The organism is Candidatus Planktophila versatilis (assembly GCF_002288345.1).
Classification (GTDB): Bacteria; Actinomycetota; Actinomycetes; order Nanopelagicales; family Nanopelagicaceae; genus Planktophila; species Planktophila versatilis_A.
Genome location: NZ_CP016781.1, coordinates 396,474 through 453,331 on the forward strand (window position 1 = coordinate 396,474; position 56,858 = coordinate 453,331).

Below are 56,858 nucleotides of genomic sequence, written 5' to 3' on the forward strand. Positions count from 1 at the left end.
ACCTTCTGCGCCACTTCTAAAGAGAACTCCGTGGGGCATAACAACACCAACTCGGCCAGTCTCAGGCTTCATCGAAGTGATCATGTGTTGCACCCATGCGTAGTCGCCATTGTTCTTCGGTGGCACTCCACCGATTGCTCGTTTATGTGGATCTGTCGCCCATTTATCTGCTCCCCAATCTTTCAAACTAAAGGGAGGGTTGGCAACTACTAAATCAAATTGATCAAGCTTGCCTTTTGCATCTATGAATTTTGGTTTTTGCAAGGTGTCTTCACGTCGAATCTGTGCATCTTCCACTTCGTGGATGAAAAGGTTCATGCGTCCGATAGCCGCTGAGGTTTGGTTAACTTCTTGACCATAGAAGCGCATCTGGCGAACAGAGCCACCTGATTGTTTTACTTCGGCAGCGGCTTCGATCAACATACCTGCAGAGCCACAGGTTGGGTCATAGATGGATTCTGTTGGTTGAGGGCCAAGGATGCGAACGAGTAAGTGGACAACAGCACGAGGGGTAAAGAACTGGCCTGCGCTTGTGGAGCTTTCATCAGAGAAGCGCTTGAGCAAGTATTCGTAGCCACCTCCTAGGAGATCGTTCGAGACTTTGCTGGGGGAGAGATCTTTTTGGCTAAAGTGGCTAACAAGTTTTTCAAGACGCTCAGGTGGCATCTTGTTGTGATCAGCCCATGGAGCATTTCCAAAGATTTGGGCTAATTGATTTGGATTAGCTTCCTCAATTTTTTGCATGATATTTTGAATAAGCACACCATGGTTTTCAGCAGCTCGGCGAAGATCTGCCCAGTGGCAGCCCTTGGGGATTTGAAAGGTGTGAAAGTCGGCAGCTGTTTCATCATCGATATCCTTGCCGAACTTCTTGATTGCTTTCTCTTGCTCTTCATCCCATGTGTCGCTTAGGCGCTTGAGAAAGAGGAGAGGAAAGACAAAGTCACGTAGGTTTGCGGGATCTACTGGGCCACGAAGGATGTTGGCAGAGTCCCAAAGCCACGACTCAATGTCTTGCTGGGTGGCTTGGCTCATCTGTGGTGATCCCCTTAGCTGTCAGTAACGATTGTGCTAAAACTAGTGCCCAGCGGTGACATTGTGAAAGGAATCCAATTTTGAATCCATGAATTTATGGGTTCGCTTGCTTAATCAAGCCTTTTCAGGCAGTTCAACAACCCCACCCAACACCGGCCGCGCCGCATCCGCCTCTTTCTCCAGCTTATGCAACTCATCTAATAGCGGTCCGTAGCCTTTCTCATTGACTACCGTGGCCGAGCCTAGGAATCTATTGAATTCTCGTCCGGTTCTCACACTAAAGCGCACTCCTGATGTCTTTTGTCGGTTTGAAACGCTCAGGAAGTAATCAGATTCATCATCTGTGGTGGAGGCCATGAGGAGTTTGTCGAAGTCCCATTCCCGAGTGTGGTTGGGGCCAGTGAAGATGAGCCGTTCGGTGGTGAGCATGACAACGCCTTGATCCTTATCCATCTGTTGCTCTTCACCAGGTACTACTTGTCCGCGCATCGCACCCACGCGAAAGCGAATGCCAGCACCTACCGGGATGCTGACCCCGGAGGAGCCACCAACGTATTGAGATGGCGTGCGACCTGTTTCATGAAAGATGCCTGTGGCAGACCAGAGTGTGTGCTCACCAGGTTTTTGCATCAGTGAGTTAGGCACTGAGTCTTCACCTTTGGATGCTGCAGTAAAGACGGTGATGAGTTTGGCTAGCGTTGCGCGATCATCTTCCCATTCGGCAAGTGCTGCGCTGTGTGCTTTAGCGGCAGCGCTTGCTGCCCGCTTTGCTTTGAAATCTGCGAAGAAGCCCATGGGGTAAGGGTAGTCACTGGCAGTGACAAATAGGGTTTGTGGGAATAAAAAACCCGCAGATCACTCTGCGGGTTTTTCTCTGTAGCTCGCGCTAGAGAGCACCATTGACTAAGTTCACTAAAGATAGCACTTAACAATGGCTTTCTCTCGTGCGTCTGCGAAACAGAGCACCTCTATGACTAAGTGCGATAAGGGTATCAAGACAATCCACATTTATTGATTCTTTCTCTTTAATCCACAGCAGTAAACAATCTCTGACTTTGCTATGGGTAACTCATTTACCTTCCGCTTGTGTCTCGCTGTAGCTCAGCGGATAGAGCACCTCTATGACTAAGAGGATGGCCGCGGGTTCAAATCCCGCCAGCGAGACGCACACTTAGAGGCCCCGGGACTAGTCACCTGGGGCTTTTTTGTTGCAATAAAAAACCCGCAGATCACTCTGCGGGTTTTTCTATGAAGCCCTTATTCGAAATCTCCACCACGACCGGTCAAGCGCTCACGCTTTTTGGATGGTCTATCTGCTCGCGTGACAAGAAAGAGAACTGCCACGGAGTAGATAGCAATGAGCGCTAGACCAATACGCATTATTTAGCCTAGAACTGCCCAGACAACGAGTGCGAAGATTCCTAGACCAAGTCCAACGATGGCGATAGCTGAAAGTGAGAGTAGACCACGTGAGTCAGCAATCTTCTTTGTGAGCGCGCTCTGTTCAGTTGCTGACTTGAGATCAGTCAGAAGTGCTTCAGCCTCACGCACAGCGGCGTATTGCGAGATGATGGCCAGGATTCCAGTTGCGGCAGCTACACCGATAGTGAGGTATTTAGCGCCATCTGAGGCGTTTTCAAAGGCGCCGATTGCAGCTAAGACAAAGATGCCGATCAGAACTAGTGCTGGTGCTACCTGTGCCTGAATGATCTGTGCGCGCTTTTGATTCCATAATCCAATTAAGTCTTGAGCCTTCATAGGTAACTCCCCCTTGTTGAGAAAACTACAGAACTTACTGTAGCGGCGCCCAGAATAGGGCAGTGGCATGGCCTGCGCGAGCGGAACGCGTGAACCAAAGGTAAAAACTTAACCCCATCACTAGACCTCAAGATGAGGTCTAGTTAAGAGTCAGATAGAGCGCAGTACCGCTGTGACTATTCCTAATACTTCACACCCATCACCATCGATAGGTGCAAAGTCGCTATTGGCTGGAAGTAACCAGATGTGGCCACCCTTGCGTGAGAAGGTCTTGACGGTGGCTTCGCCATCAATCATCGCTGCCACGATCTCGCCATTGTTGGCATCTTTTTGTTGGCGAATAACAACATAGTCACCATCGCAGATGGCGGCATCGATCATTGATTCACCTTTGACTTGCAACATGAAGAGATCACCTTTACCGACAAGTGATTCAGGTAGTGGCATGGTGGCCTCTACCTGTTGATCTGCAGTAATGGGAATACCGGCAGCGATTGCGCCAACTAGTGGAATAAAGCGAGTCTTATCGGTGTGGGCGCCGGCGCCGGTGAGATGCTCAGGTAGCACAACTTCCATGGCCCGGCCGCGGTTCTCATCGCGGCGGATGAAGCCCTTCTCTTCCAAGATATCGAGCTGGTATTTAACTGATGCGGGGGAGTTAAGGCCAGCGGCATCGCCAATTTCTCGCATAGAGGGGGCATAGCCCTGGGATTCGGATGAGGTCTTGATGAATTCAAGGATGGTGATCTGGCGAGCTGAGAGCTCGGGCTTTGTAGTCATACACATATTCTTCCACAGGTTGGGGATAAATTCAAACAAATGTTCGAAAATAACTTGCAGGTGTCGGTGGGGGCAGGTATGGTTTACCCATCGAACAAGTGTTCGAAAACCTTCCCCAAGGTTTAAGCAGTAGCAGGAGCTGAGAACCATGAGCGCTATAACCCTTACAAATCAAGGAGTTTACGCAAGTAACGCTAACTTCCGTCCGTCCGGCACCCAGTTAAATCGCCGTGGTCGTCTAGCTCGAACCCTCGTGGTGCTCTCTCTTGCCATCGTTTTAGCATCCCTTGTCAGCGCCAACGCTGGGGCTGGCACCGAGGTAGTTCCGGCCGCTGCCGGCTCATTTATCACCATCAGAGTGGCACCCGGTGAGACCTTGTGGTCACTAGCTGCTCGCGTTGAGCACGATGGGGATCTGCGCTCGCTGGTCTCAGAGATTGTTTCAGTCAACTCACTTGCATCAGTTGATCTCACAGCTGGCCAGAAGATCCGCATCCCGCTGAAGTAGGTGCTAACCTTTACCTATGGTTTCTAAGGTAAAGAGTAAGAAGAAAGTTTCTGCACCGAAAACTCGAGCCGGTCGTACATCCACAAGTCGTATTAGTTCTAAGAACCAAGTGACCATACCCGTAGATATCCTACGAACGGTTGGATTACAGGCAGGAGATGACGTGGAATTTGCATTCAATGACGCTGGTTTTATCGAGGTACGCAAAGTGGAAGAGAAGAATTTATTTCTTGAGCTCTCTCGCGTTGCGGGGGATACCTATCGCGGCTTTAACCTGGAAGAAGAGAGAAAACTTAATTGGGATTAGTGCTTCTGGACTCATCAGTTTTGATTGCAATTCTTAATCCGGAAGATAAACATCATCAGATTGCAGTGGATAGCTTTTCAGAGTCACATCGCTATCAATTCTCGGCCCTATCCATCACTGAAGTTCTACCCGCTGCCTTTAAGGCAGGTACCTCCCAGGCCGTCATGGGAAAACTGCTGCAGATAGCCACCGAGATCATCGCCCTCGATAGCAAGATTGCCGAGCTGGCAGCCTCGATCCGCGTGAGCCAAGGGCTAAAAACTCCCGATGCCATTATTAGCGCCAGTGCCACCCAGACCAAAGCCCAGCTCTGGACCCTAGATGCCAAGCTCGCCAAGGCTCACAAAGGCGCTCGCCTGCTGGCATAAGGCTCATCCAGCTGCGACACGCGAAAGAGGTCAGCGCTTCATCCTGCAGAGTCTCAAGAAATACTTTATAGTTCCCACTAGATGTAGGGGTCGAAAGCAATAAAACTTCCATAAGTAGTGTTTTTACGGTAGTTTTACCAATTCGCTAATACATGCGTTTATTGGAAATTCTAGGTATTTCGAAGGGAGACACGCCGAGATGATTTGCCCGTTCTGCAGACATGATGATTCCAGAGTCGTTGACTCTCGTCCGGTCGTTGATGGCACAGAAATCCGCCGCCGCCGGGAATGCCCTAAGTGCGGTCAGCGCTTTTCCACCCAAGAGGTGGCACTTCTTAACATCATCAAGCGATCAGGGGCCACTGAGCCATTTAGCCGCGAGAAGGTTCTTGTCGGCGTGCGCAAGGCGTGCCAAGGTCGCCCAGTAGATGAAGATGATTTGGTTTTACTAGCCCAGCGAGTTGAAGAGAGCCTTCGCGGAACCGGGCAAGCAGAAATCGAAGCTCAAGAGGTAGGAATGGCAATTCTTGCGCCACTACGCGAACTCGATGAGGTGGCCTACCTCCGATACGCATCTGTGTACCGTAACTTTGCCTCCCTTGAAGATTTTGAAGGTGAGATAGCACTTCTCCGCGCACTACCTTCAAATGCACGACAGGCAACACCAGCATCACAAGCATCACAAGTAAGAACACCAGAAAAAACATCATCACTTAATCAGAAGACGGGGAAATAACACATGTCAGAGACGGTCATCAACCGACCAGCATCGAAGTTTAAGACAGGCAAAGGTCTTACTATCGATCGTATTTACACAACAGAAGGCCTTCACCCATATGACCAGGTCACATGGGATCGCCGCGATGTTGTGCAACAGAATTGGAAGACCGGCGAAGTTGTTTTCGAACAACGCGGTGTTGAGTTTGCAGACTTTTGGTCAGTAAATGCTTCAACTATCGTAACGACCAAGTACTTCCGCGGAGCAGTCGGTGCTGAGAATCGTGAATGGTCACTCAAGCAAGTTATTGATCGCGTAGTTTTAACATATACAAAAGCTGGTAAAGAGTACGGATACTTTGCAACTGAGAAAGATGCAACAATTTTCGAGCACGAACTTACCTACATGCTCTTGCATCAGATCTTCTCATTTAACTCCCCAGTCTGGTTTAACGTAGGAACTGCCTCCCCGCAGCAAGTTTCTGCCTGCTTTATCTTGTCTGTTGATGACACGATGGAATCAATTCTTAACTGGTATCGCGAAGAAGGAATGATCTTTAAGGGTGGCTCTGGTGCCGGTCTTAACCTTTCCCGTATTCGTTCATCTAAAGAACTATTGAAGTCAGGTGGAACCGCATCTGGTCCCGTCTCATTTATGCGCGGAGCTGATGCCTCAGCTGGAACAATCAAATCTGGTGGTGCCACCCGTCGCGCAGCCAAGATGGTTGTCCTCGATGTGGATCACCCAGATATCGAAGAATTTATCGAGACCAAGGTCTCGGAGGAGCAGAAGATTCGCGCCCTGCGTGATGCTGGCTTTGATATGGACTTGGGTGGAAAAGACATCATCTCGGTTCAATATCAGAATGCAAATAACTCAGTGCGCCTTTCCGATAAATTCATGAGCGCTGTAGAAAAGGGCGAGCAGTTTGGTTTAGTTGGCCGCTCAACTGGTGAAGTGATTGAAACCGTAGATGCGCGCGCACTCTTTACCAAGATTGCCGAAGCAGCATGGGCATGTGCCGATCCTGGAATTCAATTTGATGACACCATCAATGATTGGCATACCAACCCAGAGACAGGTCGCATTAACGCGTCAAACCCTTGCTCTGAGTACATGTCACTAGATAACTCATCCTGTAATTTGGCTTCCCTGAACTTGATGAAGTTCCTGAAATCAGATGGTTCATTTGATGCCAAGACATTTGGAAAAGCTTCCGAGCTGATCATCACTGCGATGGATATCTCAATTTGTTTCGCAGATTTCCCAACAGCGCCAATTGGTGAGACCACTCGCGCATATCGCCAGCTTGGAATTGGTTATGCAAACCTTGGCGCGCTCCTTATGGCATCAGGTCTTGCCTATGACTCAGAAGGTGGCCGCGCACTAGCTGGTTCCATCACTTCACTTCTAACTGGCATCACATACAAGCGCTCCGCAGAACTTGCTGGCATTGTTGGACCATACGATGGCTTTGCCCGTAATGCATCTGCCCACACTCGCGTGATGCGCAAGCATGCTGCAGCATCGTCTGCCGCTAAGCAAGAGACCACACTCGATATCGATGTCTGGACCGAGGCAAATAAGGCATGGGATGCATGTCTTGCAACCGGTGACAAGAACGGCTGGCGCAATGCGCAGATCTCAGTTCTTGCACCAACTGGAACAATTGGTCTGATGATGGATTGCGATACAACAGGTATCGAACCTGACTTCTCACTAGTGAAGTTTAAGAAACTCGTTGGCGGCGGTTCTATGCAGATTGTGAACCAGACCGTTCCAGCAGCTCTTCGCAAGCTTGGCTACACAGATGAGACTACCGAAGCAATTGTTGAATTCATTGCCGCAAATGGTCACGTCATTGATGCACCAGGACTTAAGCCAGAGCACTATGAAGTATTTGACTGCGCACTGGGTGCCCGCTCAATTGCGCCAATGGGCCACGTGCGCATGATGGCTGCCTGCCAGCCATTCCTATCAGGTGCTATCTCAAAGACAGTGAACCTGCCAGAGGAAGCAACTGTGGAAGAAGTGGAAGAAGTTCACTTCCAAGCATGGAAGATGGGCATTAAAGCACTCGCCATCTATCGCGATAACTGCAAAGTCGGTCAGCCACTTTCTGATGGCAAGGCGAAGAAGAAGGATGCACCGGTAGAAGCAATTGCGGAACCAGTTCGTAAGCGTCTTCCTAAGTCACGTCCATCCACAACAACATCGTTCTCAGTCGGAGGCGCCGAGGGTTACATGACCGCTGGCGCATATGCTGATGGCGCACTCGGTGAAGTCTTCTTGAAGCTCGGTAAGCAAGGATCAACTCTTGCCGGAGTAATGGATGCTTTCTCAATCGCAGTATCTATCGGACTTCAATACGGAGTTCCACTAGAGACATTCGTTGAGAAGTTCACCAACCTTCGCTTCGAGCCAGCAGGCATGACAGATGATGCAGATATTCGCATGGCGCAATCCATGATGGATTACATCTTCCGTCGCTTGGCACTTGATTACTTGCCATTCGAACAACGTTCAGCAATGGGTCTCTACACCGCATCAGAGCGGGCAGCAGCCCTTGATAACGGTGGCGAATACGCACCAATTGCGAGTGCTGATACCCCAAAAGCACCTGCGGCTGTGGCGGCTCCTGCGGCTGTAAAAGCTGAGGCCCCAAAGCCGGTAGCGGTAAAGATTGAAGCAGCACCAGCGCAACCACTTGCATCAATACCTGTTCAAACAATCGGTTCATCATCTGATCTCCTAGAGTCAATGGGAATCAAATCTGATGCACCGCTCTGTATGACATGTGGAGTCAAGATGCGTATGTCAGGTGCTTGCTTTGTATGCGAAGGATGCGGAAACACATCTGGTTGCAGTTAATTCTTGTCCAACCCCGTTCAAAGGCCCCGTTGAGAAATCAGCGGGGCTTTTGCATTACGCAGAGTAAGAAAATCCCTCGACTTGGTTACAGGTTGGGGGATTTTTTCCTTCCCGAAGCGAAAAATTCACCGCCCTTAAGTTGAAAACTACTCGTAGGTGCTATCTTTTCGCATACGAACAGATGCTCCTCTGCGGACGGGTATTTGGTGGCCGGCAAGTCAGCTTTGATTTAATTCGAAGGTGGCTACCGGCCTCGTATGTAAAAATGGAACACCGCCTTGAGAATTCTCAAGACGGTGCCCAACTTCGATTATGCAGTATCCGAGTGCCCGTCGTTCTTGCGGCGGGCATTCATTATTTCCAATAACAGAAATATCAGTCTGCACACGCACGCAAGAATTTCTAGGATTTCTGATGTCTTCATAACTTCTCCTTATCTCTCATCCACCACAACATGTGGTGGAATTTCTGGGGGAAGTCAGTGACGGAACCCATTGAGAAGAGGAGTCGAAGCAGGCGAAAAATAGGTCTACGAGCGCTCTTAATTTCTAGAATTTTCGGGCCGTGTGGATAAGTAGTAGACTGTTGATCAGTTGTTATCGGGGTCGATGTAATTTCGAACCGGCGGTTATAGTCCGCGACCCGCACACATCCAGTGGGCGGTTGACTCAGTGAAACTCTGAGACCGACGGTTAAAGTCCGGATGAGAGATAACAGCGGAATCGGTGCACCATGTTTATCGATGACGCCTACGCGCATCTATGCTCGCTCAGCCGTGTCGGCTTGGGTGGCACATTCCCCAACCCAAATGTTGCAGCTGCTATCTATTCAGCAGATGGTGCGCTGATCGCCGATGGTTTTCATAACCGCGCGCAATCCGCCGATCACGCCGAAGTTGTTGCTTTAAAAAAGGCGGGGGCTGCAGCGCGCGGTGCCACGATGGTTATCTCACTTGAACCATGTGCTCACACCGGAACAACTCCGCCCTGTGCGCAAGCAATTATTGATGCCGGAATCTCACAAGTTACTTATGCCATTACTGATCCCAACCCGATAGCCGCCGGGGGAGCGCAACTTCTCACCGCTGCCGGTATCACGGTGGAACAGCAAAAGAGCGCCGAACTGGAATTCATCCAACGAGCATGGCTGACTAAGCAGCTACTAGGTCGCCCGCTGATGATCTGGAAAGTTGCTATGACACTTGATAGCAAAGTGGCGGCAAGTGATGGGACATCACAATGGATTAGTGGGCCCGAATCTAGGGATGACGTGCAGGTGCTACGCGCACAATCTGATGCCATTGTGATTGGAACAAATACCGCAATCATTGATAACCCACATCTAGTGCCTCGTGGTCATGCTGCTCGTCCAGTGCGCATCATTTGCGGAGAACAAGTGGTGCCACCTACCCATAATGTTTTTGATGAGCAAGCTCGCACCATTACTGTGAAATCAAAGTCGATTCCAGAGCTGATAAAGGTGTTAAGCGATGAAGGATTTAACCAAGTATTAGTTGAAGCAGGTCCCACACTGGGCTCTGCCCTGATGGCAACTGGAAATATCGATGAACTCATTATCTATCAGGCACCAAAGCTACTTGGCGCGGGTAAAGAATTTGTCAGCCATCTCGGTATTTCCACGCTGGCAGATCACATTGGCTTGGAGCTGATATCAGCTGCGCAATTTGGTAGCGATACCAAATCCCATTACCGAATTGTGAAGGGGCGCTAAATGTTTACTGGTCTTATTACAGAACTTGGCACCGTGCAAGGCATTACTCGCGGAGAAAGCTCTGCCGTCTTTACTATCACCGCACCACAGTCGGTAGCCGGCCTTGGCCTGGGCGACTCAATTGCCGTCAACGGTGTGTGTCTGACCGCGACTTCAATTACTGACGATTGCTTCACCGCAGATGTCATGGTGCAGACGCTGAAGCTGACCTCACTGTCTGAATTAGAAGTGGGTTCACCTGTGAACTTAGAGCTGGCGGCAAAGCTTGATATGCGCATGGGCGGACATATTGTCCAAGGTCATGTCGATGGTGTGGCCACCGTCGTTGCCCACACACCCGGTGAAAAATGGGCGCAGTTAGATCTCACAATGCCAGCAGAATTAATGAAGTATGTAGTTGCCCAAGGCTCGATCACACTCGATGGTGTGTCACTGACGGTGGGCGCACTCGATGATGCCACCAATGGCGTGAGCGTCTGGCTGATTCCAGAGACGCTAGCCAAGACAAACTTGTCCGCAAAGAAAGCTGGTGGGCTAGTGAACGTGGAAGTAGATGTTTTGGCCAAGTATGTCGAGCGACTACTGAAGAAAGGTGTTGCCGGTGGAAATTAACTTTGCAGATAGCCTAGATCGATTTAGACGCGGTGAGATGATCATCGTTGTAGATGATCACGAGCGCGAAAATGAGGGCGACCTCATTATGTTGGCCGAGTATGCAACGGCTGAGAAAACTGCCTTCATGGTGCGCCACACCACCGGCATTCTCTGTGTTGCAATTACGAGCGAGCAAGCGCGTCGTTTGCACCTTCCTTATATGGTCGAACAGAACCAAGATGTGCGAAAGACCGCCTTTACCGTCTCGGTTGATCTGGCCCAAGGAATCACTACTGGAGTCAGTGCGCAAGAGCGCACCGCAACAATTCGCGCACTGGGTAGCGCTAGATCGCTACCAACAGATTTCATTCGCCCCGGACATATTTTTCCACTGATTGCTAACGGTCAAGGGCTGGCTGCACGTAAGGGACACACTGAAGCCGGTGTGGCACTTGCCGAACTCACCGGCTCATATCCGGCGGCGCTGCTCTCAGAAATTGTGGCAGCAGATGGTTCGATGGCGCGCGGCCAAGAGTTACTTGATTTTGCACACGAGCACCAAATCCCAATCGTTTCGATTGCCGATATCTATGAGTACCAAATCAAGTTAGAACATGTGCCAACGCTAGTGAACTATCCGGCTTATGATTTTGAATGGGTCAAGGTTCAGTTGCGAAACGCTGAGTGGGATATTGCAACTTATCCATCACTGAAGCACCGTGAACAAGTAGTGATGCGCTTTGGCCGAGAAGAAAAAGTGCCGATGGTGCGTATTCACTCGGAATGCTTCACCGGCGATGTGGTGCACTCACAGCGCTGTGATTGTGGACAACAGCTAGATGCCGCAATTGCTGCCATTGAAGCCTATGGCTGCGGATACATTATCTATATGCGCGATCACGAAGGTCGCGGCATTGGGCTGACTGAAAAACTTAAGTCCTATACCTTGCAAGATCAGGGGCTGGACACAGTCGATGCCAATTTAGAGCTGGGCCATGTCATCGATTCTCGTGATTGGTCTGAGGCAATAGCCATCTTAAAGAACCTCAAGGTGAGCTCAGTGAAGTTACTCACCAATAACCCAGAGAAGATAGCTGCGGTCACAGAATGTGGAATCACCTGCGAGCAGGTCTCCCTTGCTATTGAAAGTAATGAATATAACGAGAAGTACCTATCTACTAAGCGCGATCGGCTTGGACATAGGCGCACCCAAGGGAGTAAATAAATGGCCGGTAACGCACCTGCAATCACAGTTCCGCAACTGCCTAAGGCAAGGGTGGCCATCATCTCTTCCTCCTGGCATCTAGATATTTGTAGTGATCTAGTTGCTGGTGCCACCCGTGCGCTGGAAGCGGCCCAGGTGAAGAAGATCAAGACCATCTATGTCCCAGGTTCTTTTGAGATTCCGTTGGCCGCCCAGAAGATGTTTGAAAAGGGATATGACGCAGTCGTTGCGGTGGGGCTAGTACTCAAAGGTGAAACCCCACACTTTGATTATGTCTGCCAAGGTGTCACCCAAGGTGTGATTGATGTGCAATTAAAATGGTCAAAGCCGATTGGTTACGGTGTGCTCATGTGTGAAAACCTCGAGCAAGCTATTGCGCGCTCGGGGCGCCCAGGCAGCAAAGAAGATAAGGGTTACGACAGCGCTATTGCAGCGCTGACACTGCTTACGCTCTAGCGCCAAGGGTGTCACCGCTTGAAATTTCTTCGCGCGGAGCCTACATTTGCGTCCCCACGGCGGGCAAACTTTTAGGAAAAGGAAAAGGAACAATGAAAGCATCAGTACTTCATAAATACGATGAGTCTCTTACTGCAAGTAACTGGGTCACATATGAGGATGTTCCAGATCCAAAGATTACTAAGCCAACAGATGTGTTGGTAAAGATTGGTGGCGCCGGCGTTTGCCGCACCGACTTGCACGTGATCGAAGGTCAGTGGCGTTCACGTATGGATCCAGATGGCAAGACCCTGCTTCCATACATCATGGGCCATGAGAACGCTGGCTGGGTGGAAGAAGTTGGTTCCGAAGTTGTTGGCCTTAAAAAAGGTGATCCAGTAATTTTGCACCCACGTCTATCTTCTGGTTTTGAAATTGAACACCGTCGCGGTGAAGATATGCACGGCACTGGAACTTTTCCGGGAGTAAGTGAGAACGGTGGCTACGCCGAAGCACTTGTCACCAGCGTTCGTAACATTGTCGCCCTTCCTAAATCACTCGCACCTAAGGCAGTTGCTGCCTATGCCGATGCTGGTCTTACCGCCTATCACGTTGCTAAGAAAGCATCTCGCACACTTTTGCCAGGTCAGTTTGTTGTGGCCATCGGTGCAGGTGGACTTGGCCACATTGGAATTCAATGCCTGAAGGCAATGTGCGCCGCTGAAATTATTGTGGTCGACATGTCAGATATGGCGCTTAAGTTGGCTAAAGAGAGCGGGGCCGATCACGTCATTAAGGCTGATGGCAATGAAGTGGAAGCTGTTCTGCAGCTGACAAAGGGCTTCGGCGCGGAAGCGGTAATCGACTTCGTGGGCGAGAAGGGTTCAATCAAGAAGGGTCTAGCAATGACTCGCGCACTTGGTAACTACTACATCGTTGGTTACGGTGAAGATATCCAGATTTCAGCGCTCGATCTCATTACAACTGAGCGCAATATCGTCGGTAACTTGGTCGGAACTTGGGCAGATCTCAACGAGCTCATGTCCTTGGCTGAGCGTGGATTAGTTCACCTATCAACCGTGGAGTATGCGCTCAAGGATGCCGATCAGGCGCTACATGATCTCAACGCTGGCAAGGTTAAGGGTCGCGCAATTCTGGTTCCTTAATATCAAAGTTAAGAAACCCAAAAGAAGTTCTCAGTAATACCTTGTAAAGTCTCGGAAGACCACCTCATCGAAGGAGATGAACTGCCAGTGAAAAAGATTGAAATCGCGCAGTTCGGTGGCTCCGAGACTTTGCAATTGGTAGATGCACCTACCCCTACTCCTACAGGTACCCAGCTACTGGTGAAGGTGGCAGCCGCTGGAGTTAATTTCGTAGATATCTATCAACGCAATGGAAATCCCGTTTATGGCATGACTACGCCATATACCCCAGGTATGGAAGGCGCTGGAGTTGTCGAAGCAGTAGGTAGCGATGTTAGGACAATCAAAGTTGGCGATCGCGTTGCCTGGACCTGGGCGCTGGGAAGTTACGCCGAATATGCAATCGTGGAGGAGGCGAAAGCGGCAATCGTTCCGTCGGGCCTTGAGTTAGAAGAGGTTGCGGCATTTATGTTGCAGGGAATTACTGGCCATTACCTCACCAACTCCACTTATGAAATTAAGGCAGGGGATATCGCACTTGTGCATGCTGCCGCTGGCGGCACCGGAAGTTTGATTGCACAATTAATTCTTCTTAAAGGTGGAACCGTCATTGGTACGACATCCACCGAAGCCAAGGAAGCAACTGTTCGAGCACTAGGTGTGCAACATGTGATTCGCTATGACAAAGAAGATTTCGTTGCCGAAGTAAAGAAAATTACCGGTGGCCGTGGAGTCGATGTGGTCTATGACGGAGTGGGTGCAAAAACTTTTGATCAATCACTACTTTGTCTAAAACCCCGGGGCATGATGGTGCTCTTTGGCGCAGCAAGTGGCGCGGTTCCACCATTTGAAATTATGCGATTGAATTCTTCTGGCTCTCTCTTTCTTACCAGGCCAACACTTGCCCATTACGTGGCAGATGCCGCCGAATTTAAGGGGCGCTGCGATGCGATCTTTGATTTATTACTCAAAGGCAAGTTAACGGTGCGCATCGATAAGCGCTACGCCCTGGGCGATGCGCATAAGGCGCATGATGATTTAGCTAGCGGCAAGACCAGCGGCAAGCTCATCCTCGTTCCCTAGCGCAAGCTGCCGTGTTATCAAATTGTTATAGAAATCGTGTTACCAAACCGTTATAAAGGCCACTGCACAAGCGTTACAGGGTGATAGCCGATGATCATTCCTCACGATTTCAAACTACCCAAAATATGAATTCTGCGTAATATTCGGATGCTGCAAAAGTTGCGAGGGAACTTCGGGGGAAATCTCGGGGAGAAGCTTGTGAAACTTGGAAGCGAAATTTCATCTGATTATCTTCAGATGAGTTTTAAACAACACTCTCAAGAAATATTCCTGAAAGGAATTTTATGTTCACAAAGAAAGTAAAGACTCTACTTGCCGTAGCGCTTCCAATTGCGCTTGCTGCATCAGTAGTAGTAATTGCACCTGCATCAGCAGGTGGCACTCTTACTCGTACACCAGGCCAAGAAGTTTCATACAAGGCATACGGTGCTGAGTACGCAAATGTTGCAACCACAGCTGATGGAGATGACGCTTGCTCTTGGTATGAGACATCAAAGAAGGATTACTCAGGTAAGACTCTTCGTGTCCTCACTCACGCGATCCCTAACATGGGTAAGCCAACAGCGCTTCACGCTAAGCAGTTCGAAGAGCTAACAGGTGGAAAAGTTGAAGTTGAGCACGTCTCATTCGGTGACCTCTACGCTAAGCAGCTTCGTTCATACCAGACAGATACAAACCAGTACGACGTTGTATTCAATGGTTCATACCAGATTGGTGATTTCCACTCTTACTACGCAAAGGTTCCAGATTCAGTAACCAAGGGCAAAGGTTCACTTGCAACCCTTACACCTCTTTACAAGGAACTTTACAAGTGGGATGGCGAGACCAAGCTCTTCGGTATCGACGCTGATCGTCACTTCCTCAAGTACCGTACAGATGTCTACGAGAATGCAGCAGCCAAGGCTTTCTACAAGTCAAAGACTGGCAAAGAGCTTGCAGTTCCAAAGACATGGAAGGAATACAACCTTCACGCAAAGACATTCAATGGCTACAAGGCAGCAGGTCAGCCAGCAGGAGTTAAGTTCACTGGAACAACAGAAATCACTCAAAAGGGTGGCCTCATGTTCGGTGCATTTATCGACCGCGTTGCACCATATGCAAAGAATCCAAACGTTAAGGGTGGATTCTGGTTCGATGAAAACATGGTTCCACAGGTCAACAACCCAGGCTTCGTTGCTGGTCTAACTGACTTCGTTGAAGCAACCAAGTTCATGCCAGTCGGTGGAAAGAACTTCGACCTTTCAAAGGAAATTGAATCCTTTGGACGTGGAGATTCACTTCTTTCTTACACATGGGATGATGCATGGTCAAAGTCAAATGAGCCAACAAGCCCAATCAAGAACAAGGTAAAGGCTGCACCTCTTCCAGGAGCTGAAAAAGTCTGGAACCGTGTGACAAAGAAGTGGGATACACCTAAGGGTGGAGTCAACTACGCGCCATACATCGCATGGGGTTGGTCATCAGCAGTAACAGCTGCATCACCTGCAAAGGCGATGGCATTTGATTACCTCTGCTTCTGGGCAAATAAGGCGAACCACAAGCTCGATCTCACCATCGGTGACATGGGCGTAAACCCTTCACGTACAGAAGACTTCACATCTGACTTCTGGGTAAAGGAAATGAACTGGGGCAAGCCAGCAGTAGATTCATGGCTCGGAACAATGCAGAACTACGAGAAGAACACCAACCGTGTGTTCGACCTCCGCGTTCCTGGCGTTTCTGACTACATGACAGCTATGGAAAATGCAGTTGCAAAGGCCCTTGCAGGTCAAGCAACACCACAAAAGGCACTCGATGAGGCTGCTAAAGAGTGGAATGCAATTACAAAGCGTGTAGGTATCACTAAGGTGAAGTCTGCATACCAGAACGTAATTGCGCTTGAAGATAACATCAAGTAAGTAACTCGTTCGAAGGTGTCGCGCGGTCAGATTTTTTGGCCGCGCGACACCCATGAGTTTTGCATAATGACCCGGGTAATGGTTTTATTGCCCCTTAATTAGCGGGCAGAAGTGGAGCAGGATCTCAGTGAAAAAAGGTTACCCACGGTTCTTTCTTCTTCCAGGCTTGCTCTTGCTTATCGCAATTATTATCTTCCCGCTTCTCTTCACGATTCGTGTGACTTTTTCAAGCTGGAACGTTTCTCAATCAGGACTTAATTTTATTGGTGGGGAAAACTGGGGCGAGATGGTCCGTGACACCCGTTACTGGGGCTCACTACTTAGACTTTTCTATCTCTCATTTTTAACGGTAGCAATTCAGTATGTCCTCGGCTTTGCCATCGCGCTCTTCGCTTGGAAGGGAATAGCAGCGCGCCGCTTCTACCGAGTTCTCTGGTTGGTTCCAATGATGACAACACCATCACTTATGGCAATCATCTGGCGTTCGATCTTCACCGAAGATATTGGTGCACTCAATGGACTTCTCACCCGTGTTGGCCTCAGTCCAGTTAACTGGCTCACCGAAAGTGGACCCGCGAACATTGCAATCACTATCGTCGAAGTCTGGCAGTGGACTCCATTTATGTTCTTGATTCTCTTGGCCGGACTTCTTAGCTTGCCGAAAGAACCATTTATGGCAGCGGCAATTGATGGCGCTAGTGCGTGGAAGACATTTGCGCGGGTAACTTTCCCAATGATGGCGCCAATCAGTATTGGTGCAATCATGATTCGTTTAATTGATGCCTCAAAGATCTTCGACTCCGTCTTTACTATGACGCGAGGTGGTCCTGGAAATGCAACTGAAACACCAGCGGCCTATATCTTCCAGCGCAGCTTGCAGGACTTCCAGATTGCCTACGGTTCCACCCTGGCACTGATGTATTTGATTCTCGCAATCTTGACTCTGACCATTATCGGAAAAGTCTTTGCCCGTCTATCGAAGCCTCGGGGGATCTAACTGATGTATAAAGTCTTAAAGGCAACCTTCATCACTATCTGGAGCCTCTTTGTTCTCTTCCCGATTATGTGGGCGATTACGACTAGCTTTAAGCCAGAGTCTGCCGTAGTAAATGGCGCAACCTTCATTCCATTCTTGGAGTTTCAACCAAGTCTGATTGGTTGGAAAGCAATCCTTCCTGGTCCAGATTCACTGACAAATCTGCTAACACCAACGTTGAACAGTTTTATCGTCACCGCAGGTGCTACTGCAATCTCACTGATCTTTGGATCATTGGCCGCCTACGGACTCTCTCGCTTCACCTACGGCTGGAAAAACTACAGCAACGCCGACATCATCTTCTTCTTCGTCTCCCAGCGCATCATGCCGCCGGTAGTTCTCGCTATTCCATTCTTCCTCTTGCTCAAAGAGCTTAAGTTACTTGATACCCACCTCGGATTAATCCTGGTTCTTACTTCTGGCTTGATGCCGATTGTGGTCTGGTTGATGGTTGATTTCTTTAACGCACTTCCACGCGAAATCGATGAGATGGCGATGTTAGAAGGATGTAATCCAATCCAAGCTTTCTTTAGAACAATCCTGCCGCTATCTAAGCCAGGTCTGACTGTCGCTGGCATGTTCTGCGTCATCTTTGGCTGGAACGATATCTTCTTCGCCCTCACACTCACCGCAACAAAGGTGCTTACCTTGCCGGTTGCTGTCATCGCCCTGAACGGCACTGTGACGCCTTATTGGATCCTGGCCGCCTCTACGGTCTTCTCAATTATTCCGTTGGTCGGGCTAGCCTTTGTGATTGAACGATTCTTATCTCGTGGAAACCTTGGCGGAGCTGTTCGATGAAAGGTATCAAGTGTCTTTAATACTTAAAAACGTCTCGGTAACTACCGAAAAAGAAGGCGTGATCCTGGACGATATCTCCTTTGAATTTAAGCCTGGCCGTATCTACATCCTGATTGGACGTACTACATCGGGCAAGACCTCGCTGATGCGCGCCATCGCCGGCCTTTTGCCTATCGATAGCGGTCAAATCACCATGAATGGTGAAGATTTTGAGGATAAGCCAATCTGGGAACGCGATGTTGCTGTGGTCTATCAGCAGTTTATTAACTATCCCAACAAGTCAGTTCTGCAAAATGTTGAGTTCCCGCTACTTCGTAAAGGGCTTAAGAAGTCAGAGGCGCGCGAAGTCGCCCTTGCTTCGATCAATAAAGTTGGGCTCAGTGACTACCTTGATCGCAAACCAGCACAACTATCAGGTGGCCAGCAACAGCGGGTGGCGCTAGCTCGTTCCCTGTCTCGTCAATCTCACATCATGTTACTTGATGAGCCATTGATGAACCTTGACTACAAGCTACGCGAACAACTTCGAGTTGAATTTAAGGAAATATTTAATTCTCAAAAAGATGCAGTAACAATCTACGCCACCACTGAACCTCCGGAGGCGCTCATTCTTGGCGCCGAGATCTTGGTGATGCACGAGGGTCGAATCATTCAATACGGCAGCCCAACAGAGGTCTATGAGCAGCCACAGTCGACCACAGTGGCGCGTGTAATCAGCGATCCTCCGATGAGCATCTTGCCGGTCTCACTCTCTGCCGGAGAAATTCGTTTTGGTGATGGTTATTCGCAACCAATTCCGGCGAAGATGAAGAACTTTAAAGAAGGCCATTATCAAGTAGGTATCCGGGCAAATGACATTGTCAGTGCTAAATCTGGTGGCGAAAAGGGAACCATCTCCTTGGTAGAAGTCTCTGGTTCTGAGACCCTGGTCTATGTTGATACGCCAGCCGGTGAAGTAGTTCTTCAAATGGAAGGTATCCACGACGTAAAAGTCGGTGAATCAATCTCGATTGAACTTCCGGGCAACCGTTTATTCCTATTCGAAACTAATGGGGCGCTCTGTGTCTCACCAGATAGCGCAGGGGAGTAACGATGGCTAAAATTACGCTCTCAAATATTGGGCATTCCTATAATAAGGATAAGGATCAATCAACCTGGGCACTTAAGCCCCTTGATATGGTCTGGGAGTCCGGTAAGACCTATGCCCTTCTCGGTCCTTCTGGCTGCGGCAAGACCACCATTCTTAACACCATCTCAGGTCTGGTAACCCCGCACCAGGGCCGTTTACTTTTCGATGATCAAGATGTTACTGATATTCCTACGGCGCAACGAAATATTGCGCAAGTCTTTCAATTCCCAACCATTTACAGATCTATGTCGGTATTTGAAAATCTCTCATTCCCATTGGTCTGCCGCGGCTGGAAGCCCGAGAAGATTAAGGCGCGAGTGCATGAGATTGCTGAGATCCTAGAGATCACAGATAAGTTGGGCCGCTCAGCGGTCAAGCTCGGCGCCGATGAGAAGCAGTTGATCTCACTGGGTCGCGGTCTGGTCCGCGATGACGTGAGTGCGCTACTGATGGATGAACCGCTCACAGTGATTGACCCACAATCTAAGTTTGAGCTACGTAAGAAGATCAAGGCTATTAATAAGATCAATAACTTGACCGTTATCTATGTGACCCACGATCAGTATGAGGCGATGACCTTTGCTGATGAGTTGCTGGTCATGAGCTTTGGTGAGGTAATCCAGCGTGGAACCCCAGAGCAGCTATTTGAAAAGCCTAATTCAAAGTATGTCGGTAACTTCATCGGCTCACCAGCCATGAATTTCTTGCCGGTGGAAGCTAAATCAAGTGAGATTTACTTTGGTTCGACAAAGTTAAAGACCGGCTCTGCCCACACAGCGGTCACAGGCAAGGCCATTGAAGTCGGAATTCGCCCTGAGTACGTTTCACTTGTAACGAGTGCGGGCGAGAATGTGATTGAGGCAGAGCTACTAGGCCATGATGACCTAGGCAGCGTCCGAGTCCTTAAATGTGTCTCTGGGGGCTCACCAATCTCGGTCAAGATCCCGCGCAGCGAAGGGTTGCCTGCTGGCAAGAACCTGTTTTTGAAACTTCCTTCCGAGAAATCCTGGCTCTACCAAGATGGGCATTTAGCCTAACTCTTCGTTACCAGATTGTTACATTCCATACCATAGAGCGCTGCAAATCACCTAATTTTCGCCTTGCGGACTGTAACGCTATGACTTACATTTTCCCAAACACATTTCGTGTGCAAGAAGAAAGGGAACACATGAAGGATGGAAAATTCGTTCTTGATGCGCATACCGGTTTCTGGGATGCCAGCAAAGAGAACATTAAAAATGAATATGGTTTAGCTTTCGCTGAAACATTTTATGCATTTCAGAGTGGCTTTAATCCACCAGATCCAAAATGGACAATGGACTTTGATAAAGAGTTCCGTAAGGTAGATCCAGATTGGTATCTCCACCACATGTTCGTACGTGGTGAAATGGATATGGCTATTCTTTCTACACAGGTGTTGATGGATTTCTATCACACAGGATTTACAAACTCAAAGCGCAATGCTGAGATGGTTGCTCGCGCACCAGAGCGTCTTATCGGTCTTGGTGGAGTAGATCCACGCGATAAGAACGCAACTCGTCACATGCGTGAGCAGGTTGAAGGCGATGGTATGAAGGGCTTCAAGTGGTACACCGCTGAATGGCGCGGAGAATCACGCGGTTGGAAAGCAAATGATCCAGCTGTATTCCCTTGCTACGAAGAAGCAATTGCAATGGGCGTTAAGAACATGCACTTCCATAAGGGCCCTGCTGTAGAGCCTCTTTCAATGGAGAAGTTCGACGTCTATGACATTGACGAACCATCATCACTCTATCCAGAACTTAACTTCATTGTGGATCACATTGGTCTTCCACGTTTGGATGAGTTCTGCTGGATTGCTGCACGTTCAACAAACGTGTATGCATCACTTGCAGTAGCAAACGCATTTATTCACAAGCGTCCACGCTACTTTGGTGAAATGATGGCGAACCTGCTCTTCTGGCTCGGCGAAGACCGCATCATCTGGGGAACAGACTTCCCAATTTGGTACCCACACTGGATTCTTGATGAATTCATGGAATACCAGATCCCAGACGATATCGCTGAAGAGTTTGGCGTTCAGCTAACTCCTGAAATCAAGGCAAAGATCATCGGTGGAAACGTCGCACGTCTATACGGCATTGACACCGATGCAAAGCTCAAGAAGATTGAGAACGATGAATTTAGCCAACGTCGTAAGGAATTCCTTGCGAACAAGGCTTCCTACGTCGGTGCTTAATTCTTAAGCGACCAAGTTAGTTACTAAGAAAAGAAAGAAGTCATGTCTACAACATCCATGAGTATCGAAGAAGAAATTCGTACTGCGGCAGGTAGTGTTCCCGATCCTGAAATCCGCAAGACCATGGCTCAGCTAGGCATGATCGATGAAGTAGAGCTGAGGGAGGGTGGTAACGCGATTATCCGTTACCACCTGACCTCGCCTCTCTGCCCTTCCCCTTTCGCCATCTCAATCGGCAAAGAGATACGTCGTCGCGTAGAACTAGTTGAAGGCGTCACACGCGCCACAGTTGAAATTCGCGATCACTTTATTGCAAAAGATATTGCTGCCAAGGTCAATGAGGTTGAGATTGCAAAGGATGCACCACCATGGCTATAAGGTATGAAACCGGCAGTACTTATTTTCCTGGCTATGAAACAGCCGAATCAGTTATTGAGTATTTATCAGCAGATGAAGTAGCGCGCAGAAGCCTTAAGAATCGACGCGAACTCTCACTGTTAGAAATTCCATCTGTTATGCGCGTTGCCTGTATTTTGGCTGAGCGCACTAGAAAACCAGATATTTGGATCCGCAGCGCAGTGACAACTCTTGATCGATTCGCGCGCGAAGTCTGCGATGGAGATTTAGAGGCAGCGCTCAAGGCTGGCCAAGCTGATCCACTCACAGCAGAGCTGCTGAACCAGAAGTATCTACAGCTGCACCAGGACCTTACTTCGGTCCAACTTGCGGCCCTAATCTTGGGACCAAAGCTGTGGTGGGCATTTCACGGAGTAGATGTTCCTTGGGTAAAGCAGTTCACCACCGTGCCACGTCCACATATTGCAAATAGCAAAAAGGGTGACTTTGACCCGGTTGTGCGTTTGTTAATGCTCAGCCTTGTTGGCACCGGACTTGATTTTGAAGAGCTGGAAAAGATTAAGGTCAAGGATTCTGGTTCATTAGATATCGATGGAAATATCGTGGAAAATCCATATAGCGATCCACTTGTTCTCCAGTTTGAGACAAGCGAGGGACCTCGTATCACCTTCTTAGGCGAAGAGGCTCGGGAAGCGCTCCATCAACAATTAGCTATCCGTAATCCAAAGTCTGAAGATCCACTCTTTGCAGATGCGGCAGATTTCAAGCGATTTATGGAACATGCTGCCACTCGTTCGGAGTCCATTATTGAGACCGTGAACGGTGTGAATAGCGAGCTATGCAAAACTGTCGGAGATTTCTTCCTTGAGTGGGGAATTCCAGGACGTAATTTCTGGAAAGAGAACGGTCTTACTCGTCCCGAGGATTAAGAGTAAAGCGCAATTGTTAACGCAGTGGTAAAGGGCCAGGCTAACTGGCTTTAAATATCAACTATTAGGGATTATTTCTCAAAACTCCTATCTAAATGGGAGTTCCTGGTTTAGGTTCCTATCATGGTTAGCAAAAAGTACAGAGTTATTACTGCGGCCATCTTGGCTTTTGCGAGTCTGGGAGCATTTAATTCTTTTGCTAACGGCTCGGAGCTGTCGGATGGAGGTTTTTTGCTGGGCAATCCTTGCCTTGGCAGCAACGAAACTTATACTTCAAGATCCATAGCTATTGACACGACAACCGAAGAAAAAATCGCTGGTATTTGCTATCCGTCACAAAACATTCCTACAACCTTTATTTGGACAAAGGATCAGAATTCGACACCATCATATAAATACCCTAAAGGTAAAGTAGCTTTTGGGCGTCTCATTGACGAAAATAAGTGCACACCTAATGAAAATCTGGAACCGTTCTTAAGAGATTTTCCTGACACCAAATGTGATTTGGAAAAGAAAGTCTGGTGGAGTAAAACGTATCTCAAAAAAATTGTTGTTGCAGATTTCCTACCGACTTCAACTCCAAGTCCAGAATCAACTCCAAGTCCAGAACCAACTTCAAGTGAGCCTATGGGACCCAAGCCGATAGATCTGGAAAACGGAATATTGGATGATGCTTCACCAGAGTTTGTTAAGTCTTCCATCTTGGCTGCCGCAACCTATTTGGCAATTACGACCTCTGCTGTTTTGAGAGCATCAATTCCAGTACCCTCTCAAAATTCGGCTAATTCACCAGGCCCAAACAATTCAAACCGGTCAAATTTTCCTGAAGTCATGGAGTTGCGTAGTCGCCGTGAACGCAAATTTGGTTCTGGTAAAGGGATGCGGGGTTTCTTTAACGGCCCGATAATTTCACTGGATAAATGGTCATTCTTTACTGTCAAAGTTCCCGCCTTCATCCGCAAAATTGGAAAAATCTCACCACCCGCAGCGACAATTTTCGGTGATGCTGATTATTTACGTGCATCCACTGGTGCATTTTCACTTATTTTGTATCCGGTTGCGCTTTGCCTAGGGATCTTTGAATACCTGGGTACAGATAGCACTGATAAAACTTCTCCAATTCCCTCGAAGGAGTTCCTGATTTTGGGCTTAATTCTTGGTTGCTTCGATGCGCTAGCGGGTGCTATTTCGGCCATTACTTTTGCCGTTTTATTCTTTTCCTTTGAGCTTGCAGGCAAGTCAGCCGGGATACATTGGCATCAAAATTCTGCAACTTTGATAAGTATCTTCATTCTTATAACTGGTCCTGCTCTTTTTGCTGGTGCCATGCGTCGTTTTGATGGAGTTCATACTAATCGGACGGGTAGATGGGAGCGACTTGTTGATTATGCGCTAAGTCCCATCGTTACAGCTTGGATTATCTGGAAGGTTCTTGAAGCGCTTCCGGAGATTGCTGGGAACGAGGATGCAATCTCGGCGAGTACCTGCAAATTGATAGCTGGCATTTCATGGGCTTTAATTGTGCTTAGGTATTTCGCAGAAGGAGTTACTGCCAAGCACTTCGCACTTCGAATTAATGAGATTGTGACAGAAGCTGTGCCAGTGCCAAGATGGTCAAGAGTTTTTCAATACCTACGCAAGGGAGCTTGGACTTGGCTACTTGCTAGTGTCTTCCTTGGGGCCATGACCCTGCCTACTTGGTTGCTTGTGGGTCTGGTGGTGCTACCTGGTCTTGCACTTATTCTTAGAATTAATCCGAGTGCAAGATTTGAGAGGTTTAATATCTCTGGAACGCCAAGGCTAGGACTGATGGTTGCTATCGGCTTAATTCTTACAGGGGTTATTGGCGATGATGAAGCTGATATGGTGAATGTGAAAGTCCTTGCAGTTGCACTTATTCCGGTGCTCTATTTCAGCATCATGGAAGCGCTGACTGAATCTAGCTTTAAGGCACCGGCGTATTTCTACAAAACTAGCATGGGAAGAATTCTTTATCGTGCTGCATCGATAGTCCTCTTCGGATTAATTCTCTTCACAATCTGGGATTCAGTCTTTAATGGACCTGCTTGAAATTCCAGTTAAATGCGCCGTCATAAAGCCAGGTGAGCGACTAAGTACTAGAACTTGCTGGGCCTGCCATATTAGCCAGTACCACTGCTCGCCCTGACTCTAAGCGAGCAATTGGCACTCTAAAGGGGGAGCAGGAGACGTAATCAAGGTGCAGTGAGTGGAAGAAGTGAATACTGCGTGGATCTCCACCGTGTTCACCGCAGACACCAATTTTAAAATCTGAGGTGTGAGCACGTGCTTGCTCGGTTGCGATGCGCACCAGCAGCCCCACACCATCTTGATCCAGTGATTCAAATGGATTAAAGGGCACGAGCTCTAAATCTAGATAGCGCGGCAAGAAGCTTGATTCCACATCATCGCGGCTAAAGGCCCAGGTCATTTGGGTTAGATCATTTGTTCCAAATGAGAAGAAGTCGGCATGGTCTGCAATCTTGCCGGCAGTCATAGCAGCGCGAGGAGTCTCAATCATGCTACCGATTGGAATATCGAAGTGTTGTCCGGTGCCGGTAAGAGTATTGGCAATTTCTTCTTCCAGGGTCTTGCGCAAGTATAGCAGCTCTCGCTGGGTGGCAACAAGTGGAACCATGATCTCTGGCATTGGGTTATGGCCAAGCTTTCGAACTTCAAGACAGGCATGCACAAGGGCGCGAACCTGCATCTTAAATAGTTCGGGAATCAAAATTCCAAGGCGAACTCCACGAAGACCCAGCATTGGATTAGATTCATGCAGGCGTTTCACGGCGGCAAAGACTGCTTGTTGGCGCGGAGAAATTTCTTCTCCGAGTGCTTCTGCGCGCGCCATCTCGGCGCTGAGCTCTGCAATATTAGGCAAGAACTCATGCAGTGGTGGATCAAGCAGTCGGATTGTCACTGGAAGTCCAGACATCGCCATCATGATGCCGACGAAATCGCCGCGTTGTAGTGGTTCCATTTCGGCGATGATTCCACGTTGCGCTTCTTCATTTTCAGCCAAAATCAGGCTCTCAACATAGGCACGGCGTGGTCCTAAGAACATATGTTCTGTGCGACAGAGCCCCACACCTTCGGCGCCGAGAATGCGGGCGCGCACGGCATCTTCTGGGGTATCAGCATTAGTTCGAACCCGCAGCACACGTGAGGCATCTGCATGCTGCAAAATGCGGTCTACCGCCTTTACAACGGGTGTTGCCTGTGGCGAATTAGCATCAAGCTTGCCTTCTAGGTAGGCGGTAACGGGGGAGGCAATAGTAGGAAGTGCACCTAAGTAGACGATGCCACTTGTGCCATCGATAGAGATCACTTCACCTTCATAGACGGTGAGCGCACCGACGGTAAATAAGTTAGCGCGCTCATCAACTGAGATGCTCTCTGTTCCACAAATAGCTGTCTTACCCATTCCACGAGCCACTACAGCTGCGTGAGAAGTCTTGCCACCGCGACTGGTGAGAATTCCTTCAGAGGCAACCATTCCCACTAGATCATCAGGGCTGGTTTCACGTCTTACCAAAATTACCTTATGTCCGGCGCGTGCTAAATCAAATGCTCGTCTTGAGTCAAAGACAACTTCACCGACGGCGGCGCCTGCTGAAGCTGGGATACCGCGGGCAATTTCAGTTACCTGTCCGGCCAAATCGAATTGCGGGAACATGAGGTGACCTAGCTGCTCACCAGAGATTCTAGAGAGGGCTTCATCCATAGAAATCTTGCCTTCATCGACAAGTTGTAGGGCAACGCGAAATGCTGCTTCGGCGGTGCGCTTTCCTACGCGAGTCTGAAGGATCCAGAGTTTTCCGCGCTCTACTGTGAATTCGATATCGCATAGATCGCGATAGTGATTTTCTAGAAGTGACATCACTCGCTCTAGCTCTTGGAAAGCCTTTGGCTCGCGTTCATTCATCTCAACTAAGGTCATGGTGTTACGGATACCGGCAACCACATCTTCACCTTGGGCGCGATCTAGATAATCGCCATAGCTTCCATTTTCACCGGTGGCTGGGTTTCTAGTGAAGGCAACGCCTGTTCCAGAGTCATCACTGAGATTTCCAAATACCATTGATTGAATATTTACCGCAGTACCTAAATCAGATGGAATGCGCTCACGTTGGCGATAAATCTGGGCACGCTCTGAATTCCAAGAGTGGAAGACTGCTTCCACAGAGCTAATCAGATGCTGGCGTGGATCTGTTGGAAAATCCTTACCGGTCTGGGCTTCAATCTCTCTAATGAGAGCCTGTGATAGGGCTTTTAGGCCATCTACAGTTAATTCTTGAATGCTATTTACGGAATTTGCTTCAAGAATTCGAGCTTCAATTTTCTTGAAATCAGCCGGCGGAATGTCGCAGACGATGCGGCCGAACATATCGATGAAGCGGCGGTAGGAATCCCAGGCAAATTTGGCATCACCAGTTTGCTTTGCAAGTGATTCGGCAACTTCTGGAGTCATGCCGACATTGAGAACAGTCTCCATCATGCCTGGCATGGAAAACTTTGCACCAGAGCGAACAGAAACTAAGAGTGGATTCTTCGGATCGCCAAATTTCTTATCAAGCATCTTCTCGAGTTCGCGCAGTGCGCTTTCGATTTCACCAGTGAGGGAAGATGGAATGACGCCAGATGCCAGAAATTCTCGACAAGCTTGGGTGGTGATGGTAAATCCCGGTGGTACCGGAAGACCCATCCGTGTCATCTCGGATAAATTGGCACCTTTGCCACCGAGGAGATCGGCCATAGAGCGATCTCCGAAGGTGAACGGATAAACCAGCGGCGTTGCAGGCATGGAGGGATGATACATGCTTTTCAAAACGGGGGACCCAACGCCCTGACATGCCAGAAGCAGCCTGCTGTTGTAGAGTCGGAGCAGAATTTGCTAGCAGGGGAGAATGCGATGGAGGGGTTGGTCAGCTGTCTCTTGAGCGCCGATGCCTTGAGTGAAATGCGGCGGAAGGTTCATCACACCCGTAAAACTGCCTCGCTACCCACAAGTGAGGTAGTCACGGCCGAGATAATTTCTCACGATGTGAGAGTCATTGCCGAGTTTCTTGCCGAAGAGTTTGAAGACGATGTCGTGGAGCTCTTTCGTTCCAGAGTGGCCCCTGATCCGTGGCCGGAGATTACGAGTTGGGATTACCCGGGGCCTTGGGTAAATGCCCACTCAGAAACTCTGGTGCGCATCCTGGATTCAGAAGCGTCAATCAATATATTTTCTAAGAGCGGTTCCTTTTCCCTTCGGATTTCGGCACTGGATTAGGGATAAGTCACCTACCTTTACCTTCGATTTTCGATTATCATTTTGCCATGGCGAAAAAAGTTATCTCTAGACATCGTGCGGCAGCTAAATTCGGTTGGCTGGGAGCCCTGATTGCTCTTGGTTTCACTCTCTTCTGGCCCAGCATCTATCCAACAACAATCATTGTAAACAGTGCCCTTGGATATGTAATTGCCTTCATCATTAACTACTTCTTTCGCATGGCAAAAGGCAAATAAAACTCTCCTAATTTCTTCTTATTAGTGGTGCGCCCTGCTACTTTGGCTCCATGAAAAATACCTTGAAGCAGGGCCTGCCGATATTTGCAATCTCATCGAATATGAGAGCCGGCCTCATTCTCATTGGCCCGCTACTTCCAATTCTTAAAGAAGAGTACGGAATCAGCGTCTTTACTGAATCAATTCTGGCTGCAACACCACTGCTCTGCTTCTCACTTTCCGCAATTTTAATGCGCAGTATTAGCCGTCTAGGAAATACCAATCGTGTTATTTCCTACGCCATCACACTGCTTACGCTCTCACTCTTCTTACGTACTACCTTTGATATTGCATCCATCTTGATTTTCTCCATCACACTCGGTATTTCGGTGGCTGTGCTTAACTACATGTTGCCGGTCTGGGTAAAGGAGAATGGCACCTCAAATGCGGGGCTACTGACCGGAATCTATGCCTCTGTCATGGGTTCTTGTGCCGCGATTTCACTTGCCATCACCGCTCCACTTGCAGAAGCATCTTCCTACACCTGGCGCCTGGCCATGCTTCCTTGGTTCATCATTGGCGCCCTCACCGCGCTGTGGTGGTGGATCAAGATTCCTAGCTCTTCGGTATCTGATGTTGTTGAAAGCAAGGAAAGTTTCTGGGCAAATCCACTATTTAAGAGCAGCTCTGCTTGGTCGATCACCATCTTGTTCGGTCTGCTGAACATGATTCACTACGCATCAGCGACCTGGTTACCAACCATCTTGATAACTAAAGGCTTCACCTTGGTCAACGCGGGAATTCTGGTTGCGGTAGCAACGTTGGTGGGATCTCTGCTTAGCTTGGCCGTTCCGCACTTTGCGGCAAAGCGGAAAGATTTCCGCATGGTGTTAATTGTCTTCTCAATCTTCCTGGCGATTTCCTACTTTGCTATCTCAGTTGATACCGGCATGAGCCTCTGGGTCTGGGTCATCCTGGGAAATATTGGGGTTTATGTAACATTCTCAATCGCTTTATTCTTGGTTGTCTTCCGCGCAGCAGATGCTGCAAAGACCAAGTCACTTTCCATCATGATGCAATCAGTTGGCTATGTGATGGCGACCGTTTCGCCAATCATTCTTGGCAGACTCTTTGACATCACCGGCAATTGGGATCGCGCGCTCTACTTCATCATCGGACTTGCAGCGCTACAGGTATTTGTTGCCATTAAGGCCGGATCTAACGAGAAGGTTTAACTCGCAGCGATAATCTGATTAAGCAAGGGTTTATTTTCAGATAGCAGCTGTAGCTGCTGCGACACCATTGTGCGTGCTCGCGGTTGGAAGGCTCCACTATCTCCGCCCACATGGGGGGAGATGATGACGTTTGGTGCCGACCAGAGCGGATGACCGGCCGGTAGTGGTTCTGGATCGGTCACATCTAAACCAGCGGTAATGCGCCCGGTGTGAAGTTCGGCAACGAGAGCGTCGGTGTCGACGATGGCACCACGAGCGACGTTAACCAAGGTGGCGCCATCTTTCATCTTCTTTATACGTTCTGCGTTCATAAAGTTCTTTGATTCAGGAGTGAGTGGCAGAATTAAAATAATGACATCGAGCTTTGGAAGATAGGCATCAAATTCTGCAATTTTTATTGAGCCATCGCTACCACTTCGCGTGAAGGCGGTGACTTTAGTTTCAAACATCTCTAACAGGGATCCGATTCGCTTGCCGATATGGCCATAGCCAATGATTCCAACGTGTGAGTCAGCAAGTGCTGGCTTTGTTGTGCGCTTCCAGATGCCCTGCTTCTGGTTATCCATAAACTCGGCAAATCCGCGGCGGCAAGCAATCGCTAGACCAATTGCCAGTTCTGAGGTGGAGACATCGTGGATTCCGGTTCCATTACTCAGGCTTACTCCTTGCGGAATATGGGGCAAAATATCTTCATATCCCGCTTGGTTGTAGTGCACAACCTTAAGGTTTTTCATCTTCGGAATAATTTCAATGGTCTTAAGACCGCCCATATAGCTGGGAACGTAGAATTCAATCTCATCAAATTGCGATGCAGACGGAACAAATCCATCAGTTTCTAGGTGTGTCATGCCGGCGGGAAGAGTGAGATCACTCCATTGAGTCCAGATCTTCATTACTTTATTGATCCCATCTTCTCATTGCGCCGAATTATAACCATTTATGACTATGAGCATGATGACAAATCCACGGGCAGATAGAGTGCGACCATGAGCGATTTATCTGCGCAGGTGCGAAAAGCACTCGATGCGGCAGTAGCAGCTATTGGCGGATCAACGCGCGAAGGCCAGATTGAGATGGCCGAAGCAGTTGCGAACGCGCTCACTGATAGACACCACCTCATGGTCCAGGCGGGTACTGGCACAGGCAAATCTCTTGCCTACATTGTTCCCGCACTGGTTCATGGTCGAAAAGTGTTGGTAGCGACAGCAACTCTTGCTTTGCAGAGACAGTTGGTAGAACGTGATTTACCAGCAGTTGTGCCAGCGCTGGAAAAAGTGCTGGGGCGCGAGATTACTTATGGAATTTATAAAGGTGTAGGCAACTATGTCTGTCTGCAGAAGATGAACGCCGATGACACCGATCCAGATGGTGAGTTAGTTCTGGAATCTTCTTATCTAGAAAAAGATGCCAAGCGCTTGATTGCTTGGGCTAAGACGCCGGGAGTTTCGGGAGACCGAGATGATGCACCGGATGTAGATCGCAGAGTATGGGCGGCTAACTCTTTATCAGGGCGTGAATGCGTGGGCGCTGATGTCTGTGCCTGGGGCGCGCAATGTTTTGCCGCGAAGGCAAAAGCGAAAGCGCAAGAGGCTGATGTTGTTGTCACCAACCACACCTTGCTGGCCATCGAAATAGTTGATTCGCATCCGATTTTGCCGGAGCGCGATGCCGTGATTTTGGATGAAGCTCACGAGTTTATGGATCGCACCACACAAGCGGTAACCGAAGAGCTCACATCAGGGCGGGTGCAGAGAGCTGCTGCCATGGCTCGCAAATACTCACCTGGCAAGCCAAGTGAGGCGCTGACGAAGGCAGCCGATAGTTTTCATGATGCGATGGCTGATTACGGTGAAAGCGTGAAGAGTGATTTTGCAGCGCAAGGTCGCCTGGAAGATATTCCAAGTATGTTAGAAGCACCGATTCGAAAGTTAAAAGAGAGTTCAACGGCATTTGTGCAGATACTGAGCGCCGATGATGAAATCATCGATCCTGATAGCAATGCCGAGCGCGCTCGAGTAAAGGGTGCGGTGCAAGAGATTGCAACGACTGCCGGCAAGTTACTTAAAATGGGCGATGAGCATGTGCTCTGGTATGAGCCAACATTTTCCACCTTGCATTTGGCACCACTTTCGGTCTCACACGTCTTGCGCAGCAATTTGCTCACTAAGACGCCAGTGATTGCCACCTCTGCCACGTTAACTGTGGGCAATAACTTTGATGCGATGGCGCGCAGTATTGGTTTCGTTGTGGGAACAGATGCTGATGCTGAAAGTGATAGTGAAGATATCGACCCAGCAAATGTGCAGATGCTCGATGTCGGATCTCCCTTTGATTTTGCTAATCAGGGAGTTCTCTATCTGCCAAAACATTTACCAGAGCCAGGTCGCGATGGTCCGAGCAAAGAGGTACTGGATGAACTCGGGGAACTGATTGACGCTGCAGGCGGTCGCACCCTTGCTCTCTTTAGTTCCTGGCGCGGGGTGGAGGCAGCAGATGCCCACCTGCGTGAAGTATTAGTTGATTTACCGATTTCGATTATCACGCAAAAACGTGGTGATGCGGTGGGGCCTCTGGTAGAGCGTTTTGCAAAAGATGAAACTTCTATCTTGCTCGGCACGATGTCGCTATGGCAGGGCGTGGATGTGCCAGGAAATTCCTGCATTTTAGTTGCCATCGATCGCATTCCATTTCCGCGTCCCGATGAACCGGTCATGTCTGCCCGATCATCGCTAGCTGATGCATCAGGTGGCAGTGGATTTATGCAGGTATCAGTACCGCGCGCCGCGCTGTTATTGGCGCAAGGAACAGGTCGTTTGATTCGCAGCATTGAAGACCGAGGCGTTGTGGCAATCCTTGATTCAAGAATTGTCACAAAGCGCTATGGCAGCGTGCTGCTTAACTCGATGCCACCGCTGTGGCGAACAAGTGATGGGGCAGTGGTGCGCGAATCACTTCGCAGACTTGCCTCAAGTGTGGATGAGTAAGTTACTTAATCGCAATCTTTACTGAGCCATTGCTCATCTGCCACATTCCAGCTTTGGCTTCTGCGTGATAATCGAGAACACATGTTCCTGGCTTACTTGCCTTAAGAACGTTGGCCTTGATTGAGCAAGATTTAGAGGAGGTCATATACATAACTACTTCACCAAAGTTCGATAACTTCGGAAGTGATTTACTCGAACCGACTTTCAGTGATTTTGGCAGTGTGCCAATCTTCTGGGCTCCCGGTGTCAGGATGAATGGGAAGTTACCTGTTGCCGCCGCTGTGGTTGCATTCCCGGCTGTTGCATAGCCAAGTGCGCATTGCCCAGCGCCTTTGAGGGCGGTCAATGTTCCATCGGCATAGGAGCATTCAGGTGTGAGAGATGTGAAGGTAATTGGAAGCCCTGATTTAGCAGTTGCCACAATCTTGGCAACTGCGCGGTAAGCCAAGTTACTTGGCATATTGCGAACTAGGGCTGTTCCATTCAGGGTGACAGTGATTTCATCAGCGGGAAGTGTCGGCGCTGGGGCACCGGCTCTAAAAGTAATGGGCAAGAACTTATCTTCTGAAGTATCAGTACCAGCTGTTCGATCTAAACGGAAGAAGAGTCCACATTGGGTAGTTGTGCAATCGACTGTGACGCCCTTACCGGTAATGGATCCAGAAATTTTGACCTTAATCGCACCCGTTGAAATGCTTGAGCCTGGCTCTCCGGTTCCGGTTACCCATAGTTGATTTACGTCATCACACGTTACCGGGCGAGCAGCACCTACTGGTGCGATGCATTGTTGAATATACATTCCAGCTTTTGTTGGAAACTTAGTGAAACCGCCATTGATTGTGTCTCCGGCTGGATTGAGATTTGTCAGGGGCGCACTTGCGAAGGCAAAGGTCTCTGCCTGGGCTGGTGTTGATATGCCGATGGGGGCAACTAAAGCGATGACGGTAAGTGCGATGAAAGCCTTCTTATGTGCGGTAAACATGTTTCTCCTAGTTTCGTAGCTGATTTACTTCTTAAAGGTGACGGGAATGAATAGATCGTGGGTGCGATCGCCTTCATGCAGGTGATCTGATCTGACTGTGATGGCGCATTTAACTTGGGTGCAGTCGTGCTTACCAATTTTCTTTGTTACTCGAACTTTCTCAACAAAACGTCCACCAGGTGCGAATGCGATTGCTAACCCAGTGGCATAGGAAGGTGCGTTAGATGAGATCCAATAAGAAGCATCGCCAATACCCTCTTTATTGACTCCTCCACCACATGGTGTGGGAGGCTGACCTTTCTTAGGCAGCAGGCAATAAGCGAGATAAATTCCTACAGTTTCATCAAATCCTTGTCCTGATACTGCTATCTCTTGTCCACTCTTCACCTTCGTAGCAGATGCGCTAAATTTTTGACCATCTGCGCCAACGACAGTGGTGGCAGCTATAGCAGGTGCCGGTAGCGCAGCAGCAATGACGACTACCGTCATAACTACCCACTTCCTACGCATGCTGGCAAGAATAGAGAAGGTGGTGCCTAGCTTTATCCGACAACTATGCCGGAACTTGTCGGCAAAAAATTTGAGAGGATTCATTCATGCGTAAAGAGCGAAGTGTGATCACCTTAGGTGTTCTCACAATCACATCTGCTGCGCTCTTACTTACCGGTTGCAGCAAGGTGCAATCAACGGCAATTGAGATTTCATCGGCGCAAGTGACCACCATTGAAAGTAGTGAAAGTCCGCTAGCGCAGAAAGTTGTGGCACTTGCCAATGGCGCCGGAGAAATAATCTCTGCCATGGGATTTAAATCAATACTGATTGGCCGCGATATTGCTAGTACTGATGCAGACCTGAGAAAGGTGCCGGTAGTGACATCCGGACACCAAGTGATTGCGGAGAAGATAATCGCCCTCACACCAGATCTGGTCATTATTGATAAATCCACCGGCCCGCAAAGCGCGCTCGATGCCTTAGCAGTGGCCGGAATTCGGGTAGTGAAAACGCCAGAGGCATGGACGCTAAGTGATCTGCCGGCGAAGGTTGGCGCCATAGCCGATGCCATCGGGGCGCCGGCAAGTGGGAGTGCCTTGAGCGCGGCAATGAATTCTTCCTTGAGCACACTCGGTACTGCAGAGCGAAAGAGTCGAGTTGTCTTTCTCTATCTTCGCGGTGGCAGCTCCATCTATTTAATTGGTGGAAAAGGATCAGGTGCTGATTCGTTAATCACAGCAATCGGGGCGCAAGATGTTGGGGCGGCAACGCTTGCTAATCCATTTAACGCTATGACAAGTGAGCTCATTGCTTCACTGAATCCTGATGTCATTCTGGTGATGAGCAAGGGGCTGCAATCAGTCGGTGGCCTCAAGGGATTGGTAGAACTTCCCGGAATCGCACAGACTGATGCCGGCAAGAATAAGCGAGTGATTGCCGTCGATGATTCACTGCTGCTCTCTTTTGGTCCGCGCACCCCTGATTTATTAAGTAAGTTAAGTGCGGCAATGGCAAAGGCGATGAAGTGATGAAAAAGATTGCGCCACTGATTCTTTTACTTCCCATCATCTCTATCGTTGCGCTATCACTCGGTGCGACCGAGGTCAGTGAACTTTTTCGATATATCTTTAATCCATTTCTTAATCCGGAGAGCGCATCACACCAAATTATTTGGCAGATTCGCGCACCGCGTGTGGGAGCAGCGATTCTGATCGGCGCAGCACTGGGTGTGGCTGGCTGCCTTGCTCAGAGTTCTACCAATAACCCCTTGGCAGATCCAGCAATTCTTGGAACCTCAGCCGGTGCATCTCTCGGAGTTCTACTTGGGGTACTGACCAACTTAGTCAGCATTGGCTCAGCCGGCGCCGTTGTCTGCGCAGCAATTGGTGCGATGGCGGCAACCTTGCTGACATTTTCACTCGCTCGCTCTGCCCTGCAGTTGATTACTATCGGCATTGGCGTCTCGGCAATTCTGAGTGCAATTGTGGGGCTCACACTTTCAGCGGTGAGCAGACCAGATGCGCGTTCTATCTCTTTCTGGTCATTTGGTTCACTCTCACTGGTGAGTAGCAAGACGCTTTATGTTGTGGCCCCAGTGCTCGTCATCGCTGCTGTGATTGCCTGGAAGATCGCGCCAACCCTTGATCTACTTTCGTTAGGTGATGCATCGGTCAGACACATCGGACATAACGCACAGCGCATTCGCTTATCCGCATTTGCCATCTTGGCAGTTCTTATTGCAGTGACTGTCTCCAGCGTTGGCTCCATTGCATTCCTAGCTCTGGCTGCCCCTCACATAGCGCGCTACTTATGTGGCCCACGCAACCGGGTGCTGGTTATTTATTCAGGACTGATTGGCGCACTTCTACTCCTCATTGCAGATACCGCAGCACGTTCTGCGATTCCACCCTTTGAACTTCCGATCGGCCTTTTGACATCACTGATTGGTGCACCGATTTTGATACTCACTCTTAAAAAAAGTGGTGACATATGGCGCTAATTACGATTGAGAAAGTCTCCATTATTCGCGGTGGAAAGAGCATCCTTACCGATTTCAGCGCCAGGATTGAACCGGGAAAGATCACGGCAGTTATCGGGCCCAATGGCAGCGGGAAGAGCTCATTGCTCGGCGCTTTGGCCGGCGACCTACCTATTACTTCTGGGATGATCACTATTGCTGGTCGCGATCTAAAAGAGATTTCAGCTGTAGAACAATCACAGCTGCGCAGTGTTGTCTTGCAAAATAGAAATTACTGGCTTTCCTACACCACCCGGGAACTGATCGAAATGGGCCAAGGACCAGCCGAACTTGCGCGCGTGGACGCTGTGATGAAGAGCCTTGATATGACCAGATATGAAAACCAGAGCGTTACTACTTTATCTGGGGGAGAAGCGCAGCGAGTTGAGATTGCGCGGGCGTTGATACGAGATACGCCCATCAATTTATTAGATGAACCCTTATCGGCGCAGGATGTGCAGAGTAAAGCGCGGATTATTGCGCTCTTGCAAGAGTTGCGAGATCAGGGGCGAACAGTTTTGGTGATTGCCCATATTGATAAGAGCTCTTTATCCTGGTGTGATCAGATCATCGATACATTGGCGCAATAGCGGCCAACTCTTAGCAAAGCTGGGATGTAATGGCAGGCGTGTAACATCATCAAATTTCACCCAGCGCACTTCAAATGATTCATCGTTGAGTTCGTGGCCCTCAAGTGATTGATTTGCGCGGGCAATCACTGTTGAGTAACTCCAGCCCTGGTGATCATCGGTAAAGGTGTGAAGCGGCTCTAGATCACCGGGGTTGATGCCAGTTTCTTCTACCGCTTCCCGAATCGCACCTTCCATGACACTTTCATGCGAATCTCGCGCACCACCTGGAATTCCCCAGGTGTCACCGTTATGCACCCATGGTGCGCGATGCTGCAAGAAGATAGCGCCGTCACGAATAATGAGTAGCCCTGCTGCGCCGTGGACGCCCCAATGTTTAGAGCCACATACGCATTGGATCCATCCATCTCCATCGCGGGCAGCCATGGTCCTACTTTCTCATATCTATCCACAACCGGCACGATTGAATCGTTTCTGCGCGCTCAAGGGAATTAACCTCCCGCGCATGAAGAGATTCTTAGTAATCGCATTACTACTGACGACTATTTCACCTCCAGCGCATGCCCAAGATTGCATCGAGCGAGCATGTATTGATGTTTATACCCAGGACGGCAAGATTGTCATTGAAGGGCGTAAAGGAACGGGTGCAGTGCAAAAGAAAGAGGTAGCACCAGCTCCCAGTAAGACTAGAAAGCCAGTCATCAAGAGAACTTTTACCCCACCACCGAAACCAACCGGGAGTGCAAAACCGAAGATTATTACTGCTACTAAAAAACCAATAGTGAAAAAACGGGTAAAGCCCGAAGTAGCCCCCACGGCAACATCGCTGAGTGATAAGTTAATTGAAATTCTGCCCACTGCCGGTATCGCCTATTCCCCCTCATTTCAACCACTGATTAAAGTGCCGGTCTTCTTCTGGTCCGATATTCCAACTATTGTTACCAAAAAGATTGAAATCGTGGGCGAAGTTGTTGAAGTCTCCCTTAAACCCACCTTCATCTGGCATTACGGCGATGGCATCTTCTTTATCACTCGCGACGCTGGCGCACCTTTTCCAGATGGACAGATCCAGCATTCATATTCCAATCCGGGGCACTACCTCATCCAACTCGTTACAAGTTGGGATGGTGAATTCACGGTGCAAGGTGTGAAAAATCGGATTCCGGGAAAGATTGAATCAGTCTCAATTCTGCCGATCACAGTTGTTGCTGCGCCCACTCGTTTTACTCCTGCTACTTCACTTCATCGATAAGAAAGGCTTCCCATGACCACCCTGACTTCACCGCACGATCTGCTCGCTGCTATTCCATTTCTGATTGGCTACCACCCAAGTAATTCACTTGTTCTAGTTGCACTCAATACCGACTCAGTTGATAAAGATGCCGTTGGCATGGCGATGCGGGTGGACTTGCCCGTTGACCTATCGTGTGAAAGCTATGACCTACTTGCCTCACACTTCACCCGCGAAAGAGCTGATGGCGCACTACTTGTCGCCTACACACCTGCCGAATCAGCAGCTGGCGAGACAGTACTGATAAATGCCAGTGCTGCACTCATGCGCGCCGGGATTGAGATTAGAGAGTCACTGCTTGTGCAAAGTAATCGCTTTCGCTCACTTCTCTGTATTGATTCAGCGTGTTGTCCTCCAGAAGGCAGCCCAGTTCCAGAAATTGATTCATCGCGCATCGCCGCTGAGCACGTTATTGCCGGACACCCCATGCCCTTTGCCACCGTCGGCGAATTGATTCATTCAATCTCTGCGCTGCCATCTGCCGCTCATGAGTCTTGGATGAGTGAGGTCAACCAATTCATCATTGCTAGCGATGCGAAAGAGTTAAATCACATGCAACGAGATGGTGCAACGGCTGTCATTGATTTAGCAGGTGAATATCACGTGGGTAGGGGAGCAGAAGATCGCGAATTGGTTGCCAGGGTTATTGGCCGCATGAGTGATATTCAAGTGCGTGATTTCGCACTGGGTAGTCACAGCCTTGAGAGCGCAGATTCTTACTGGCGGATGTGGCGCGATTTATTAGTTATTGCACCCAATGGTTTTGTCGCCCCCATTGCATCGGTCTTTGCCGCTCTTGCCTATGAACGGGGTGAGGGCGCCCTGGCCCAGAGGGCGCTCGATCGTGCGTTGGCAGATAACCCGCAATACTCGTTGGCGGTGCTACTGCGGCGAGTATTTACGGTGGGCTGGCCAGCGAAATCCTTTACCAAGATGCGGGCAGAGCTACACCCCAAAGTAGTTGCCACAATTTTCGGGTAATATTTGCACTGGTCACGAGTTCTAGTTCAAAGCCCCGGCTGACTAGACGGCAACCCTCCACCGCGGCGGGGTGCTCCGGGTGACGACCAGGCAGAGCTCTTAGCTGCAAGTGCGTGAAGGATTTACCAATGAGCAGAAAAGTTAACTTCGATGTCACCGGTGCGTGGCTTGAAGGTGATGATCCAGGTGATCGTAAATTTATCAAGATTGGTGATTTACTTCTTGAAAATGGCGAAACTCTGCCAGATATCACCATTGCTTATCAAAGCTGGGGCACGTTAAACGCTGATAAGTCCAATGCAATTTTAGTCAACCACGCTATGACCGGTTGGTCTGATGTTCCCGGATGGTGGCCGCAAATGGTGGGTCCTGGGCTGCCATTTGATACCGATAAATACTTTGTGCTCTGTCCCAATGTCATTGGTGGTTGTCAAGGTTCAACTGGCCCAGCAAGTATTGCCCCTGATGGAAAACGTTATGGTTCCCGCTTTCCCATCGTCACTATTCGTGACATGGTCAACGCCGAGATTGCTTTTAGTGATGCGCTCGGAATTGATAAGTATTTACTTGCAGTGGGTCCTTCACTCGGTGGCATGCGTTCCCTGGAATGGGCGGTGCAGTTACCGGAGCGAGTCAGTGCCATCTGCACCATCGGATCTTCCGCCGTTGCCACCGGGGATCAAATCGGAACGTTTTCGGTGCAGATTCAGGCGATTAAATCTGATCCTTACTTCAACGGTGGCGATTACTACGAACAAGAGCGAGGCCCGGTTGACGGTATGGGAATTGCGCGCCGGATTGCCCATCTGACATATCGCACCGAATCTGAGATGGACGTGCGCTTTGGTCGCCAACTACAAGGAGATGAGACTGGGCGTTATGCCGTGCAGTCATATCTAGACCATCAGGCCAATAAGCTGGCAAAACGCTTTGATGCCAATACCTATATTGCTCTCACTGATGCGATGAATTCTCACGATATCGGCCGGGAGCGCGGTGGCGTGGTCAAGGCCCTGGCCAGCGTGAAAGTTCCAGTGGTAGTTGTCTCCATCGATACCGATCGCCTCTTCGTCCCTCGACTTCAGGTTGAGATTTCAGAGCTGGTTCCGACCGCCGAGCCGCCGATTGTCATCAGCTCCGAGTTCGGCCATGACGGATTTTTGGTGGAGAGTGAAGCCATGGGCGCTGCTATTCGCCACGCCTTGCATGTTGCGGGTACAATATAGGTATTACTTCGAGCAGTTCGAAGAAAAACCAAAAGGACAATTGTGGCTCGATTTAGTGCGCTCAAAAACAAGGCAAAGAGCAAGAAAGCTGCTCCAGCAAAGAAGACTTCTGCGAAAAAAAAGGCCGTTGCTAAAAAGGGCGTTGCTAAGAAAGCACCTGCGAAGAAGGTTGCTGCTAAGCCGGTAAAGCCAGCAAAGATTGAAATTAAGAAAGAACTCACCGTAAAAGAGATTCAGCAGCTCGTTGATTTAAAGAAGGCTATTGCGCGCCAGAAAGAGATCATCGATTCTCTCGCCGCAAGTGGCATTGATAACTATCGCAAGGCGGTTAAGAAAGAATTTATGCCGTTGGCATTGGAAGCTCGCGCATTAGACGTTGAGATTCCAGAGGCAACAGAGAAGGCTCGCAAAGCTGGCCTGGGCGCTCCAAGTCGCATTCTTTCAAAGGCGCAGCTAGCCCTGATTGCCCCAAAGGTCGAGCCGAAGTCTGAAAGTGCCAAGAGTGAGAAAGTCGCCATTGTGCTCGATGAAGATGGCAATGAAATTGTTGTCGAAGAAGTTGAATTAGAAGATGTCGAGACGCTGATTGCAGAAGCTTCAGAAATTGTTGATGCTGAATCAGATGGTAAAGATCAGCCGCGTGTTGTCACCCTATCGGATGAGACTAAGAATGAAGCGGGCTCATTTACCCTCCTTGACTCTGATGCCGATGATGAAGAAGAAGATAAGAACGAGCGTGAGAAGCATAAGAAGGATTTGAAGAATGTAAATCTCGTCCTTGAGGCTATCAACGGCAAGATTCAGGGAGTAGAGCTTCCACCAAAGAGCAATATTGATCAGGTAGAAGCAAAGGCACTTACCTTTAAGCAGATTCAACAGCAATTTGCGATGAGCACCTTTAATGAGAAGTCCGCAAAACTCATCGCTGAAGCGGTTAACCAGGGCCACCTCAAGAACCTAGAAGATTTGCAGTACTTCTTTAACGAACAAGCTCGATTTATTCAGATTGAAATCAAGCGCCTGCCACCAGAACAGACAGTTCTTACAGCTGGTGCGACCGCAGACCCAGTAAAGGATTACCTGAAGCAGATTGGTCGCGTGGCACTTCTTAATGCCGAACTTGAAGTTGAACTTGCTACTCGCGTTGAAGCCGGCCTCTTTGCCGAAGAAGCGCTGAAGCACACGAAGAAGCTAGAGAAGAAGATGAAGCGCGAGCTGGAGTGGATTGTCGAAGATGGAAAGCGCGCCAAGAATCACTTGTTGGAAGCAAACCTTCGTTTGGTGGTCTCACTTGCTAAGCGTTATACCGGTCGCGGAATGCTCTTCCTTGATCTGATTCAAGAAGGAAACCTCGGTCTTATCCGCGCAGTAGAGAAGTTTGACTACACCAAGGGCTACAAGTTCTCCACCTATGCCACCTGGTGGATCCGTCAGGCAATTACCCGTGCCATGGCAGATCAGGCTCGCACCATTCGTATTCCAGTACACATGGTTGAAGTCATCAATAAGTTAGCGCGCGTGCAGCGCCAGATGCTGCAAGATCTGGGTCGCGAACCGACACCGGAAGAACTTGCTAAAGAACTTGATATGACACCGGAGAAGGTTGTCGAAGTTCAGAAGTATGGCCGCGAACCAATTTCACTTCACACCCCACTAGGTGAAGAAGGAGACTCTGAATTCGGAGACCTCATTGAAGATTCAGAGGCAGTTAAGCCAGAAGAGTCAGTGACCTTTACTATCTTGCAGGAGCAGTTGATGCAGGTGCTGGGCGGGCTTACCAACCGCGAAGCCGATGTTATTAAGGCTCGTTACGGGCTCACAGATGGACAGCCTAAAACTCTTGATGAAATCGGCAAGGTTCACGGTGTTACACGTGAGCGTATTCGCCAGATTGAATCTAAGACGATGTCAAAGCTGCGCCATCCATCTCGTTCGCAATCACTGCGCGATTATCTGGATTAACACCAGATGGCCGATGCCCAAGCCTTTATCAATCCTAAGAGCGGATCTATTCGCATCACTGGGGTAGTAGAGCTAGTCGATGCTGATGGCAAAGTGCTTGAAACTATCGAGAATCCAAAGTTCTGCGGTTGTGGTCAATCAAAAGAAAAACCCTTATGCGATGGTTCGCATAAGGGCGCTCTTAAAGAGTAATTACTTAACTTCAACCAACTTCTCTGACTCATCCTGAATCGCTGCAGCTACTGCCTTCAGCTTTTCAGCATATTCCTTGCCGTGATGGGCACAGAACATGAGTTCGCCACCATTGAGCAGAGTTGCACGCACATAAGCTTGTGCACCACAACGATCACATCGATCGAGGGCATTCAGAGGTGTGGATTCGAGGATTACTTGCTCGGTCATCGCGCTCTCCATTTCGCTTAGTGGGAAGTTCTGGTACTTCTATGGAACATCATGCCAGTTCTCTTTATTCCCCGCACGGTAAATTGATTCCAATTATGTAAATTTTTAGCTATCTGAGCGCATATTCACCGATTATTAGGGGATATCTCACCTCAATTACCAATATCTGAGATGTCCCGGCGCGCTTACGCAGATGCGAAGCATTCGCTGGCTAACCTTTGCCACCGTGGCTGACGAATTGAACTTTACCCCTGAGGTGGATTCTAAGGATAGCTATACCGCCAAAGACCTCGCAGTCCTTGAAGGACTAGACGCAGTTCGCAAGCGCCCGGGTATGTATATCGGTTCAACCGATTCCCGCGGATTACAACATTGCCTCTGGGAAATTATTGATAACTCAGTTGATGAATCACTGGCGGGGCATTGTAAGAAAATTGAAATTAATCTTGAATCAGATGGGTCCGTTGAAGTACACGATGATGGTCGCGGAATTCCAGTTGATAAAGAACCAAAGACAGGTCTTACCGGTGTTGAAGTTGTACTGACCAAGCTCCATGCCGGTGGAAAGTTCGGTGGTGGTTCCTATGCCGCATCCGGTGGTCTCCACGGTGTGGGCGCATCGGTTGTGAACGCCTTGGCCGAGCGCCTTGATGCTGAAGTAGATCGCAACGGCAAGATTTACTGGATGTCATTTAAGCGCGGTGTTGCTGGAATATTCGATGGTGATGGACCGAAAGCAGAGTTCACGCCGCAATCAGGTTTGCGCACCATTGGAAAAGTTTCGGCCAAGGTAACTGGCACCCGTATTAAGTGGTGGTCAGATCGCCAAATCTTTTTAAAGGATGCCGAGCTTGACCTCGATGATGTCTATGCCAGAGCTCGTCAAACATCTTTTCTTGTGCCAGGGCTTTCTATTACTGTTAACGATAACCGTAAGAAAGAGAAGACCACCCAGACCTTCTTCCATAAGGGTGGCATCTCTGAGTACTGCGATTTCTTACAACCAGATAAGGCTGTTGGTGAAGTAATTCGTATTTACGGCAGCGGCCATTATCAAGAGACTGTGCCGGTACTAGATGACAAGGGCCATATGGTCTCAACCGATGTTGAGCGCGATATGGAAGTAGATATTGCAATGAAGTGGGGCGAGGGCTTTGACACAACACTTCGCTCTTTTGTAAACATCATTGCCACCCCCAAGGGCGGCTCACACGTGCTTGGCTTTGAGCGCGCCATCACTAAGGCCTTTAATGAAGCGATGCGCAGCGCTGGCATTCTGAAGAAGAACGAGGCCGATGTCATTAAAGACGATGTCATGGAAGGTCTGACCGCAGTAGTCACAGTTCGTATGTCAGAGCCACAGTTTGAAGGACAGACCAAGGAAGTCCTCGGAACCGCAGCTGCGACAAAGATTGTCTCCACGGTGGTTGCCGATAAATTAAAGGAATTCTTTGCAACTACTCGCCGTATTGATAAGGCGAACGGCAAGTTGATCATGGAAAAGATTGCTGGTGCTTCTCGCACCCGTATTAGTGCTCGTGCTCATAAGGATCTGCAGCGCCGTAAGAACGCACTGGAATCATCTTCTCTTCCGACAAAACTCTCTGATTGTCGCTCGGAAGATGTCACACGTACTGAGCTCTTTATCGTTGAGGGCGATTCCGCGCTGGGCACAACCAAAGCAGCCCGTAACTCTGAATTCCAAGCGATCTTGCCGATTCGCGGCAAGATTCTCAATGTGCAAAAAGCATCACTTTCCCAGATGCTCGATGACAAAGAGTGTGGCTCCATCATTCAGGTCATCGGTGCTGGCTCTGGAAAATCATTTGAGTTAGATGATGCTCGATATGGCCGCATTATCTTGATGTCAGATGCTGATGTTGATGGCGCACATATCCGTTGCCTACTACTTACCTTGATGTATCGCTATATGCGCCCGATGCTCGATGCTGGCCGGGTCTTTGCTGCAATTCCACCTCTGCACCGCATTGAAACAATGGGTGTGGGCGGCAAGAAGGGTGAGTACATCTACACCTACTCCGACGATGAGATGAAGCGAATTACGGCAGATTTAAAGAAGACCGGCAAGCGTTGGAAAGAGCCGATTCAGCGTTATAAAGGTCTGGGTGAGATGGATGCAGATCAGCTACGTGAGACCACTATGGATCCTGATGCCCGCACGCTGCGCAGAATTACTGTGCCGGATGCCGAAGCTGCCGAGAAGATGTTCGAGCTCTTGATGGGATCGGATGTGGCCCCACGTAAAGAATTTATTGCAACAGCTGAGATCGATCGCGAGCAGATCGACGCTTAGTTCTTAACACCGGGCCTGGGGTTCGATCCCCTCGCTACTCACTTCGAGTTTAAGTAGTTCCTCAAAAAATTGGCACTACTTCTTCTTAAATCCCTTTGGACACTTCGCATTGGGTCCAGTGACATTCTTGGTCAGTTTGCCTTTTACGCAGTTTATTGAAGTAGTTGGCTTACTGGTCGAACTCTTGATAACTGCAACTTGCTGGGCGACAAAATCTTCAGCTTGCTTAATTAAATCTAAGTGCTTAAAGACTGGAGAAATAAAACCCATCTCTCGTGGGTGTTTTTCATTTGCAGGTGCATTAGTTGCCCCACAGGCATAGAAATTCATGCCAGTTGAAATTCCTTGCCCAACATAAAGTACTTCCCCTTTATAGGTGGTTGTAAGCCCACCACCAGAGTCACCAGGACACCCTGAAAGATTTGTTAATAGTGTTTCATTCGCTAATTCGATGAGCCCTTGTCCTTGCAGCCAGGGAAAATCAGACTTAGGAGCCAAGTTGGATTTATTTATTCTAGGAAGCTCACTTGGACTTTTATTGGGATTATTCCGATCCTCAGGACATGGATTCTTCTGCCCGGGATCACAACGATCTCGATACTCACCGTATCCATGCCAAGCTACCTCTGCTCGTGCCTTTACTAATTCAGCCTCAATTTCTGCAGTCATTAACTTTGCTGGAGAGACGGTAGCTAAATCTTTATCTAAGACAAGAACAATAAAGTCGTTAAGGGTCCAGCCTGTTGATGATTTTTTGTAGTCACCCACAAAAGTCTTAATAACCTTTGCTCTACCTTCAGCATCCTTAGTTGAAGAGTTAGGTTTACCCACAGTTATAAACTTTGGCGCAATTAAAATACGATCACCATTGTTATCAAAACGGTAATGGGCGTGTGCAGCGCTAAAGACAATCCGTGGTGAATATAAGAATCCGCTCCAACCGGCCATCAAGTTAACTTGTGAGGGTTCCTGCTGCCCAAAGATTGGAACTGCTCGGGGGTTGTCGAGATTAACTGGCGCATTTAATCCGGCCTGAGAGACAGGCGTCGAGGAGAAAATCAGCGCACTTATAGCCAAAAGGGATAGAGCAACTTTGCGCATAACTCAAAGTACCAGCAAGTCTTTCTCAGTCAAGAGTATTGAAGAGCCCAAACTCTCGAGAGTCCCGCACGACCCACAATCGGCTGTAAATGGTGGTGTTTAATCAATACTGACTAAGTCGAAATACTCTTCTTTCCAAATATCCTCATCGCCATCAGGCAACAAAATCACCCGCTCTGGCTTTAGGGCCTGGACGGCGCCCTCATCGTGAGAAACCATGATGACCGCGCCTTGATATTCACCTAAGGCTCCCAAGATCTCTTCACGGGAAGCTGGATCTAAGTTATTCGTTGGTTCATCGAGTAAGAGAACATTGGCAGCAGATACAACCAGCGTTGCTAAAGCAAGACGAGTTCGTTCTCCACCTGAAAGCACCTTTACCGGCTTATGAACATCGTCTCCTACGAAGAGGAATGAACCGAGAACGTTGCGAGCTTCTGGTTCACGTAAGTCATCTTTAGAAGACATCATGTTTTCCAGAATGGTTCGCTCGAAGTCGAGCATTTCATGTTCCTGGGCGTAGTAGCCGAGTTTGAGCCCGTGGCCATGTTCTACTTTGCCGGTATCTGATTCAAGTTGGTTGGCAAGAATTTTTAGTAGTGTTGTTTTTCCAGCACCGTTCAGGCCCAAGATCACTACGCGTGAGCCCTTATCAATCACACAAGATACGTCGGTGAAGATTTCAAGTGAGCCATAGTTCTTTGATAGCTCTTCACCTGACAGGGGAGTCTTGCCACATGGGGCAGGAGTTGGAAAGCGAAGTTTTGCCACCTTATCTTTAACGCGCACATCATCAAGTGATGATCGTAGTTTTTCGGCGCGACGTAACATGCCTTGGGCGGCAGTTGCCTTCGATGCCTTAGCGCGCATTCGCTCGCCTTGCTTTTGCAAGATTTCTGCTTTCTTCTCCGCGTTAGCGCGCTCTTTCTTGCGGCGGTGTTCATCTTGTTCACGCTGTAAGAGGTATTGCTTCCAGCCTAAGTTATAGACATCGATGACATTTCGATTGCCATCGATGTAGAAGACTTTATTGACAACTGTTTCAATCAGATTCACATCGTGGGAGATGATGACGAGGCCACCTGAGTAATTAACGAGGTAGTTTCGAAGCCAGATAATCGAATCAGCATCTAAGTGGTTTGTCGGCTCATCTAGGAGCAAGGTTTCGGCACCTGAAAAAAGGATGCGAGCTAGTTCAATACGTCGGCGTTGACCACCGGAAAGAGTGTCGAGTTGATTGTTAAAGACTGCCTCGGAAACGCCAAGTGAGTGGGCAATTGCTTCGGCTTCAGCAGTTGCGGCATATCCACCAGCTGCGCTGAATTCAGCATCTACTCGGGTGTAACGCTCGAGCGCTTTTTCAAGTTCGGCGCCTTCAGTAGTAGACATCTCGTGCTCTACTTGCGCCATACGTACAGCAATTTGGTCTAAATCGCGCGCAGATAAAATTCTGTCTAGCGCGGTTCCTTGATCTTCACCCGTGCGTGGATCTTGTGGCAGATAGCCAATTTTTCCGGTGCGCTGAACGCCGCCACCTGCAGGTTGGGTTTCACCTGCGAGGACTTTTGCGAGAGTGGATTTACCAGCGCCATTACGCCCAACGAATCCGATTCGATCCCCATTGTTGATACGTACTGTGACCCCTGATACCAAAAGGCGTGCACCAGCACGGAGTTCAAGAGCGGTTGTTGCAATCATTTGGGCGTATCTTCCCACAGTATTTACCTTGGCATTTCGCGCCCCGTACACTCAGAACCATGTTTAACCTCACGCTCCTTGCACTCCTTCTGATAGTCCTGTTATTTCTTGGATATCAGATTCGATTGAGCAGGAAACTGGGTGCCAAACTCAACCAACTCATTAAAAGTGAGAAAGAGCTGCGAAAGAGTGTGCGCGAAGTAAGTATCACAGCCCGCGCCGATTATCAACAGAGTGAGTCCTATGCGCAGTTACTGAACTTGCTTGCACTCGATGCACCTATTCCGCCAACACGTGGCTGGGCAGCTTCTCCTGATGTGCTTCTTACCTTGGTGCACAGTGCACGTAGTTCTGATGTTCGCACCATTGTTGATTTAGGATCTGGTGTTTCAACGCTGGTCCTTGCCAAAAGTGCTCCGCAAGCCCGAGTAATTAGTATTGATAACTCACCAGAGTATGCGGCCAAGACTCAGCTATTACTTGATAGCCATGGAATAACCAATGTAGAAATACGTGTGGCCCCCCTTGCCCCACATGCATCAGGTAATAGTTGGTATGAGACATCAGTATTTGCCGATATCACCGAGATTGATCTGCTCTTTATCGATGGGCCACCAGCAACGGCCGATGGCCAGGCGCGTCACCCAGCCTTTACCGAACTGCTCAAGAAACTCAGTGCCAAGGCAGTTGTTGTCTTAGATGATGCTGGGCGCGATGGCGAGAAGGAGTTAGCGAATAAGTTTGCTGCTGGAATTTCGACACATATGGTGGAATTTCTTGATCACGAAAAAGGTACAGCAGTAATCCGACCTAAGTAACTTACTCTTTGCCGATTCGGGTGCGTCGTGGTGTGGCAAATGCTTTGCTTACCGCGGTGAGCTCATCCGAAACCTGCTTGCGGATTGCTTCTTCGCTCTTGAGCAATGTAGCAAGGGCTGCAATTATCCCTTTGAGCTCTTTTGATTCGGTCTCAAGTTCGAGCTTGCTCATCTTGGTCAGCCGGCGCAGCGGCATATCTAGAATGTAGGTGGCTTGTTCGTCGTTGAGTTTGAAACCTTTAATCAACGCTTCTTTGGCAGCTGGGGCATCATCGCTACCGCGGATAATCTTGATGACCTTATCGATATCGATAATTGCTTTCAGAAGTCCATCAACGAGTGAGAGTCTGTCTTCCGCCTTTGCTTTACGAAATTCGGAGCGCCGGCGCACAACTTCGATGCGGTGATCGATAAAGACCTGGAGCAGTTCTTTTAGGCCAAGTGTTTGTGGCTTGCCCTTGACCAGCGCTACTGCGTTGATTGCAAAAGCATCTTCCATCGGAGTGAGCTTGAAGAGCTTTTCTAGAACATCTTCTGGCTCAAAACCATTCTTGAGTTCAATGACAACATTGGTGCCGGTCTGACCATCAGTAAGGTCGATGATGTCGGAAATGCCTTGAATCTTCTTCGCTTTGGCTAGGTCGGCAATGCGCTCCACCACTTTTTCGGGGCCGATGTTAAATGGCAACTCCTTGATAACAATTCCCATTTTGCGAGAAGTGACTTTAGAAATCTCGGTGGTTGCGCGCACTTTAAAGGAACCTTTGCCGGTGGCATAGGCTTCGCGAACACCTTCCAGGCCAACAATTTCACCACCGGTAGGAAAATCAGGTGCCGGCACATGCTTCATCAATTGATTCAGCGTTGCCTTGGGATTATCAATTAAGAACTTGGTGGCAGCGATTACTTCACCCAGGTTGTGGGGGGCCATATTTGTGGCCATACCTACGGCGATTCCAGAACCACCGTTTACAAGCAGATTGGGAAATGCGGCCGGCAGCACAAGTGGTTCTGCTAATTGACCGTCATAGTTCGGACCAAAATCAACGGTGTTCTCATCTGCTTCGGCCACCATCGCCATTGCAGTGGGGGCAAGGCGCGCTTCGGTATAACGCATCGCAGCTGGACCAGCATCGAGTGAGCCAAAGTTTCCATGGCCGTCAATGAGAGGCAGTTGCATAGAAAAAGATTGCGCCATGCGAACAAGTGCGTCATAGATTGCTGAGTCACCGTGTGGGTGCAACTTACCCATTACTTCACCAACAACACGCGCGCTCTTTACATGTCCGCGCTCAGGGCGAAGACCCATATCTGCCATCTGATGCAGGATGCGGCGATGTACTGGCTTTAAACCATCACGTGCATCAGGAAGTGCGCGTGAGTAAATAACGGAATAGGCATATTCAAGAAATGATTCTGACATTTCGGATGAGACATCGATATCAACGATCTTGCCTGGAAATTCGCCCGGCTTTGGTCCGGCTAGCTTTGCCGTCTTTTTGGGAGCTGCTTCCTTCTTCGTTGCCATGGCGCGTATTCTGCCAAGGCATTGTGCTAAATCTTGGTACCTACACGCCTTCGGAGGCCATGAGTTAGCACTCATGAGAAGATACCTCGGTGCACTTGTCGCAAATCATGCCATCAATCTTTTCTTCATTGGGGCTAGCAAGTGCAGCAGATTCAATCAGCGCCGGGCAATCTCCATCAGGTCGTGAACTCCTCTTTCTCATCGATGGCTTTGGCGCAGATGTATTAACAACGTATGCATCGCTGGCACCGACTCTTGCTTCACTTCTGGCCCATGCCACCGTGCAGACATCATTTCCATCAACGACTGCAACGAGTCTGGCAACTCTGACAACAGGTGAAATGCCTGGCACCCACGGAATGCTCGGTTACACCGTGCAAGTTCCGCGCAGTGGGGGACGAATACTCAACACACTCAAATGGGATGAACGTGTGGACCCAGTTATTTGGCAGCCAGTTCCCACTCTCTTTGAACGAGGAATGGCAGCTGGAATTACCACCACTCACGTGGCAGCTAAGCGATATGAAAACTCTGGTTTTACGCGCGCTGTCTTTCGCGGGGCGCATTACAAGGGCGCAAATATCACCAGTGATTTACTCAAAGAGACTATTGATGCGCTGAAAGTGAGCCCATCATTTGTCTATCTCTATGTCAATGATCTTGATTCAGCCGGACACTCAGATGGCGTGGGCTCGGATAAATGGCTGGCTGCGCTCACAAGTATTAATCAGCTGGCGGCGCTGCTCATTGAGCAAGTACCGCGCGGAACCAGAATCTGGGTCACTGCAGACCACGGAATGATTAACGTGGGCGAGAAAGTTGTGCTGGGACAAGACAATGAATTACTAACTGATATTGCCGTCATTGCTGGCGAGCCTCGAGCTCGCCATTTATATTTGGGACAGAAGGCTGATTCACCGCAGGCTTTGTCTGAAGTAGTTAATAGATGGAATGAATTCTTTGGCGAGAAAGTAACGCTGCATTCTCGCGCTACCGCAATCGCATCAGGACTCTTTGGGGCAGAAGTTTCGCAAGCTGCGGCAGAGCGCGCAGGTGATGTGATTGCTATTGCTCAAGATGGCCTGGTCTTACTTGATCCGGAGCGGGCAGATAAAGAGGGCGAGATGGTGGGCCATCACGGTGGAGATTCGGAAATTGAGAGTTCGGTGCCGCTTTTAGTAAGAGATGCTAACTAGTTCTCTTCTGGTTTTTCTTCTGTTTTGTGACCAAACATAATTTCATCCCATGATGGAACTTTTGCTCGAGCGGTAATTCCATCTTGGGAGTCCGCTGGTGTGGGAGTCTCGCGGATTACTGCAAGGCGAGGAGTTTCAATCTTCTCTACTGGAGCCTCCACCGGAAGTGTTTCAAGAATCTCGGCAATACGTGAAGGATGAGTAGGTTCAGAGTGGATGATTCCAGATGAGAATGGTTGCGCTGGCGCATCTTCATCAATGAGCCAAGCACCGTTAGCATCGCTGGCAGCAAGTGCGCGGCGAGCTAAATCAAAGTTCCAGGTGGCAACACCGCTGCCATCGCGATTTGGGTAAGAGAGTTCGATATGCCAGGTGCCATCGAGAAGACGCCAGGTGTTCCAGGAAATCTGATCGATATCGACACCACGTGGAGCAAGTTTGGCGATTACAACATCGAAAAATGTCATTTCGATGCGGTGAACATCTTTGCGCATCACTAGTTCACGTGCGCGATCAAGGATGTATTCGCGCTCTTGCATGATGGGACCAGAGAATCGCTCTACTTTTTCAAGAGTGAGGTGGCCTTCGCGAGCGACTTGTTCCATGCTCTCACCAGCACGTAGTCGACGCTGAATCTCTTTTACTGACATCGTTTCGGTGGCATCGACGCTCGGAACTGAGGTCAGCCGTTGTTGATTAACCGTTGCACGAAGTGTGTCGCTAATCCGAAGTGAGAACTCGCCTCCTTGATTATCAACGAGTGATAGATGGCTACCATCGTCAGATTTGCCGGTAAGGCGAAGCTCGGTCATGAGGTGAGAATATCCGATAGGGGAGCATTTTATAGATAGCTAGAGCCCCTAAGATGCGAGTATGTATGCACAATTGTTGTCCTTGGCCCAGAAAGTCGGCGCCGAAGCCGGGGCGCTTTTGCTGGATCGACCATTGGCATTTGAAGTTGAATCCAAGTCAACGGCAATCGATATCGCCACCCAGATGGATGTAAGGGCTGAGAAATTTATTGTGCAATCACTGCTTGCCGCCCGCCCCGATGATGGAATTATCGGGGAAGAAGGAGCGAGTGTCGAGGGAAGTTCAGGAATTACCTGGCTTATCGATCCACTCGATGGCACCGTCAACTATTTCTATGGCCTTCCCGGTTGGAATGTTTCGATTGCAGCCAAAGATAGCAATGGCGTCATTGTGGGTGTTGTCACTGCGCCAACCATTAACTCAACTTGGTGGGCAACCCGTGGCGGTGGTGCGTTTTATAACTCGCATCCAATTCGCTGTAATGAGCCGATTGAATTGGATCGCGCACTGATTGCAACCGGATTTCAATACGATGTGGCACATCGCGTGACTCAGTTAGCAGACTTTGCAAAGTTGGTTCCTGTTGTGCGCGATATCCGTCGCAATGGCGCAGCTGCAGTTGATCTCTGTCATGTGGCAATGGGCGCTATCGATGGCTATTACGAGGCCGGGCTTAAAGAATGGGATTGGTCTGCCGGTGGATTAATTGCCCGTGAGGCTGGCGCAAAATTTGCCCAATATGGAGCGGTGCCCCAACAAATCACGGTGGCCGCTGGCCCGCATCTGCACCAGCAGCTGGTGGCAACTCTCGGTTTCTCCGCGTAATTTGCTGGGGTAAATACCCGATTTACGCTCAAGGCCCCTTCTATGGCAAGATAGCCCATCTGCACGGCGATATCCGTGCTTTATTGATTAGGTAATGAACAGGACCATAAAGATGAACATTCTCGACGTAGTAGATGCTGCCTCACTCCGCAAGGACATTCCGCAGTTCCGTGCTGGCGATGAGCTTAAGATCCACGTCCGCGTTATCGAAGGTAGCAAGTCACGCCTTCAGGTCTTCCAGGGAATTGTTATTGGTCGCCAAGGTGAAGGTGTCCGCGAGACATTTACAATCCGTAAAGTTTCATACGGTGTTGGCGTAGAGCGCACCTTCCCAGTTCACACACCAGTTATTGAAAAGATTGAACTCGTAAAGAAGGGCGATGTACGTCGCGCCAAGCTTTACTACCTCCGCGACCTTCGCGGTAAGGCAGCAAAGATTCGCGAAAAGCGCGATGGCATTGAAGGTTACGGCGATGGAATTCTTTCAACTCCAGTTGCTGAAGTTCCAGAAGTTGTAGCGGCAGTCGTTGAAGCCCCAGTGGTGGAAGAGGTCGTAGTGACCGAGCCAGTTGCAGAAGCAGTGGTTGAAGAAGTTGTAGCAGAAGCAGTTGCTGAAGAACCAGCTACTGAAGAAAAGCCTGCCGAGTAACTTCACTCATATGTCACGCAAGGGCTCAGTCCTTCGTGAGTTCCCGATTCTTGTAATCGTTGCGCTCGCTGTTTCACTTCTGATTAAGACATTCCTTGTTCAATTCTTCTTCATTCCATCCGGCTCAATGGAGAACACACTCCAGATCCAAGATCGGGTGGCGGTTAATAAGCTTCCCATTATCTCCAAGGATATAAACCGGGGCGATGTTGTGGTCTTTAGAGATCCCGATAATTGGTTGCCAGAACCATTTTCTGCTGATGAAAATAGAATTGTGGCCAAGATTAAAGAGGGGCTCGTCTTAGTAGGCGTGCTTCCTAATCCAGCAAAGCAATACCTGGTGAAGCGAGTGATTGGCGTAGCTGGAGATAACGTCATCTGTTGTTCCAAGAGTGGCAAACTGACAATTAATGGCAAAGAGACAACTGAGCCTTATATCTTTGCTGGCAATAAAGTGAGTGAGATGGACTTTAATATTAAAGTTCCAGCAGGCAAGATCTGGGTAATGGGCGATCATCGATCAGCATCTGCTGATTCTCGTTATCACCAAGATGATGTCAACAATGGATTTGTTCCGGTATCAAGAATTACTGGTCGCGCCTACGCCATTATCTGGCCGATAAAAAATATTGGCATCATTTCTTCTCAAAATCCAATTAAGTAACGCATCTTGATGAAGGCATCTCGATGAAGGCTATTGAGACGTTACTTCAGGCCGCAGGTATTTCTCCCATCGCCGGTGTTGATGAAGCAGGACGCGGGCCATGTGCTGGACCACTTGTGATTGCCGCAGTGATTCTGCATGATCCATCGGCACCAGAGTTAGCTGCGGTGCGAGATTCAAAAGAGATTTCAGAGAAGAAACGCGAAGAGTTATTTGATGTGATTATGAAGCTGGCAACGAGTGTCTGCGTCATTCGGGTCTCGGTGCAAGAAATTGATGAACGCGGTGTGCACGCAGCCAATCTCGATGGCATGCGCAGGGCGGTGAAGGGTCTGACTATTGAACCGGCCTATGTTCTAACCGATGGTTATCCAATCCAAGGGCTAGCTATTCCTAATGTGGCAGTCTGGAAAGGTGATCAGGTAGTAACGGCAATTAGCGCTGCCTCCATTATCGCCAAGGTCACGCGTGATCGCGAGATGATTGAACTCGATAAGAAATATCCGCAATACGGTTTTGCCGGACATAAGGGCTATATCACGGCGGCACATACGGCCGCCTTGGCAGAGCATGGACCTTGTGTAGAACATCGCAGGTCGTTTTCAAATATTGCAGCCCTGCTGGAATAGTTTTACACAGCACCATATGTACAGTGGTTTTTGAGCAGCTGGTGCAACTACGGTGCCCACATGCGCCTACTTACAGATGATGTGAAGATACAGAGACTGGCGCTCTTTAACGCCATTGAAGCTGGAAATACTTACTGGGCGCGCCAAGTTAATGAATTTGGTATCGCAATGGTCTATGAGCATCTGGCACTAGGTGTCTATGACGCCACAAAATATGGCGCAATTACTCAGAGCATCAGCGCCTTTAACGCAGATGAAGCACTTGCTGTAATTACTCAATCTGGCGGTGTCTTTATTACTCCCGAAGATCTCAGCTGGCCCACGCGCGTCAATCAATTAGCAATCCCGCCGCTGGGTCTGATTGTGAAAGGTGATCTTTCTATTCTGAACAATCCTTCTCTTGCCATTGTGGGAACGAGAAATCCAACACCTTATGGCGTGCGTTTAGCTGGTGATTTTGCAGCAGGTTTTGTCGATCGAGAGTGGGACATCATCAGTGGGGGAGCATATGGAATAGATACCGCCGCCCATCGTGGGGCGCTGGTGGCAGAAGGGCGCACGATTGCCGTGATTGCTTCTGGCATTGATGTGCAATATCCGGCCGGTAATGCACGACTCTTTGATGAGATCTGTGAAAACGGTGCGATCATCAGTGAAGTAATGCCGGGCGTCACTGCGATGCCCCATAGATTTCTAATCCGCAATCGCCTCATTGCCGCGCTGTCCTTGAGCACACTCGTTGTCGAAGCTGCATTTAGAAGCGGATCACTGCGCACCGCCCGTGATGCGGCAGAGCTCATGCGTCCGGTGATGGCAATTCCGGGACCAATTAGTTCGCCATCATCGGAAGGGTGTCATCGACTTATTGGTGAACGTGCCGCTGAATTAGTGACATCGGTTGCCGATGCGATGGAGTTGATTTCCGCCCTTTAGGTAATGCTCGTGTGAAGTGAGAGAATATGCGTATGAGTGAATTCCGTTCCGGCTTTGTCGCAATTGTCGGCCGCCCTAACACTGGAAAATCAACTCTCATTAACGCACTAGTTGGTAGCAAGATTGCAATTACCTCTCCGCATCCAAATACCACCCGCCATGCAATTCGCGGAATTGTGAACAACCCAGAATTTCAAGCAGTGCTTGTAGATACTCCGGGAGTGCATAAGCCAAAGACGCTGCTGGGCCATCGCCTCAATGCGGTAGTCAGTGAGAGTATGGATTCGGTAGATATCGTGATGATGTGTTTACCTGCTGATGAAACTTCTGGGGCCGGAGATGAGTTCATCGCAGCAGAAATCGCGAAGCATCCACGGGCAAAAAAGTTTGCATTGGTGACCAAAACAGATTTAGTTTCAAAGAAGAACATTGCCACTCGACTTTTAGGTATCTCTGCACTTGCCAACGGATTTACCTGGGATGAAATCATTCCTATCTCTGCGGCAATTCATGAACAGATTGATTTACTCGAAGAGCTCATTGGCAAGAACCTGCCGGCGGGGCCAGCTTTCTATCCAGAAGATATGAAAAGCGATCAAGGAATTGAGCAGCTTATCTGTGAACTTATTCGCGAGGCAGCCATGCGCGATGCGCGAGAAGAGTTGCCACACTCGATCATGGTCACCATTGATGAAATGTCAGAGCGGGAAGAGAAGGGCAGCCGCCCATTTTTTGATATCCATGCAACGATTCACGTTGAGCGCGATTCACAGACCGGAATTATCTTGGGTCATCAAGGTGAGCGCCTTAAAGATATTGGAATGCGGGCACGAAAAGATATTGAGCGTGAACTTGGCGCAAGAATATTCCTCGGTCTTCACGTGAAAGTTTCCAAGGAGTGGCAGCGCGATCCTAAGTTACTGGAAAGACTTGGTTTTATTGAGCGCTAAGTGCGCCGGTGGCAAGTGCAATCAGGAGTGCGCAACCTAGTACTACGCGATAGATAACAAATGGTGTGAAGGTCTTAGTTGTAATAAATTTCATCAGCCAAGCAATAACGCTATAGCCGACAACAAATGCCACAACTGTGG

56 protein-coding genes, 1 tRNA gene, 1 pseudogene and 2 riboswitches (2 of these 60 cut by a window edge) are annotated in these 56,858 nt (G+C 49.1%); of the genes and pseudogenes, 42 read left to right on the plus strand and 16 right to left on the minus strand.

Features of this window, described 5'->3' with window-relative positions; all coding sequences use genetic code 11:
* On the minus strand, positions 1-1,035 hold the 5' portion of the coding sequence (locus A1sIIB142_RS02050; protein ID WP_095693469.1) for a type I restriction-modification system subunit M. It extends 459 nt beyond the left edge of the window; the window shows 1,035 of its 1,494 coding nt (coding positions 1-1,035); it begins with the start codon at positions 1,033-1,035; its stop codon lies beyond the left edge, outside the window.
* Positions 1,036-1,149: 114 nt separating this feature from the next.
* Complete coding sequence (locus A1sIIB142_RS02055) at positions 1,150-1,830, minus strand: hypothetical protein (RefSeq protein ID WP_095693470.1); 681 nt, start codon at positions 1,828-1,830, stop codon at positions 1,150-1,152.
* Between the two features lie 295 nt (positions 1,831-2,125).
* On the opposite strand from A1sIIB142_RS02055, the gene A1sIIB142_RS02060 reads away from it, so the two are divergent.
* Positions 2,126-2,199, plus strand: a tRNA-Val gene (locus A1sIIB142_RS02060).
* A 93-nt stretch (positions 2,200-2,292) separates the two neighbouring features.
* On the opposite strand, the gene A1sIIB142_RS06640 is transcribed toward A1sIIB142_RS02060, so the two are convergent.
* The 3 genes from A1sIIB142_RS06640 to lexA all read right to left on the minus strand — a co-directional run bounded on the left by A1sIIB142_RS06640 (position 2,293) and on the right by lexA (position 3,573).
* Positions 2,293-2,415 carry a hypothetical protein gene (locus tag A1sIIB142_RS06640; RefSeq protein ID WP_257789624.1) on the minus strand — a complete coding sequence of 41 codons (123 nt, stop codon included), beginning with the start codon at positions 2,413-2,415 and terminating at the stop codon, positions 2,293-2,295.
* Positions 2,416-2,418: 3 nt separating this feature from the next.
* Positions 2,419-2,793: a hypothetical protein gene (locus A1sIIB142_RS02065; protein ID WP_095693471.1), complete on the minus strand. Its 375-nt coding sequence runs from the start codon at positions 2,791-2,793 to the stop codon at positions 2,419-2,421.
* Positions 2,794-2,943: 150 nt separating this feature from the next.
* Complete coding sequence (gene lexA, locus A1sIIB142_RS02070) at positions 2,944-3,573, minus strand: transcriptional repressor LexA (protein ID WP_223299212.1); 630 nt, start codon at positions 3,571-3,573, stop codon at positions 2,944-2,946.
* A gap of 148 nt (positions 3,574-3,721) precedes the next feature.
* Here lexA and A1sIIB142_RS02075 point away from each other — a divergent pair, with 148 nt between their 5' ends.
* From A1sIIB142_RS02075 to A1sIIB142_RS02170, 20 genes are all read left to right on the plus strand, one after another.
* On the plus strand, positions 3,722-4,081 hold the full coding sequence (locus tag A1sIIB142_RS02075) for a LysM peptidoglycan-binding domain-containing protein (protein WP_095693473.1): 360 nt from the start codon (positions 3,722-3,724) through the stop codon (positions 4,079-4,081).
* Positions 4,082-4,097: 16 nt separating this feature from the next.
* Positions 4,098-4,388 (plus strand): AbrB/MazE/SpoVT family DNA-binding domain-containing protein, encoded by a 291-nt coding sequence (locus A1sIIB142_RS02080; RefSeq protein ID WP_095693474.1) that lies wholly within the window; start codon positions 4,098-4,100, stop codon positions 4,386-4,388.
* A complete protein-coding gene (locus A1sIIB142_RS02085; RefSeq protein WP_223299226.1) occupies positions 4,388-4,756 on the plus strand; it encodes a type II toxin-antitoxin system VapC family toxin in 369 nt (122 codons plus the stop codon). The genes A1sIIB142_RS02080 and A1sIIB142_RS02085 overlap by 1 nt, the downstream gene beginning before the upstream one ends.
* A 199-nt stretch (positions 4,757-4,955) precedes the next feature.
* The gene (nrdR, locus tag A1sIIB142_RS02090) at positions 4,956-5,492 is read left to right on the plus strand and encodes a transcriptional regulator NrdR (RefSeq protein WP_095693476.1); all 537 of its coding nucleotides are present in this window, start codon (positions 4,956-4,958) and stop codon (positions 5,490-5,492) included.
* 3 nt (positions 5,493-5,495) lie between these two features.
* Positions 5,496-8,345 (plus strand): vitamin B12-dependent ribonucleotide reductase, encoded by a 2,850-nt coding sequence (locus tag A1sIIB142_RS02095; RefSeq protein WP_095693477.1) that lies wholly within the window; start codon positions 5,496-5,498, stop codon positions 8,343-8,345.
* Positions 8,346-8,936: 591 nt separating this feature from the next.
* A riboswitch (FMN riboswitch) is annotated at positions 8,937-9,064 on the plus strand.
* A 13-nt stretch (positions 9,065-9,077) separates the two neighbouring features.
* Positions 9,078-10,076, plus strand: coding sequence for a bifunctional diaminohydroxyphosphoribosylaminopyrimidine deaminase/5-amino-6-(5-phosphoribosylamino)uracil reductase RibD (gene ribD, locus A1sIIB142_RS02100; RefSeq protein ID WP_095693478.1), 999 nt, complete (start codon positions 9,078-9,080; stop codon positions 10,074-10,076).
* Complete coding sequence (locus tag A1sIIB142_RS02105; RefSeq protein WP_095693479.1) at positions 10,077-10,688, plus strand: riboflavin synthase; 612 nt, start codon at positions 10,077-10,079, stop codon at positions 10,686-10,688.
* Positions 10,678-11,895 (plus strand): 3,4-dihydroxy-2-butanone-4-phosphate synthase, encoded by a 1,218-nt coding sequence (gene ribB / locus A1sIIB142_RS02110; protein ID WP_223299213.1) that lies wholly within the window; start codon positions 10,678-10,680, stop codon positions 11,893-11,895. The genes A1sIIB142_RS02105 and ribB overlap by 11 nt, the downstream gene beginning before the upstream one ends.
* The gene (gene ribH / locus A1sIIB142_RS02115; protein WP_095684542.1) at positions 11,896-12,351 is read left to right on the plus strand and encodes a 6,7-dimethyl-8-ribityllumazine synthase; all 456 of its coding nucleotides are present in this window, start codon (positions 11,896-11,898) and stop codon (positions 12,349-12,351) included.
* Between the two features lie 92 nt (positions 12,352-12,443).
* The gene (locus tag A1sIIB142_RS02120) at positions 12,444-13,496 is read left to right on the plus strand and encodes an NAD(P)-dependent alcohol dehydrogenase (RefSeq protein ID WP_095674614.1); all 1,053 of its coding nucleotides are present in this window, start codon (positions 12,444-12,446) and stop codon (positions 13,494-13,496) included.
* 87 nt (positions 13,497-13,583) lie between these two features.
* The gene (locus A1sIIB142_RS02125; RefSeq protein WP_095693480.1) at positions 13,584-14,558 is read left to right on the plus strand and encodes a quinone oxidoreductase family protein; all 975 of its coding nucleotides are present in this window, start codon (positions 13,584-13,586) and stop codon (positions 14,556-14,558) included.
* Positions 14,559-14,842: 284 nt separating this feature from the next.
* A complete protein-coding gene (locus tag A1sIIB142_RS02130) occupies positions 14,843-16,456 on the plus strand; it encodes an ABC transporter substrate-binding protein (RefSeq protein WP_095693481.1) in 1,614 nt (537 codons plus the stop codon).
* A 127-nt stretch (positions 16,457-16,583) separates the two neighbouring features.
* The gene (locus A1sIIB142_RS02135; RefSeq protein ID WP_095674617.1) at positions 16,584-17,453 is read left to right on the plus strand and encodes a carbohydrate ABC transporter permease; all 870 of its coding nucleotides are present in this window, start codon (positions 16,584-16,586) and stop codon (positions 17,451-17,453) included.
* A 3-nt stretch (positions 17,454-17,456) separates the two neighbouring features.
* Positions 17,457-18,293 (plus strand): carbohydrate ABC transporter permease, encoded by an 837-nt coding sequence (locus A1sIIB142_RS02140; protein WP_095674618.1) that lies wholly within the window; start codon positions 17,457-17,459, stop codon positions 18,291-18,293.
* A 10-nt stretch (positions 18,294-18,303) separates the two neighbouring features.
* Positions 18,304-19,383, plus strand: coding sequence for an ABC transporter ATP-binding protein (locus A1sIIB142_RS02145; protein WP_223298183.1), 1,080 nt, complete (start codon positions 18,304-18,306; stop codon positions 19,381-19,383).
* A gap of 2 nt (positions 19,384-19,385) precedes the next feature.
* Positions 19,386-20,459, plus strand: a complete 1,074-nt coding sequence (locus tag A1sIIB142_RS02150; RefSeq protein ID WP_095693482.1) for an ABC transporter ATP-binding protein — start codon at positions 19,386-19,388, stop codon at positions 20,457-20,459.
* A gap of 131 nt (positions 20,460-20,590) precedes the next feature.
* The gene (locus A1sIIB142_RS02155; RefSeq protein WP_095693483.1) at positions 20,591-21,640 is read left to right on the plus strand and encodes an amidohydrolase family protein; all 1,050 of its coding nucleotides are present in this window, start codon (positions 20,591-20,593) and stop codon (positions 21,638-21,640) included.
* A 42-nt stretch (positions 21,641-21,682) separates the two neighbouring features.
* Positions 21,683-22,018, plus strand: a complete 336-nt coding sequence (locus tag A1sIIB142_RS02160) for a metal-sulfur cluster assembly factor (protein WP_095693484.1) — start codon at positions 21,683-21,685, stop codon at positions 22,016-22,018.
* Entirely contained in the window at positions 22,009-22,926 is a 918-nt protein-coding gene (locus A1sIIB142_RS02165; RefSeq protein ID WP_095674622.1) for a hypothetical protein, read from the plus strand. The genes A1sIIB142_RS02160 and A1sIIB142_RS02165 overlap by 10 nt, the downstream gene beginning before the upstream one ends.
* A 123-nt stretch (positions 22,927-23,049) precedes the next feature.
* Positions 23,050-24,996, plus strand: coding sequence for a hypothetical protein (locus tag A1sIIB142_RS02170; protein WP_095693485.1), 1,947 nt, complete (start codon positions 23,050-23,052; stop codon positions 24,994-24,996).
* Between the two features lie 40 nt (positions 24,997-25,036).
* Here the strand turns inward: A1sIIB142_RS02170 and ppdK are convergent, their stop codons facing one another.
* Positions 25,037-27,751, minus strand: coding sequence for a pyruvate, phosphate dikinase (gene ppdK, locus A1sIIB142_RS02175; protein WP_095693486.1), 2,715 nt, complete (start codon positions 27,749-27,751; stop codon positions 25,037-25,039).
* 156 nt (positions 27,752-27,907) lie between these two features.
* Here ppdK and A1sIIB142_RS02180 point away from each other — a divergent pair, with 156 nt between their 5' ends.
* The 3 genes from A1sIIB142_RS02180 to A1sIIB142_RS02190 are packed head-to-tail and all read left to right on the plus strand — an operon-like array spanning position 27,908 to position 29,672.
* The gene (locus A1sIIB142_RS02180; protein WP_125898847.1) at positions 27,908-28,222 is read left to right on the plus strand and encodes a hypothetical protein; all 315 of its coding nucleotides are present in this window, start codon (positions 27,908-27,910) and stop codon (positions 28,220-28,222) included.
* A 47-nt stretch (positions 28,223-28,269) separates the two neighbouring features.
* Positions 28,270-28,458: a hypothetical protein gene (locus A1sIIB142_RS02185; RefSeq protein WP_095674625.1), complete on the plus strand. Its 189-nt coding sequence runs from the start codon at positions 28,270-28,272 to the stop codon at positions 28,456-28,458.
* A 50-nt stretch (positions 28,459-28,508) separates the two neighbouring features.
* Positions 28,509-29,672, plus strand: coding sequence for an MFS transporter (locus tag A1sIIB142_RS02190; protein ID WP_095684550.1), 1,164 nt, complete (start codon positions 28,509-28,511; stop codon positions 29,670-29,672).
* Here the strand turns inward: A1sIIB142_RS02190 and A1sIIB142_RS02195 are convergent.
* Positions 29,669-30,565: a 2-hydroxyacid dehydrogenase gene (locus tag A1sIIB142_RS02195; RefSeq protein WP_095693487.1), complete on the minus strand. Its 897-nt coding sequence runs from the start codon at positions 30,563-30,565 to the stop codon at positions 29,669-29,671. The two genes, A1sIIB142_RS02190 and A1sIIB142_RS02195, sit on opposite strands and share 4 nt — an antisense overlap.
* Before the next feature lie 93 nt (positions 30,566-30,658).
* Here A1sIIB142_RS02195 and A1sIIB142_RS02200 point away from each other — a divergent pair, with 93 nt between their 5' ends.
* The gene (locus A1sIIB142_RS02200) at positions 30,659-32,656 is read left to right on the plus strand and encodes an ATP-dependent DNA helicase (RefSeq protein ID WP_095693488.1); all 1,998 of its coding nucleotides are present in this window, start codon (positions 30,659-30,661) and stop codon (positions 32,654-32,656) included.
* A 1-nt stretch (position 32,657) separates the two neighbouring features.
* Here the strand turns inward: A1sIIB142_RS02200 and A1sIIB142_RS02205 are convergent, their stop codons facing one another.
* Positions 32,658-33,638 (minus strand): hypothetical protein, encoded by a 981-nt coding sequence (locus A1sIIB142_RS02205; protein WP_095693489.1) that lies wholly within the window; start codon positions 33,636-33,638, stop codon positions 32,658-32,660.
* A gap of 24 nt (positions 33,639-33,662) precedes the next feature.
* Positions 33,663-34,127 carry a hypothetical protein gene (locus A1sIIB142_RS02210; protein ID WP_095693490.1) on the minus strand — a complete coding sequence of 155 codons (465 nt, stop codon included), beginning with the start codon at positions 34,125-34,127 and terminating at the stop codon, positions 33,663-33,665.
* 107 nt (positions 34,128-34,234) lie between these two features.
* On the opposite strand from A1sIIB142_RS02210, the gene A1sIIB142_RS02215 reads away from it, so the two are divergent.
* The 3 genes from A1sIIB142_RS02215 to A1sIIB142_RS02225 are packed head-to-tail and all read left to right on the plus strand — an operon-like array spanning position 34,235 to position 36,737.
* Positions 34,235-35,158, plus strand: a complete 924-nt coding sequence (locus tag A1sIIB142_RS02215; protein WP_095693491.1) for a heme/hemin ABC transporter substrate-binding protein — start codon at positions 34,235-34,237, stop codon at positions 35,156-35,158.
* Entirely contained in the window at positions 35,158-36,129 is a 972-nt protein-coding gene (locus A1sIIB142_RS02220) for a FecCD family ABC transporter permease (protein ID WP_095693492.1), read from the plus strand. Before A1sIIB142_RS02215 ends, A1sIIB142_RS02220 begins: the two co-directional genes overlap by 1 nt.
* Positions 36,120-36,737, plus strand: a complete 618-nt coding sequence (locus A1sIIB142_RS02225; protein WP_095693493.1) for an ABC transporter ATP-binding protein — start codon at positions 36,120-36,122, stop codon at positions 36,735-36,737. Before A1sIIB142_RS02220 ends, A1sIIB142_RS02225 begins: the two co-directional genes overlap by 10 nt.
* Here A1sIIB142_RS02225 and A1sIIB142_RS02230 read toward each other — a convergent pair.
* Complete coding sequence (locus A1sIIB142_RS02230; protein WP_095674634.1) at positions 36,696-37,163, minus strand: NUDIX hydrolase; 468 nt, start codon at positions 37,161-37,163, stop codon at positions 36,696-36,698. The genes A1sIIB142_RS02225 and A1sIIB142_RS02230 overlap by 42 nt on opposite strands.
* Positions 37,164-37,242: 79 nt before the next feature.
* On the opposite strand from A1sIIB142_RS02230, the gene A1sIIB142_RS02235 reads away from it, so the two are divergent.
* The 5 genes from A1sIIB142_RS02235 (at position 37,243) to A1sIIB142_RS02255 (ending at position 42,389) form a co-directional block, all read left to right on the plus strand.
* On the plus strand, positions 37,243-37,989 hold the full coding sequence (locus A1sIIB142_RS02235; RefSeq protein ID WP_125898848.1) for a hypothetical protein: 747 nt from the start codon (positions 37,243-37,245) through the stop codon (positions 37,987-37,989).
* A gap of 12 nt (positions 37,990-38,001) precedes the next feature.
* A complete protein-coding gene (locus tag A1sIIB142_RS02240) occupies positions 38,002-39,009 on the plus strand; it encodes a DUF4192 domain-containing protein (RefSeq protein WP_095693495.1) in 1,008 nt (335 codons plus the stop codon).
* A 10-nt stretch (positions 39,010-39,019) separates the two neighbouring features.
* Positions 39,020-39,127, plus strand: a riboswitch (SAM riboswitch).
* A 10-nt stretch (positions 39,128-39,137) separates the two neighbouring features.
* Entirely contained in the window at positions 39,138-40,235 is a 1,098-nt protein-coding gene (gene metX / locus A1sIIB142_RS02245; protein ID WP_095693496.1) for a homoserine O-acetyltransferase MetX, read from the plus strand.
* A 42-nt stretch (positions 40,236-40,277) separates the two neighbouring features.
* Positions 40,278-42,197, plus strand: coding sequence for an RNA polymerase sigma factor (locus tag A1sIIB142_RS02250; RefSeq protein WP_095693497.1), 1,920 nt, complete (start codon positions 40,278-40,280; stop codon positions 42,195-42,197).
* Between the two features lie 6 nt (positions 42,198-42,203).
* Positions 42,204-42,389 (plus strand): CDGSH iron-sulfur domain-containing protein, encoded by a 186-nt coding sequence (locus A1sIIB142_RS02255; RefSeq protein WP_095693498.1) that lies wholly within the window; start codon positions 42,204-42,206, stop codon positions 42,387-42,389.
* On the opposite strand, the gene A1sIIB142_RS02260 is transcribed toward A1sIIB142_RS02255, so the two are convergent.
* A complete protein-coding gene (locus A1sIIB142_RS02260; RefSeq protein WP_095674640.1) occupies positions 42,390-42,599 on the minus strand; it encodes a DUF7455 domain-containing protein in 210 nt (69 codons plus the stop codon).
* 193 nt (positions 42,600-42,792) lie between these two features.
* Between A1sIIB142_RS02260 and A1sIIB142_RS02265 the strand changes: the two genes are divergently transcribed.
* Positions 42,793-44,913: a DNA gyrase/topoisomerase IV subunit B gene (locus A1sIIB142_RS02265; protein WP_420021857.1), complete on the plus strand. Its 2,121-nt coding sequence runs from the start codon at positions 42,793-42,795 to the stop codon at positions 44,911-44,913.
* Between the two features lie 75 nt (positions 44,914-44,988).
* Here A1sIIB142_RS02265 and A1sIIB142_RS02270 read toward each other — a convergent pair whose 3' ends face one another.
* Both A1sIIB142_RS02270 and abc-f read right to left on the minus strand, forming a co-directional pair.
* Positions 44,989-46,014: a trypsin-like serine protease gene (locus A1sIIB142_RS02270; RefSeq protein WP_095693500.1), complete on the minus strand. Its 1,026-nt coding sequence runs from the start codon at positions 46,012-46,014 to the stop codon at positions 44,989-44,991.
* Positions 46,015-46,113: 99 nt separating this feature from the next.
* A complete protein-coding gene (abc-f, locus tag A1sIIB142_RS02275) occupies positions 46,114-47,712 on the minus strand; it encodes a ribosomal protection-like ABC-F family protein (RefSeq protein WP_095694128.1) in 1,599 nt (532 codons plus the stop codon).
* A 59-nt stretch (positions 47,713-47,771) separates the two neighbouring features.
* Here abc-f and A1sIIB142_RS02280 point away from each other — a divergent pair, with 59 nt between their 5' ends.
* Positions 47,772-48,530: a class I SAM-dependent methyltransferase gene (locus tag A1sIIB142_RS02280; RefSeq protein WP_095693501.1), complete on the plus strand. Its 759-nt coding sequence runs from the start codon at positions 47,772-47,774 to the stop codon at positions 48,528-48,530.
* Position 48,531: 1 nt separating this feature from the next.
* On the opposite strand, the gene A1sIIB142_RS02285 is transcribed toward A1sIIB142_RS02280, so the two are convergent.
* Complete coding sequence (locus A1sIIB142_RS02285) at positions 48,532-50,058, minus strand: DNA gyrase/topoisomerase IV subunit A (RefSeq protein WP_095693502.1); 1,527 nt, start codon at positions 50,056-50,058, stop codon at positions 48,532-48,534.
* 107 nt (positions 50,059-50,165) lie between these two features.
* Here A1sIIB142_RS02285 and A1sIIB142_RS02290 point away from each other — a divergent pair, with 107 nt between their 5' ends.
* A complete protein-coding gene (locus tag A1sIIB142_RS02290) occupies positions 50,166-51,254 on the plus strand; it encodes an alkaline phosphatase family protein (protein ID WP_095693503.1) in 1,089 nt (362 codons plus the stop codon).
* Here A1sIIB142_RS02290 and sepH read toward each other — a convergent pair.
* The gene (sepH, locus tag A1sIIB142_RS02295; protein WP_095693504.1) at positions 51,251-52,066 is read right to left on the minus strand and encodes a septation protein SepH; all 816 of its coding nucleotides are present in this window, start codon (positions 52,064-52,066) and stop codon (positions 51,251-51,253) included. The genes A1sIIB142_RS02290 and sepH overlap by 4 nt on opposite strands.
* A gap of 61 nt (positions 52,067-52,127) precedes the next feature.
* Here sepH and A1sIIB142_RS02300 point away from each other — a divergent pair, with 61 nt between their 5' ends.
* From A1sIIB142_RS02300 to era, 6 genes and pseudogenes are all read left to right on the plus strand, one after another.
* Positions 52,128-52,892 carry an inositol monophosphatase family protein gene (locus A1sIIB142_RS02300; protein WP_095693505.1) on the plus strand — a complete coding sequence of 255 codons (765 nt, stop codon included), beginning with the start codon at positions 52,128-52,130 and terminating at the stop codon, positions 52,890-52,892.
* A 112-nt stretch (positions 52,893-53,004) separates the two neighbouring features.
* Positions 53,005-53,346 (plus strand): annotated as a pseudogene (gene rplS, locus A1sIIB142_RS06605) (50S ribosomal protein L19); the annotation flags it as partial.
* A gap of 205 nt (positions 53,347-53,551) precedes the next feature.
* On the plus strand, positions 53,552-54,205 hold the full coding sequence (lepB, locus tag A1sIIB142_RS02310; RefSeq protein WP_095693507.1) for a signal peptidase I: 654 nt from the start codon (positions 53,552-53,554) through the stop codon (positions 54,203-54,205).
* A gap of 23 nt (positions 54,206-54,228) precedes the next feature.
* Positions 54,229-54,834, plus strand: coding sequence for a ribonuclease HII (locus A1sIIB142_RS02315; RefSeq protein WP_095693508.1), 606 nt, complete (start codon positions 54,229-54,231; stop codon positions 54,832-54,834).
* Between the two features lie 60 nt (positions 54,835-54,894).
* Positions 54,895-55,767, plus strand: coding sequence for a DNA-processing protein DprA (dprA, locus tag A1sIIB142_RS02320; protein ID WP_095693509.1), 873 nt, complete (start codon positions 54,895-54,897; stop codon positions 55,765-55,767).
* A 32-nt stretch (positions 55,768-55,799) separates the two neighbouring features.
* On the plus strand, positions 55,800-56,717 hold the full coding sequence (era, locus tag A1sIIB142_RS02325) for a GTPase Era (protein ID WP_095693510.1): 918 nt from the start codon (positions 55,800-55,802) through the stop codon (positions 56,715-56,717).
* Here the strand turns inward: era and A1sIIB142_RS02330 are convergent.
* Positions 56,704-56,858: the 3' portion of an undecaprenyl-diphosphate phosphatase gene (locus A1sIIB142_RS02330; protein WP_420021874.1), read on the minus strand. Its footprint extends 661 nt past the window's final position; 155 of the gene's 816 nt are visible here — the last part of the coding sequence; the start codon falls outside the window, past its right edge; the stop codon is at positions 56,704-56,706. The two genes, era and A1sIIB142_RS02330, sit on opposite strands and share 14 nt — an antisense overlap.

Bases quoted from the DNA above. Each gene is read 5' to 3' on its own strand.
- A1sIIB142_RS02185 (WP_095674625.1), top strand. From the start codon at position 28,270: ATGGCGAAAAAAGTTATCTCTAGACATCGTGCGGCAGCTAAATTCGGT.
- A1sIIB142_RS02075 (WP_095693473.1), top strand. From the start codon at position 3,722: ATGAGCGCTATAACCCTTACAAATCAAGGAGTTTACGCAAGTAACGCT.
- A1sIIB142_RS02265 (WP_420021857.1), top strand. From the start codon at position 42,793: ATGCGAAGCATTCGCTGGCTAACCTTTGCCACCGTGGCTGACGAATTG.
- A1sIIB142_RS02140 (WP_095674618.1), top strand. From the start codon at position 17,457: ATGTATAAAGTCTTAAAGGCAACCTTCATCACTATCTGGAGCCTCTTT.
- A1sIIB142_RS02255 (WP_095693498.1), top strand. From the start codon at position 42,204: ATGGCCGATGCCCAAGCCTTTATCAATCCTAAGAGCGGATCTATTCGC.
- sepH (WP_095693504.1), bottom strand. From the start codon at position 52,066: ATGACCGAGCTTCGCCTTACCGGCAAATCTGACGATGGTAGCCATCTA.
- A1sIIB142_RS02270 (WP_095693500.1), bottom strand. From the start codon at position 46,014: ATGCGCAAAGTTGCTCTATCCCTTTTGGCTATAAGTGCGCTGATTTTC.
- A1sIIB142_RS02235 (WP_125898848.1), top strand. From the start codon at position 37,243: ATGAAGAGATTCTTAGTAATCGCATTACTACTGACGACTATTTCACCT.
- A1sIIB142_RS02230 (WP_095674634.1), bottom strand. From the start codon at position 37,163: ATGGCTGCCCGCGATGGAGATGGATGGATCCAATGCGTATGTGGCTCT.
- A1sIIB142_RS02130 (WP_095693481.1), top strand. From the start codon at position 14,843: ATGTTCACAAAGAAAGTAAAGACTCTACTTGCCGTAGCGCTTCCAATT.
- A1sIIB142_RS02055 (WP_095693470.1), bottom strand. From the start codon at position 1,830: ATGGGCTTCTTCGCAGATTTCAAAGCAAAGCGGGCAGCAAGCGCTGCC.
- lexA (WP_223299212.1), bottom strand. From the start codon at position 3,573: ATGACTACAAAGCCCGAGCTCTCAGCTCGCCAGATCACCATCCTTGAA.
- A1sIIB142_RS02300 (WP_095693505.1), top strand. From the start codon at position 52,128: ATGTATGCACAATTGTTGTCCTTGGCCCAGAAAGTCGGCGCCGAAGCC.
- A1sIIB142_RS02190 (WP_095684550.1), top strand. From the start codon at position 28,509: ATGAAAAATACCTTGAAGCAGGGCCTGCCGATATTTGCAATCTCATCG.
- era (WP_095693510.1), top strand. From the start codon at position 55,800: ATGAGTGAATTCCGTTCCGGCTTTGTCGCAATTGTCGGCCGCCCTAAC.
- A1sIIB142_RS02220 (WP_095693492.1), top strand. From the start codon at position 35,158: ATGAAAAAGATTGCGCCACTGATTCTTTTACTTCCCATCATCTCTATC.
- lepB (WP_095693507.1), top strand. From the start codon at position 53,552: ATGTCACGCAAGGGCTCAGTCCTTCGTGAGTTCCCGATTCTTGTAATC.
- A1sIIB142_RS02195 (WP_095693487.1), bottom strand. From the start codon at position 30,565: ATGAAGATCTGGACTCAATGGAGTGATCTCACTCTTCCCGCCGGCATG.
- A1sIIB142_RS02165 (WP_095674622.1), top strand. From the start codon at position 22,009: ATGGCTATAAGGTATGAAACCGGCAGTACTTATTTTCCTGGCTATGAA.
- A1sIIB142_RS02215 (WP_095693491.1), top strand. From the start codon at position 34,235: ATGCGTAAAGAGCGAAGTGTGATCACCTTAGGTGTTCTCACAATCACA.
- ribD (WP_095693478.1), top strand. From the start codon at position 9,078: ATGTTTATCGATGACGCCTACGCGCATCTATGCTCGCTCAGCCGTGTC.
- A1sIIB142_RS02120 (WP_095674614.1), top strand. From the start codon at position 12,444: ATGAAAGCATCAGTACTTCATAAATACGATGAGTCTCTTACTGCAAGT.
- nrdR (WP_095693476.1), top strand. From the start codon at position 4,956: ATGATTTGCCCGTTCTGCAGACATGATGATTCCAGAGTCGTTGACTCT.
- A1sIIB142_RS02205 (WP_095693489.1), bottom strand. From the start codon at position 33,638: ATGTTTACCGCACATAAGAAGGCTTTCATCGCACTTACCGTCATCGCT.
- abc-f (WP_095694128.1), bottom strand. From the start codon at position 47,712: ATGATTGCAACAACCGCTCTTGAACTCCGTGCTGGTGCACGCCTTTTG.
- A1sIIB142_RS02210 (WP_095693490.1), bottom strand. From the start codon at position 34,127: ATGACGGTAGTCGTCATTGCTGCTGCGCTACCGGCACCTGCTATAGCT.
- A1sIIB142_RS02285 (WP_095693502.1), bottom strand. From the start codon at position 50,058: ATGGCAACGAAGAAGGAAGCAGCTCCCAAAAAGACGGCAAAGCTAGCC.
- A1sIIB142_RS02315 (WP_095693508.1), top strand. From the start codon at position 54,229: ATGAAGGCTATTGAGACGTTACTTCAGGCCGCAGGTATTTCTCCCATC.
- A1sIIB142_RS02065 (WP_095693471.1), bottom strand. From the start codon at position 2,793: ATGAAGGCTCAAGACTTAATTGGATTATGGAATCAAAAGCGCGCACAG.
- A1sIIB142_RS02095 (WP_095693477.1), top strand. From the start codon at position 5,496: ATGTCAGAGACGGTCATCAACCGACCAGCATCGAAGTTTAAGACAGGC.
- A1sIIB142_RS02280 (WP_095693501.1), top strand. From the start codon at position 47,772: ATGTTTAACCTCACGCTCCTTGCACTCCTTCTGATAGTCCTGTTATTT.
- A1sIIB142_RS02225 (WP_095693493.1), top strand. From the start codon at position 36,120: ATGGCGCTAATTACGATTGAGAAAGTCTCCATTATTCGCGGTGGAAAG.
- ppdK (WP_095693486.1), bottom strand. From the start codon at position 27,751: ATGCCTGCAACGCCGCTGGTTTATCCGTTCACCTTCGGAGATCGCTCT.
- A1sIIB142_RS02080 (WP_095693474.1), top strand. From the start codon at position 4,098: ATGGTTTCTAAGGTAAAGAGTAAGAAGAAAGTTTCTGCACCGAAAACT.
- metX (WP_095693496.1), top strand. From the start codon at position 39,138: ATGAGCAGAAAAGTTAACTTCGATGTCACCGGTGCGTGGCTTGAAGGT.
- A1sIIB142_RS02240 (WP_095693495.1), top strand. From the start codon at position 38,002: ATGACCACCCTGACTTCACCGCACGATCTGCTCGCTGCTATTCCATTT.
- ribH (WP_095684542.1), top strand. From the start codon at position 11,896: ATGGCCGGTAACGCACCTGCAATCACAGTTCCGCAACTGCCTAAGGCA.
- A1sIIB142_RS02160 (WP_095693484.1), top strand. From the start codon at position 21,683: ATGTCTACAACATCCATGAGTATCGAAGAAGAAATTCGTACTGCGGCA.
- A1sIIB142_RS02290 (WP_095693503.1), top strand. From the start codon at position 50,166: ATGCCATCAATCTTTTCTTCATTGGGGCTAGCAAGTGCAGCAGATTCA.
- A1sIIB142_RS02260 (WP_095674640.1), bottom strand. From the start codon at position 42,599: ATGACCGAGCAAGTAATCCTCGAATCCACACCTCTGAATGCCCTCGAT.
- A1sIIB142_RS02155 (WP_095693483.1), top strand. From the start codon at position 20,591: ATGAAGGATGGAAAATTCGTTCTTGATGCGCATACCGGTTTCTGGGAT.
- A1sIIB142_RS02105 (WP_095693479.1), top strand. From the start codon at position 10,077: ATGTTTACTGGTCTTATTACAGAACTTGGCACCGTGCAAGGCATTACT.
- A1sIIB142_RS02150 (WP_095693482.1), top strand. From the start codon at position 19,386: ATGGCTAAAATTACGCTCTCAAATATTGGGCATTCCTATAATAAGGAT.
- A1sIIB142_RS06640 (WP_257789624.1), bottom strand. From the start codon at position 2,415: ATGCGTATTGGTCTAGCGCTCATTGCTATCTACTCCGTGGCAGTTCTC.
- dprA (WP_095693509.1), top strand. From the start codon at position 54,895: ATGCGCCTACTTACAGATGATGTGAAGATACAGAGACTGGCGCTCTTT.
- A1sIIB142_RS02170 (WP_095693485.1), top strand. From the start codon at position 23,050: ATGGTTAGCAAAAAGTACAGAGTTATTACTGCGGCCATCTTGGCTTTT.
- A1sIIB142_RS02180 (WP_125898847.1), top strand. From the start codon at position 27,908: ATGCGGCGGAAGGTTCATCACACCCGTAAAACTGCCTCGCTACCCACA.
- A1sIIB142_RS02200 (WP_095693488.1), top strand. From the start codon at position 30,659: ATGAGCGATTTATCTGCGCAGGTGCGAAAAGCACTCGATGCGGCAGTA.